The following is a 51,509-nucleotide window of genomic DNA, read 5'->3' on the forward strand; positions in this document are numbered from 1 at the left end:
GCACGCACGGCAACAACGCGGCGAGAGATCGTAGCCGCCTTCAATCCCTTTTCTTTCAACCGGTGCATATACGAAGCCAGGTGCTGACGCTGCACCGATTCCCAGGCGCCAATGCCATTTTCCTCGCAGTAAAGATAACAAGAATGGAGATCCCGTTCGTAAGAGGCTACGGAGTTCTTGGACAATCCGCGTTCATCCTGCAAATAACGTATGTAATGTTCCAATTGAGCTTTCAAGTCGTGACTTCCTTTCGCGCTTACAGCTTCGTGCTGGCAACATTATGCTGCTATGACCTTCATGACATTCCACATCCGTCCTGCTTTTTCCTTCTTTTCGCTTCTTATTCGCCATACCAGTAGAACCAGCGAAGACGGTTGGCGGAATTGCCGTGCTCCGGCGAAGAGGGAACCTGCTGCAGCACCTTAAGGGCGTCACCTCTGGGTTTTTGGTAAGGATGCAAGGGCGAGACGACATCCAGCAGCCAGCGGTATCCGCCAGAAACGATCACAAGCAGCACTGCGAACAGGACGACAAAGAGCATCCGGCTAAACCAGCTTTTAAACGAAATTACCACAGGATCGACCTCCTTCGTACGAACGCCCCCATACGCGCAGTTCCGGCGTCAGCCTGGCTCTATTTTTGCAGGGGCTGTTCGTACCACCTTATGAGGAGGCTTATCCGATTATGCCGATCTCTTAAAGTGCGAGTTCAAAAAGTTCGGTTTTCAGCACCGAGAAGATGGAATGCAAGTAGAAACTGAGGAGCGGAGCGTAGTGGTAGCTACGTGAGCACCGGAAGGTTCGCTTGCGTTTCATATTCGATGTCGAGTACGCTTCTTGGCATACTTCGTGATGGGAAGCGGACTTTTTGAACAACCTCTTAAGGATCGAGCCGGTCGTATGATATGCTGTCCAGCCACTTGTCGATCTCAGTATAAGGAATGCCCGTGGCGCTCGCTACGGCTTCATTTAGCAGCTTCCCGGCATGGGTATTAACGCCTTTCTGCAGCGGCGCGCTTCGTCTGATGGCTTCCCAGCCGCTGTTCGCAAGCTCCAGAGCATATGGCATCGTCACGTTCGTAAGGGCGAATGTAGAGGTTCTGGGAACCGCTCCGGGGATATTGGCAACGGCATAATGAATAACGCCGTGCTTAACGTAAACAGGGTCGCTATGCGTGGTTGGACGGTCGACGGTAGCGATCGAGCCTCCCTGGTCTACGGCGACATCAACGATGACGGAACCTTTTTTCATGCGTTGAACCATCTCCTCCGTCACCAGATGCGGCGCTTTGGCGCCTGGGATCAGCACGGCGCCGATGACGAGATCCGCATGACTGACAGCATCCGCAATATGGAGCGGACTCGACATAAGCGTGCGGATTCGGCTTTCAAACACTTCATCCAGGTAGCGCATCCGTTCCGCGCTTCGTTCGATAATGATGACATTAGCTCCCAAACCCAGCGCCATCCGGGCCGCATTTGTGCCAACAATTCCACCGCCTATGACTACAACCTCCGCTGGCGGAACACCCGGCACGCCGCCGAGCAGCACCCCACGGCCTCCATAGAAGGATTCCAGGAATTGCGCGCCGACTTGCACCGCCATGCGCCCCGCTACTTCGCTCATCGGCACAAGCAGCGGCAGACTGCCGTTCGGCAACTGGATCGTTTCATAAGCGATCGACGTAACTCCGCTATCGACAAGCGCCTTCGTCAGCTCCGGCGCCGCCGCCAGGTGCAGGTAAGTGAACAGCATCAGTCCCTCGCGGAAATACTTGAACTCTTCCTTCAGAGGTTCTTTTACCTTCATGACCATGTCCGCTGCCCAAACTTCTTGAGGCGAATCCATGATTAATGCGCCTTCTCGCACGTAATCCGCGTCCAGAAATCCGCTGCCCTCACCCGCATTTGTCTCGACGACGACTTCATGGCCGGCTGCCTTTAGCATCGTCACTCCTGCAGGGGTCAGCGCTACGCGGCCTTCGCTTTGTTTGATTTCCTTCGGCACACCGATCTTCATCCCACATCGCCTCCTGTACATACTTCCTCAAGCGTACCTTATCCAGCGCGGGCTTAAATTATGTAACTTTGCCAAGAATGACAGGTCAATTATGGAGAAATGGAGAAAACTTAATCTTTCTTACAATTGAAAAAAACCTCTATCTGGGCCATGGCTCATTTCACTTTGCGCGGCCGCGTCTAGAGGTGCACTTGAAAAAAGGCTCCTGCATCCATGGCTGGATGACGAAGCCTCCGTTATTCATTCGGTTGGTCGTTCTTCTCCTGGCAGCGTCTGCAGACACCCTGGAAGTCAAGTCGATGGTCTGCAACGGCGAACCCGTATTCGCGCTCCAGCCGTTCTTCAAGAGGCAACAGCCAATCTTCCTTGATCTCTTCCATGCTTCCGCATTGTACGCAGATCAAATGATGATGGTGATGCTTGCTGTTGTCTGCCCTCAAGTCATATCGGGCTACGCCGTCGCCGAAGTTCAATTTCTCCACGACGTGCATTTCACTCAGCAACTCCAGCGTCCGGTATACGGTAGCCAGACCAATCTCCGGCGCCTTATCCTTTACGAGCATGAAAACATCCTCTGCGCTCAGATGATCTTCTTCGTTCTCCAGCAATACTCTTACTGTCGCTTCGCGCTGCGGGGTTAGCTTGTAGCCCTGCGATTGTAATTGCTGCTTTATAGTCTCGATCCGGGCTTCCATGGTTTCCCCCCTGCCAACATGTCGCATCCAGTTTACGGAAACGTCAACTACAATTATATGGGGAATACCGTCAGAAAGTCAAACGTTTCTCTGTCAAATGATGCCGTTTGGTGGTGGCAGGTAAGCGGAAGCCCAGCCTATGATTACGGGTGACAAATACGCCTCGAACAACGCGGAGCCGGCGAATAAAAATAACATGATCATAACGGTCGATGTAAGCATGCCAAGCTGGGGCAGAAGCTCACCTTTCTGCTGCTGGAGCAGCAGCCTGTGCTTCACGACGTAGACGGCAAAGGTAATCGCCGCCGCACTGGCGATCATCATGGCTGGCACGGCAATGACATTTTGCGGCGCTACGGATAAAACAAAAAATACAATTCCTTTCCAGCCGTATTGCTGTACCAGAACGCCTCCCGTGAAACCAATCAGCGTTCCCTTGAGGAAATTAAGCGCCAAGATGCCCGGAACACCGATAACGACGATGCCCAAAATCCAGATCAGCATGACCCACTTGAAGTGAAACCAGAATCGGTCCCAGAACAGCGTTTCGGCGCTTGCATGCGCCGTTCCGTCCACCGATAGCACATAGCGGTTGATCTCTCCTGCCAGCTCTTGCTGCTGCTCCAGCGTCAAAGCCCCGACAATCAAAGCGCCGAATACGGCGCCGACTACAAATAACACCGCTACGAAAATATATAAGTTCGTCCTGTATTTCAAGGCCGCGCACCCCATTCTCCATAGGAAAGAATAAACCCTTCCGACTTCGAAAGGGTTGTCTCTTTATTCTTATGAAAGCATTGGACAGCTTATGCCGGGCAATAGAACGAACCGTCATCATGCTGACGATGGACATCCTCCATGGAATCTAAATAGTGCCAGTCTGCAAATACAGCTTCCAGGCATAGACAGCAAGAATCGTCTTGGCATCGCTGATGCGTCCTTCCGAGATGTAGCGCTCAGCCTGCTCCAACGTAATCGCCTCGACAAACAAATCTTCATCCTCGTCGGGGTTCTGCTCGCCTCTCTCAAGCTCATCTGCGAAGTATAGATAAAGTTTCTCGTCAGCAAAGCCCGGCGACGTATAAAAGGACGAGATGAGCTTAAGGCCCTTTGGCCGATAGCCCGTCTCTTCTTCCAGTTCTCTTGCGGCCGCCAGTGCGGGATCCTCGTCGCCGTCCAGCTTGCCTGCCGGAATTTCCACTTGAAAGATATCCATCGGCTTGCGATATTGCTCCACGACAAGAAGCTTGCCGTCCAGCAGCGCCATGACAGCCGAAGCTCCGGGATGCCTTACGATTTCCCTCGTTGCAGTACGTCCGCCTGGCAGAGCCACCGTATCCACTTGCAGCGAAATAATACGTCCATCGAATATTTGCTCCGAGCTAACCGTTTCCTCGCGCCAAAGTTCCGGACGCTCCTGCTCTTGCTTCTGCATCTCCTGCTTCTGAGAAAGCTTGTCGCTCATCTGTGCCTCCCCCTTCATAAGGTGATAAATAACCGATGTAATAAGACATAACTTGTCCACTCCCGTCATATCCATCTTCTAGAGGCAGTATAGTGCAATCAACCATGAACGGGAGTGGATTGGGATGAAACAATACGTAAACGTCTATCATCTGCGAGTCATAGGCAAAGGCTGGGAAGTCCGGCGCGAATTGAATCGTTTGGCTGCCTCAGCAGTTGGAGAAGGATTGTTGTCCGATTATACAAGGTCGCTCCCGCCAATCCGCGCAACGCTTGGATCTTCGAATCCGGCCTTATCCGACTCCGACCTTGTTTGGCTTACGATTGGCGAGCCGTGCGAAGGGAAGCCTTCTTGATCAGCTCCACGACAAGCTCCGTCACCTTTAGCAGATCATCCGTTTTGATTTGCTCTTTTGTCGTATGGATATGCTCATAACCAACCGCCAGATTAACGGTCGGGATCCCCATGCCGTTAAAAATATTCGCGTCGCTGCCCCCGCCGGAATAGAATGTACGGGGAACGGCGCCGATTGCTTTTATCGCTTCCTTGGCCAGCTCTACAACATCGTCCCCATCGTCGTACTGGTAGGCGGGATAGATAACGTCGCTTTCGAACTCGCCTCGACCGCCGAACTCCTGAGCAGCCCACAAAACGGCTTCCTTCATCTTCTCCAGCTGAGCGTCCAGCTTGTGCTGCACGATGCTCCGAGCCTCCGCGTAGAGCGTAACGAAATCGCAAACGATGTTCGTTGCCCCGCCGCCTTCGAACTTGCCGATATTCGCCGTCGTCTCCGTGTCAATCCGTCCCAGCGGCATGCGAGAGATAGCTTTGCCGGCGATCTGGATCGCGCTGATGCCATCCTCCGGATTAACGCCCGCATGCGCAGATTTGCCATATAACTTGATCGTCACTTTCGCTTGCGTAGGAGCTGCAACGGCAATGTCGCCGATCGCGCCATTGGAGTCCAGTGCATATCCGAATTCCGCTTCCATCTTGCTGGCATCCAGAGATCTTGCTCCCAGCAATCCCGATTCTTCGCCAACGGTAATGACGAATTGCACTCGGCCGTGAGGGATATTATTTTCTTTGAGCACGCGAATAGCTTCGAACATAGCAGAGATCCCCGCTTTGTCATCCGCGCCCAGAATCGTCGTGCCGTCACTGCGAATATAGCCGTCGGCGTCCAGTTGCGGCTTGATTCCGTTGCCCGGCGTTACCGTATCCATATGACACGTGAAGAACAGGACTGGAGCGCCTTCGCAGCCTTTAGTCGCTTCCAGCATGGCGAAAAGATTTCCCGCGCCATGTCCCGTCTTAGCGGCTGCGTCATCCTCCGACAGCGACAAACCCAAAGCCGTAAATTCCTGCTTCAATACTTTGCTGATCTCGCCTTCATGACCTGTCTCGCTGTCTACCTGGACTAGCTCCATAAACTGGTTAACCAGACGATCCTTTTTTATCATGCTGTTTCCTCCGTCCCGAATTTCGTTTACAATAGTTTTGATAGGTTGGTCCTTGCAGCTCATATAGCGATAAGAAAGGAGCGTCGTTTTCCACATGCAAAGGCAAAAAATGATCCGACTCGTAGCCATCATCGTCGCGGGCACACTGCTCATTACGACCGTACTCGCTGGTGTCGGCTCCTTATTCCTGGGTTAAAGCGCCATTGTCCGTCCGTTCGTATCGGAATTGCTTCAAGAAGTAAGGAAGCAGCTCCTCCGCGGCTTCCTCTACGGACAAGCTCCGGCCCGTCAAATCATTAAATGAAGTGACGCCGAATTGCTGGATGCCGCAGGGCACGATGCCGCCGAAACCTTCGCTCGCGATGCCGGACTTGATGTTAAGCGCGAAGCCGTGGCTTGTAATAAAGCCCCTGCGGTGACGCGCTTTATTGAACTTGATGCCGATTGCGGCAATCTTTTCGTCCCCGACCCATACACCCGTATATTCCGGCTTTCGCCCCGCTTCTATACCATGCCCGCCTAGCCAATCGATGATTACTTGTTCCAGAGACCTCAGATACGCATGAAGATCCAGTCCGACCGCATCCAGATACAGCAGCGGGTACCCTACAAGCTGTCCGGGGCCATGGTAGGTAATATCGCCGCCTCGATCGATCTCGAACACGGATATGTTACGTGCCGCCAACTCCTCCTGATCCAGCAGCAAGTGCTCCGGATGCCGATCGGAGCCAAGCGTATATGTCGGCGGATGCTGAAGAAGGAGCAGCGTCTCGGCGCGCTCCCCCCCATCGATTTGTTTCACGTACGCCTTCTGCATATCCCATGCTTCGCCGTACGGAACTTGTCCGATATATCGGGCATCCAGCATTCCGGAGGCATAATGGTTTTCTCTCTCCGTCATCGCTATCCCCTCTTTAGTACAGTGTGCTTTCCATGTTGAAGCTTTCCAGATTGTCCTTTACTCGCTGCAGGAACCTGCCGCAGATGACGCCGTCCAGAATTCGATGGTCGAGCGACAGGCAAAGATTTGCCATGGAGCGTACCGCGATCATGTCGTTGATGACGACTGGACGTTTTACGATCGACTCGAACGTAAGAATGGCCGCCTGCGGGTAGTTAATGATGGGATAGGACAAGATGGATCCGAACGACCCCGTATTGTTGACGGTAAACGTTCCGCCCTGCATATCCGATAAGTTCAGCTTGCCTTCCCGCGTTTTCCGCGCCAGCTCGTCGATTTCTTTGGCAAGCCCGGCGACGTTCTTGTGATCGGCATTCTTGATAACCGGCGTCAGTACGGAATCCTCCGTTCCCACCGCAAGCGAAATATTGATATCGCGTTTTACGATAATTTTGTCCACGGCCCAAGTCGAGTTCATGATGGGATAATCCTTGATGGCATTTACGACAGCCTTGAGCAGAAATGCCAGATAGGTCAGGTTAATGCCTTCGCGCTTCATGAATTCGTTCTTAAGCTTGTTGCGCAGCATCACGAGATTGGTCACATCCACCTCGATCATCGTCCAGGCATGCGGAATTTCGCTTACGCTCTGGCGCATGTTGCGCGCGATTGTATTGCGTATCGGCGTTACGTCGATAAAGGTCTCGCCCCGCCCGGGTAACGTCGTCCCCTCCACCTCGATCTTAGGGATACGAGGCGTCTCCGACAAGTGAATCCCCGAGGAACGGACCTGCGCCTTTGGATCAACGCCAGACGCCGAAGCAGCTGCAGCAGATGCGCCGGGTTTGCCGGACGCGACATAAGAGAGCACATCCTTGCGGGTTACGCGTCCGCCAAGACCGGTGCCCGTCAGATCAGAGAGACGTACGCCATGTTCGCTTGCAAGCTGCTGGACGGCAGGCGAGTAGCGGTTGCGCATTGGCGCCGAATCGTCATCATCGGCCCTTTGACCAGCTGTTTCCACGGCAACGCTTGGGGAAGAATGCAATTCTTGCGTATTTGCAGCCGATTCTTCAGTTTCAATGATGCACACCGGCGTCCCGACGGGCACGTTCTCCCCGTTGCCCACCAATATTTTCACCAGAGTACCTGCCACCGTGGACGGCAGCTCGGCATTTACTTTGTCCGTCAACAGCTCGCAGATAGGCTCGTACATATCGATTCTGTCGCCAGGCTGCTTCAGCCAACGGTCGATCGTCGCGGAGACGAGCGACTCCGCGAGCTGCGGCATGACGATTTCCGTCATTGTTTTCATCTCATTCCACTCCTTACGGTCCTAATACATAGCCAGCTTCTTCATGGCATCCTTCACTTTGTCCTTATTCAGCAGGAAAAACTTCTCGGCTGGCGGGTTGATCGGCATCGCCGGGACATCGGGACCGCAAAGCCGCATAATGGGTGCATCCAGTTCGTACAGCAGCTCCTCCACGATAATCGCCGCCACCTCCGCGCCAACTCCGCCTGTCTTATTGTCCTCGTGAACAATCATCACTTTGCCTGTCTTGCGGACAGATTCCAATATGGCTTCCTTATCGAGCGGCTGAATCGTGCGCAGATCGAGAATATGAGTGCTGATCCCTTCCTGGGCAAGCTCTTCTGCGGCTTGCTCTACAAATCGAAGCGGCATGCTGTAGCCGATGACCGTAATGTCGTCGCCTTCGCGAAGCACATTCGCTTTGCCGATCGGCACAATATAATCATCCTCCGGCACTTCGCCCGACAACAGCTTATACCCCTTCTTGTTCTCGAAAAAGAGAACGGGATCCGCATCGCGCACCGCAGCCTTTAGAAGCCCCTTGGCATCGTATGGACGGTAAGGAGCCACAATCTTAAGACCAGGCGTGCCGAAGAATACGGATTCCGGACATTGGGAGTGGTAAAGCCCTCCGAAGATGCCTCCGCCAATCGGAGCTCGAATGACGATAGGACAGCTCCAGTCATTGTTGGAACGATACCGGATCTTGGCCGCTTCGCTGATGATCTGGTTTGTTGCCGGGAACATAAAGTCCGAATATTGCATCTCGGCGATCGGTTTCATGCCGACCATTGCGGCACCAATGGCAACGCCGGCAATTGCAGATTCGGCGAGCGGCGTATCCATCGCGCGAAGCTCTCCGAACTGCTCATGCAGCCCTTTTGTCGTCGTGAAGACGCCGCCCTTTACGCCGACATCCTCGCCTAACACGAATACATCCTCGTCGCGCTCCATCTCTTCTTTCATCGCAAGCCTTATTGCGTCGATATAATCCATAACCGGCATTAGTTCATCCCCCCCTGCCTGTCATCGCCTTCATAGACATGATGCAACGTAGATTCAGGCGTCGGAAAAGGCGCCTTATCGCCGTATTCTGTTGCCTCATCAAGCTGCTTCCTGAGCTCGGCAGCATATGCCGTTTCCTGTTCCTCGCTCCACAAGCCGCAGTCGAACAAATATTGTTTGAACTTCGGAATGCCGTCCTTCATCCGATTTTCGTCTACTTCTTCCTTCGTCCGATAGGCAAGATCGTTATCGGAGGTGGAGTGAGGAGACAGACGATACATCATCGCCTCGATCAATGTCGGACCTTCGCCCGCTACGGCGCGCTGTCGCGCTTCCTTGACAACACGATACACTTCTAGCGCGTCGTTGCCATCTACCTGAATGCCGGGGAACCCATAACCAAGAGCTCGATCCGCAACCTTGCCCGCAAGCTGCTTGTGGATCGGCACGGAAATCGCATATTGATTATTTTCGCACATCAGAATGACCGGCAGCTTATGTACGCCGGCAAAGTTGCATCCTTCATGAAAGTCTCCCTGATTGCTGGACCCTTCTCCGAACGTAACAAAGCTGACCAAAGGGTTCTTCTTCATCTTGGCCGCCAACGCGATGCCTACCGCATGCGGCACCTGAGTCGTAACCGGGCTCGAGCCCGTAACGATTCGCAGTTTCTTGGATCCAAAGTGGCCCGGCATCTGCCGTCCGCCGCTGTTAGGATCTTCTGCCTTGGCAAACACGGACAACATCAGATCTCTTAATGTCATCCCTACAGACAACACGAAACCATAATCACGGTAATACGGCAAATAGTAATCCTGCTCTCGATCCAGTGCGAAAGCGGCGGCTACTTGGGCGACCTCTTGTCCGATACCTGATACGTGGAAATTAATTTTGCCCGCGCGCTGCAGCAGCAGAACGCGTTCATCGAATTTTCTTGCCATGACCATCATTTTGTACATATCTACGGCTTGCTCGGAAGTAAGCCCAAGCTCCAGATGACGAAATTGCTGACCAGCGGAAGACAATTGGGTCATAACGACAGCCTCCTTATTTACCAACTCTTAAAACCTGGTACTAAGACCTCACTATAACCATTATAACTGCTTTTGCGGCAAAAAGAAATCCACCCTTGCGACGTAAGTCCTCGGTCCAATTGACAGCATTATTTAATACACGATTGCCTTCCCGTCAACAGCGAGCATTGCTTCGCCCAACGCTTCCGATAAAGTCGGATGAGGATGAATCATCGCGCCGACCTCCCATGGCGTCGCGTTTAACCAGCCTGCTAACGCCGCCTCGGAGATGAGATCCGTCGCATGGGGACCGATCAAATGTACGCCGAGAATATCGCCGCTCTTCCGATCTGCGATGACTTTGGCGAAACCTTCCTGTTCGCCTAACACAATCGCTTTGCCGATCGCTTGGAACGGAATTTTGCCAACCTTAATATCGTAACCCCTCGTTCTTGCCGCGTCCTCTGTATATCCATAGGAAGCAACCTCCGGGCTGGAATAGATGCATTTCGGGATGAGGTGATGATCGACAGCCGCCGGCTTGGCACCCATAATATGGTCAACGGCAACAAGGCCTTCATGAGCGGCGGCATGAGCTAGCTGAATGCCTCCGACAACGTCTCCGATCGCATAGATATGCGGCTCGGTCGTTTGACCGAATTCATTTGTTACGATGAACCCATTATTTGTGCGAACATCGGTATTTTCTAGCCCGATGCCGTCGGCATTGCCTTCGCGTCCGACGCAAACAAGCATTTTTTCAGCGACAAGCGTAACGTCGCCGTCCGGCGTTACCCCTTTAACGGATACGCCGCCGCTCTCCTGAATTTCGCATGTTTGGCTTTGAAGCTCGACGCTGGTCAAAACTCGCACGCCTCTTCGGCCCAGGCTGCGTGCCAAAGCGGCTGACACTTCGGCATCTTCGCCAGGAATGAGTCTGGAGCCTGCTTCGATTAAGGTAACGTCTACACCGAAGTCTTGCATAAGCGATGCCCACTCTACACCAATAACTCCTCCGCCGACGATTAGAATTGATGCTGGCAGCTTATCCAATTCCAACGCATCGTCGCTGGTTAATATATGTATGCCATCACGTTTGAGCCCAGGAAGCAAACGCGGTCTGGAACCTGTCGCGATAATAAGATTCGTGGATACGACCGACTCCATCTCGCCATCTGCGAGCTCAACTGCTAAAGACCCGCTTCTGGGCGAGAAAATGGAAGGTCCGATTACGCGTCCTTTGCCTTGAATGACGGTAATGCCATGTTTTTTCATCAAGCTTTGCAGTCCACGGTAAAGCTGGTCCACCGTTTCCCGTTTACGTTCTTGTACTCTGTCGAAGTCAAGCGACACTTCATCGGAATTTACGTTTATCCCGTACTGTGCGCTTGTCAAAATCGTTCTATATACTTCCGCGCTTCTAAGCAGCGATTTGCTAGGTATGCAGCCTTGATGCAGGCAGGTTCCGCCGAGCTTGTCCCGTTCGATAAGTGCTACCTTTTTTCCTGCTTGTGCTGCCCGAATAGCGGCCGTATAACCGCCAGGTCCGCCTCCAAGCACGGCTATGTCTACTTGTATTGCCATAATGGATGTCGCCTCCTTCTTAAATCGCAATAATTGCTATTCTATTGTACCTTTTTTTACGCATCATTTCACTGTTGTTAGCTTGAACAAATGGACACGGTTACAGGAACCAGTTATGATATTAGAAATGAGTATTCACGATCAGAATTACAAATAAGGAGCTTTCACCGTTATGAAACTTGTAGTCGCCCGAATTATAGCCATTTTGTTTCTCGTCGTACCCGGCATTGTTGCGTGTTTTGGATTCCTCCATATGAAGGACGCAACGTTCGATTATTTTTCGCAGTACGGTAACGATCAAGTAACGCCTGATTTTGCATGGCTAAAATTTTTGCTTGGTTTCGTTATGTTTTTCCTCGGAGCCGGTTTTATCGGCGGATGGATTTTTTTCCGGGACCGCAAGCGCAACTATGTAGCCCCCCGCTTCAAAAAGAAACGCCCACGTCCGCCAAGACCGCAATCCGGTGCACCGGGAGGACAGTAGCGTCTCATTAGACAAAGGCCAATCAGAAAAAAAACCACTTCCTTATCGGACAAGCTATTCCCGATAAATAAGTGGTTTTTTGCGCAAATTTTAAACACGCACTTAAAGAAAATTTTGCGAGTATCAAGAAACCTTATGTTCAATCCGCAGCTTGTCAGCCACCATCGCGATGAACTCGGAATTCGTCGGCTTCGACTTGCTGATGTTGATCGTATAGCCGAACAAATGCGAGATGCTGTCAATGTTGCCGCGGGTCCAAGCGACTTCGATCGCATGGCGAATGGCTCGTTCGACGCGGGATGGCGTCGTTTTGAACTTTTCGGCGATAGCCGGGTACAAGGTCTTCGTAATAGCGCCAAGAATTTCGATGTTGTTGTAGACCATCGTAATCGCTTCGCGCAAATATTGATACCCTTTAATATGTGCAGGAACGCCAATCTCATGGATAATGCTCGTAATGTTGGCATCCAGATTTTTGCCTTTGGAAAGCGGAACTACATTCGACTTCAACGTCGTCGAGCTGAAGCTAGAGGATGCCGAATAAGACGTCGAGGATGTTCCAACCAGTTGGCGAATCCGGTTTGCCAGAATATCCATATCGAATGGTTTCAATATGTAATAAGATGCGCCAAGCTGTACCGCTTTTTGCGTAATGTTTTCTTGGCCGAATGCCGTCAACATGATGATCTTGGGCATTGGGGACAAATTCATTTCCTTCAGTCGCTCTAACACGCCCAGTCCATCCAGATGCGGCATAATAATATCCAATATAAGCACGTCAGGGACGTTGCGGGCTTGCTCAAGATGACGGATTACTTCTTCTCCGTTGTAAGCCACGCCACTTACATGCATATCACTTTGTTCGGATATGTATTCCGATAACAGGTTAGTAAATTCTCGGTTGTCATCTGCCAGCAAAACTTCGATCTTGTGCAAGGTAAGTATCCTCCCTTAAATGTTAATTTGCTGCATCGCTCAGTTGTAACGATCATCGGTTGTCTAACATAGGTTTTCGACATGACGATTGGAATTCCTTCTGTCGAAAATCTTTTTTCTTTATTTTTTTTCAACTATTCGATATAATTAATAATTTACTTCAAAAATCACTGTATTTCGTCTACTTTCGACAAAACTCACATAAACAAACGCCTCGAGCGACAGCACTTCAGCTGCTCGAGACGTTCTCATTATGCTGCATCATCCGCATTCGTCTGTGATTCTTGATCCAGTACACCAGCATCCTGCAGCATCCATTCGATAAAACATCCGTATCCAGACGTAGGGTCATTGACGAATACATGAGTGACGGCGCCAACCATCTTGCCGTCCTGAATAATGGGACTGCCAGACATGCCTTGAACGATACCGCCTGTTTTGTTTATAAGCCGCTTGTCGGTAATTTTGATGACCATCCCTTTGGTGGCAGGACCGGATTGTTTGGACACATGGACAATCTGAATGTCATACCGTTCTACCTTCTGGCCATTAACAACGGTCAAGATTTGTGCAGGCCCTTCCTTTACATCCTCTGAGAACGCGACGGGCAATGCCTTGCCGCTAAAGCTATGTCCCGGCTGTTCAGTCATTTTGCCAAAAATACCGAATTGCGTGTTTCGTTCGATATTGCCCAAAATTTTGCCTTCCTTCACGAACTGAGCTCTCTTTTCTCCGGGTTCGCCCGTATGGCTCTTATTGATTGACATCACGCTGGACTCCAAAATTTGGCCTTCGCCAACTTCGATTGGCGTCTGTGTGTCCATATCCGAGATGACATGTCCCAATGCGCCGTACACGCCATGATCCGGGGCATAGAAGGTAAGCGTGCCTACGCCTGCTGCGGAATCGCGAATGTATAGTCCCAGTCTCCAAGCTCGATCCTCTGCATCGAATATGGGATCCAAAACCGTGCTGTTCAATTGGCCGCCACGCTTGTAAGTAATTTGAAGAGGGCGCTTGGTGTTGCCATATTCTTCGCATATTTTACCGATCCGATTCACTTCTTTAACAGGCTTGCCATTAATCTGTACGATAAGATCGCCTAATTTCAGTCCCGCATCCTCGCCTGGCGAATGTTTGGTTCCGTCGCCGTCTACAACTGCATGATGACCGACGACCAGAACGCCTGCCGATTTCACTTTAACGCCAATCGTTTGTCCTCCTGGAATAACTCTAATGTCCGGGACAACTTTTACTTTAACTGTCTTGAACGGAATTTTACCAAATAATTTCACTTGCATGTTCGTCTGGCCGCTATGGCTAGGCTTCAATGACATCGGCTTGCTCAAATTAACGGACAGGGAATGCTCGTTGGAACCATTTACATTCAGCATCTGTGGATCTACGGTAACTTCCGCTTGTACAGGAACCCCGTATTGCAGACGTTTCAGTTGGCCGGAGAACAAACGAAGTTCATTCGGGAATGCGGCGAATTGTTGAAACGGAGTGGAGAACCCGATCATGCAAACGAAGAAAACGAGAACCAGGCCAATCATACGTTTCCGCCTGTTGGAGTTCAATGTTTTACACGCTCCTGTCATTCCTTCACATGACGAAAAAGGATTTATCGCCAATGGCGTACCTTTAAGTTACCCCGCCTCCAATGTTTTATGTCCGCAAAAACATTCCCTGAATGCCTTCCATTACGCTCCCTTCAACCCATGGGCCAAATCAAGCATTTCTTGTGCGTGATGCCTTGTTTTATCAGTTACTTCGACGCCTCCCAGCATGCGGGCAAGTTCATTAATACGTGTTTCGTTCGCAAGCTTCGTAACAGAAGTCGCGGTTCTGCCTTCGTTTACGGACTTCATAATTTCGAAGTGATGGTCCGCCATGCAAGCGACTTGAGGCAGATGAGTGATGGAGAATATTTGGCATCTGGCCGACAGCGCCGACATCTTTTCGGCGATGGCTTGAGCGGCTCTGCCGCTGACGCCTGTGTCTACCTCATCGAAAATAAGTACGGGTATTTGATCGATCTCGGCGAAAATGCTCTTCATGGCAAGCATGATCCGTGACATCTCCCCGCCGGAAGCGATCTTATTGAGAGGTTTAAGCGGCTCCCCGGGGTTGGATGACAATAGAAATAGGGCATCATCAATACCACCGGCATGCAGCTTGACAGGCTTCTCACCTCTCCCTCCTTCTGCACCGCCATCCAGCGATACGCGGAAACGTGCTGCGGGCATCAACAGTTCTGCAAGCTGGCTCTCAATGGCGCTGGACAACGTAACGGATGCATGACGGCGCAGACTGGACAACTCCTCTGCAAGGCTATAGGCGTGGCGATAGGCTTCATCCTCCTGCACACGGAACCTGGCGACGAGCTCGTCTCGATTTTCGATCTTGTCACGTTCTGCGGTTATCTTTTTTAAATATTGCAATATATCAGGTATGCTTTCCCCATATTTGCGTTTCAATCCATGAATCAGATCTAATCTTTCTTCGACTGCAGCCAGGCTTTCCGGATCGGAGTCGATATTTTCGCGATAATCGCGCAATTGGAAAGCTACATCCTCCGCTTGATAAAATGCCGATTGAAGCTGTTCCATAAGTGGATCCAATACGGACTTGTCATAGCTCTGGATATCGGCCAGCTTGGAGATGGACTTGCTGATTGCGTCAAGTCCCTTCCCGCCATAGAGGAGCGTATACGCTTCGGTTACGGCGTCCATCCGCTTCTCGGCATACAAAAGTGTTTTACGCTGCTCCGAAAGAAGCTCGTCCTCTCCAGGTTTCAGCGCTGCTGATGTAATCTCGTCGATCTGGAAGCGATACAAGTCCAGCATCTGTACATTATGCCGAGTCGTATCCTCCATTTCCTTTAGCGCTCCCCTTACTTCAAGAAGCGTAGCATAAGCCCTTTTGTATTGGGTCTTGCGCTCAATCAGCAGATCGCCGCCAAATAGATCCAGCCACTCCAGATGCTGCTCCGAACGAAGAAGGGATTGATGCTCATGTTGTCCATGAATATTAACCAGCGCCTCGCCGATCTCTCTCAGCATCGTCATCGTGACGAGTTGACCGTTGACACGGCTGATGCTCTTGCCTTGCGCCGACAGCTCCCTGCGAATGACCAGCATCTCCTCCGGGGAGCATTGTACGCCGAGTCTGTTCAGGATGGTCCACACCGGATGTTGGACGGGCATATCGAACAATGCCTCCATCTCCGCCTTATCGCATCCGTAACGAATCATATCTGCGGAGCCCCGACCGCCGACCAGCAGGCTGAGCGCATCGATCAGAATCGACTTGCCCGCTCCCGTCTCTCCCGTCAGTACATGGAATCCCTGATGAAATGAAATATGAACTTCTTCAATAACAGCTAAATTCCGAATCGACAGCTCTCGCAGCATATTCGTTATCCTCCCTATATCTTTATTAATTAAGCATCTCCAGCAAACGTTCGGTTACGGTTGCGCTGTGCGGCTTCGTACGGCAAATAATAAGAATCGTGTCATCGCCGCAAATGGTGCCCATCACTTCGCTCCACTCCATGTTGTCGATCAGGCCGCCAATCGTGTTCGCCGTACCCGGCATGCACTTTAACACGATAAGGTTGTCTGTATAGTCGATTCCTGTAAAGTGGTCGACGATGGCACGTTTTAGCTTATGGATGGGATTCTGGCGCCCGACGTCGGTAGGCAGCGAATATTTGTAACGGCCTTCCTCGATAGGCACCTTGATGAGCATAAGCTCCTTGATGTCCCGCGAGATCGTCGCTTGCGTCACCTGCATGCCCGACTCCCTAAGAGCCTCAACAAGCTCCTCCTGCGTCTCGATAATGCCGTTCGTAATTATTTCTCTAATCCTGAATTGTCTGATTCCCTTCATACGTGACCTCCGTGATTGCTTATGTTGTTAGTCGGACAAATGAAATGCGATTTTACGGATCGTCCCGCTCTTCGCGTCGATGTATAGAATACCCGAGCAATCCTGAAGCAGCAAGGCATAGACAAGCAGTTGATCCCTGACGCCGCTGGCCGTCCAGTCCATCGGCTTTCGCTCTCTGGCCGTCTTTACGATATAGGTAAGATCATCCTTGGTTGCCATATAATCGATATATATGCGTGCTCCCGTGCCAAGCGGCGCGTCGTCCAGCTCTACCGGTATTGGCACGACATGCTTGGCCGACAATACCTTATAACCGTTGCGATTTAGCAGTTGGACGTTCTCGTCGCCGTCCGATACCGCCGCGCCCTTGCCTAACGTGATGCGGTTCATGTTGACCGGAGCATGCAGCCAGCGATAGAAGGAACGATACAGCCACGCCAGCAAAAGCGTGCCCGCTAGCGCCATTATAAACCAATCGCCATACTTCTCCATAGCGTATCACCTCATCAAGACCAATCAGATCACGGAAGCGAACGTTTGTTTGGTCTTAGTTTATCAAACCAAGGGACAATCTGTAAAGAAAAAAGATGCCAAATCAGTAAAACCGATCGGCATCCCTCTACGATGAGCATATGACTTTTATGTTTCAAACCGTTATACCTTAACCTTGAACGTCCGATTCGCTTCCTCGACCAACGCCAGAATACGAGCTTCCTTGTCATCGGATTTTTCGTTGACAGCGGCATTTTCTGAAGCCCCGGTCAACCAATAAGCGAGAAATTCGATATTGCCTTCTCCCCCGGTAATCGGGGAAAACGTCAACTCCTGAAGGACGTACCCCGTCTCCGAAGCGTAACCCAATACTTGCCGAAGAACATCCGCATGAACGGAAGGCTCCCTGACGACGCCGGATTTGCCGACCTTCTCTCTGCCCGCTTCGAATTGCGGCTTGATTAGCGCCACAACTCCCGAACTAGGAGGAAGCAGCGTCGCAAGAGTAGGCAGAATGTGTTTGAGCGATATAAAGGATACATCAATGCTAGCGAAGCTCGGCGGCGGGCCAGTCAGATGTTCCGGCAGCATGTATCTAAAATTGGTCCGTTCCATCACGCCGACTTGAGGATGCTGCCTTAGCGACCAATCCAACTGATTATAGCCGACATCGATCGCATAGACGTAGCTTGCCCCGTTCTGCAATGCGCAATCGGTAAACCCGCCCGTGGATGCGCCGATATCCAGCATAACCTTGTCAGTTAAATCGATGCCGAACAGCTTAATCGCCTTCTCAAGCTTAAGACCGCCGCGGCTGACATAGGGATGAAGCACGCCTTTGACCTTAATGTCGGCGGATCTCGGCACCTTCATCCCGCTTTTGTCCACGGGTTCGTCATCCACTAGCACGAGACCGGCCATTAACGCTTTTTTGGCTTTCTCCCGGCTGTCGAAGTATCCCCGTTCAACTAATAAAACATCAATCCGTTCTTTGGGTGTCGTGGTCATAACTCTCCTTGCCCTTATGCCTGCCCTGTAACGCGTTTCATGCGTCTCGGATTCATGGCGCGGAGCTCAGCGGCGACGTGTTCGGCCGTCAAGCCGACTTCCTCGCGCTGCTGCTCGATGGAGCCGTGCTCCACATATAGATCCGGCACGCCAATGATGCGAACAGGTACTTCGTAAAGTCCCTTCCGGGAATAAAATTCGAGTACAGAACTGCCGAAACCGCCCAGCTCTGCTCCTTCTTCCAGCACAATGATTCGATTGCCTTGCTCGGCAATAGCAAGCAACATCTCTTCATCCAGCGGCTTGATGAATCTGGCATTTACGATACCGACCAAGGCGCCTTCGCGCTTCATCAGATCGGCCGCTTCCTCCGCCACTCCGATCATTGGACCGATAGCAAGAATAACATTGCCTTCTCCTTCGCGCAGCCATTCCCATTTGCCGATCGGCAGAGGTTCAGGATGAGCGTCAAGCTCCACGCCAACTCCGTTTATTCGCGGATAACGGACAGCGATCGGACCGTCGTTATAATCAATCGCCGTCTTCATCATGCGGCGAAGCTCATTTTCGTCTTTGGGCATCATAATAACAAGATTCGGCACATGCCGCAGGAACGAAATATCGTATACGCCCTGATGCGTCTCACCGTCAGGCCCTACGAACCCGGCCCGGTCGATTGCGAAAACGACATTCAGGTTCTGGCGGCAAATATCATGAACGACTTGATCATAGGCCCTCTGCAGGAAGGTCGAATATACGGCGAAAACCGGCTTAAGTCCTTCCAGAGCAAGCGCGGCGGACAATGTTGCCGCATGCTGCTCGGCAATACCGACGTCTATCATGCGATTCGGGAATTTCTCCGCGAAATCAAGCAGGCCGGAGCCGCCAGGCATTGCCGGCGTTACAGCAACAACGCGCTCATCCTGCTCCGCAAGCTGAATAAGCATGTCGCCGAATACCTTCGTATACATTGGTGGTCCGACGGCTTTGACCATCTGCCCGGATTCGATCTTGTACGGAGAAGCTCCATGCCACTTGTGCGAATCCGCTTCGGCGGGCGAATAACCTTTGCCCTTTACCGTGATAACATGCACAAGTACAGGCCCCGGCATGGAATCCGCTTGCTTTAGAATGTCCAGCAAACCATCGATGTCATGTCCGTCGACGGGTCCCAGGTAGGTCAGGCCGAATTGCTCGAACAAAATGCCGCTTACAAGCAAATACTTCAGGCTGTCTTTGAAACGCTCCGCAGTTTTGGCCAATTTCCCGCCGATTGCCGGAATTTTGTTAAGCAGATGCTGAAGCTCGTCCTTGGCCTTCTGGTAATGGCGATCCGTCCGGATTTTCCCCAAATAATGGTGCAACGCGCCTACATTCGGAGCGATGGACATTTCGTTGTCATTAAGAATAACAATCATATTCCGTTTCTCGTGGCCGATATGGTTAAGCGCTTCTAGCGCCATGCCGCCAGTAAGCGCTCCGTCGCCGATTACGGCAACAACGCGGTTGTCATCGCCTTTAAGGTCGCGGGCGAGCGCCATGCCCATTGCGGCTGACAGGGATGTACTGCTATGTCCCGCCTCCCAGACGTCATGCTCGCTTTCGGAGCGTTTCACGAAGCCGCACAGTCCTTTGTATTTGCGCAAAGTATCGAATTGTTCCATGCGGCCGGTCAATATTTTATGAACATAGGATTGATGTCCAACGTCGAAGATAAATTTATCGTCAGGGCTGTGGAATAAAAAATGCATGGCCAGCGTCAATTCGACGACACCGAGATTCGGAGCCAAATGCCCGCCCGTAACGGACAGCTTCTGGATGAGAAACTGGCGGATTTCGCCAGCCAGCTCTTCCAGCTGCGCCACGTTCAATTCCTTTAAGTCCTTTGGTCCGCTAATTTGATCAAGCAGCACATGATTTCCTCGCTTTCGAGGACAGCACGATCGCCGTCCAATGAACGTCTACATTTTACCTATTATAACATAGTTGTCGAATGTGCCAAAACAGACCTCTAGCAGAGGTTGTTCAAAAGTCCGCTTCCGAACTTTTTGAACTCGCACGTACGGAGCTCCATTAATGGTCGCGATGCACTAAATAATCGGCAATCTGCAGTAATCTGGAAGGATCAGCGAGCTCGGCCTCGATGATGGCGGTTTTCGCCTGTTCGGTGAGACTTGCGACGAGCGCTTTGCTTTCCTCCATTCCGATCAGGAACGGATAAGTCACTTTTCTCTGCTCAACGTCGCTGTTCGTCGGTTTGCCCAGCTTCACGGCGTCGCCAACGAGATCCAAAATATCGTCCTGAATCTGGAAGGCCAGCCCGATATTGCGGCCGTATATCTCCAGAAGCTCCAGTTGGCGGGCATTTGCCCCGCCGATCCTCGCTCCGGACTTTACGGCGAATATGATCAGATCGCTGGTCTTGTGGAGATGAATAAATTCCAGCTCGCGTATCGCTGTAATGCCTTGCTCGCCTAACATATCTGCGACTTGACCGCCAACCATGCCAGATGCGCCTGCCAGGACTGCAAGCTCGCCGGATATAGCCAGTGCCGTCTCTGCCGATACGCCTCTTGCGGCCGCATCTGCCACCAGCTTGAACGCGTGGGTCAACAATGCGTCCCCGGCCAGGATGGCCATGGCTTCGCCGAACACCTTATGGTTCGTCGGCTTGCCCCGGCGGAAATCATCGTTGTCCATAGCTGGCAAATCGTCATGGATCAGGGAATAAGTATGTATGTATTCTACCGCGCAGGCAACGGTCAAAGCCGCTTCCCTGTCGGAAGCGAATCCGCGAACGGCTTCGGCTGCTGTCAGAACCAACGCCGGACGAATCCGCTTGCCGCCGGCATCCAGAGAATAAAGCATAGCTTCCCTCAGCCTGCCCGGAACATCCCAGCCGGCAGGAAGCGATCCGGCAAGCGCTGCTTGCGTCTCGCTGGCGCTATGCTGCAAATAATCGCGAATTGTAGCTGTTGCATCCCTTGCTTCCAAACGTTATTCTCCTTTATCCTCGCTTGCGGAAGCAAACGTTTTTTTCTGAAAGCCTTGCTCCGACTCAAGCAACAACTCGATTCGTTGCTCGACATGCTCCAGCTTCCCGCCGCAAAGCTGCGATAACCGCATTCCTTCCTGGAATAATTCAATCGCCGTCTCGAGCGGCACATCTCCATTTTCCAAGCGGGCTACAATGGATTCCAGACGATCCATTGCGCCTTCAAAGCTTAGTTCTTCCTCTTTCACTGCTGCCACGTGCCTCACTCCCCTTTCACCGATAATACGCGGCATTCCAGACTGCCATCCGACAGCTTGACGGTCACTTCATCGCCTTCTTGCGTGCCTTGAACAGTCTTAAGCAGCGTCTTGCCTTCGTTGTCATAGACAAGACCATAGCCGCGGGCCATGACCTTTAGCGGACTAAGCGCGTCCAGCTGCCGGACTCCTGCGCCGAGCCGCTGCTTCTTCTCTTTTATTAAACCGGAAGCTGACAATTCCAAACGGTGAGCCGCCGTCGCCAATCGCTTGGCCGAGAATGCGATGCGTTCGCCGGGGTGTCTGGCGACCAATCCCTTGCCAAGCTTGTCGAGTCTGGCCCTCTCGCGGACGACCAACCGCTCCGTCCGCGAGCGCAACTGCTCCTGCAGCCTGTCGAGACGCTGAGCCTGTTCCAGCAAATATTTGCGCGGATATCGGAAGAACGGCGATCTTCTTGCCCGTTCCAGCCTCTCGGCATCTTTGCGAAGCCGGAGACGCATCGCCCCGTCCAGCCTCTGCTTCAACCGCTCCAGACCTTGTCCGAGCTCCGCCACATGCGGAACCGCCAGCTCCGCTGCAGCCGTTGGCGTGGCCGCTCGCAAATCGGAGACAAAGTCGGATATCGTATAATCCGTCTCATGGCCGACAGCGCTGATAACAGGAATAGCGCTGTCGGCAATCGCCCGCGCGACGGCTTCTTCGTTAAACGCCCACAGCTCCTCCAGCGATCCTCCGCCGCGACCAACAATTAATACGTCGCATTCGCCGAATCGATTCATCGCTTGTATGGCATTGACGATAGCAGGGGCCGCTCCCGCTCCTTGCACGAGCACGGGATAGACATAGACCGGGATGATCGGGTATCTTCGTTTAAGAGTCGTCGTAATATCTCTGACCGCTGCGCCAGTAGGCGATGTAATGACTCCGATCGCTTTGGGAAAAGCAGGGAGAGAGCGCTTGCGGGAAGCTGCAAATAGACCTTCCTGATCCAGCTTCTCCTTCAACTGCTCAAAAGCCAGATACAAGCTGCCAATCCCGTCCGGCTGCATCGCCATGCAATAAAATTGGTAGTTGCCATCCCGTTCGAAGACGGAAATATTGCCTCTAGCCAGCACCTTGGCACCTTCTCTTGGGATGAAAGGAAGCCTCGCGTTATGCGAGGCGAACATGACGCATTTCAACCGGCTGCCTTCATCTTTGAGGGTGAAATACATATGACCGCTGGAATGATGGGTGAAATTGGAAATTTCGCCGCGCAGCCAGACGTCGCCCAGCACAATATCGCTTTCCAGCTTCATGCGAATGTATTTATTGAGTTCCTTGACGGAGTAAACGCGTGGTTGTGCCGTCATGCGGACTACACCCCGATTCCGTTCGCCCTCTTAGCCGCCTTGATCGTATTGCCCATCAAAAGCGTGATGGTCATGGGGCCAACGCCGCCAGGTACAGGCGTAATGTAGCCCGCCGTCTCCAGACAGTCCTCGTAGTCAACGTCGCCAGCCAGCTTGCCGTCAGGCAGTCTGTTAATGCCGACATCAATTACGACTGCGCCCGGCTTTACATATCGACTGTCAATCGCTTTGGCCTTGCCGATCGCGACAACGAGAATATCGGCTTGTTTCGCGATGCCCTCCATGTCCGCCGTACGGGAGTGGCATACCGTAACGGTCGCATTCTCGCGAAGAAGCAGCATGGCAACCGGCTTGCCGACGATATTGCTGCGTCCGATGACGACAGCGTGTTTGCCTGCGATATCAACGCCGCTGCGTTTGATCAGCTCGATCACGCCTGCGGGCGTACATGGCAACAGGCTGTCATCCCCTATCGTCAAGTTGCCGACGCTCTCCGGATGGAAGCCGTCTACGTCTTTTGCTACGCTGATCGCGTCAATGACGGATTTCTCGTTAATATGCTTCGGCAGAGGCAACTGAACGAGAATGCCGTTAATCGAATCCTGATTGTTAAGCTTACCGATCAGAGCGAGCAGAGCCTCCTCTGTCGTATCGCCCGGCAGACGGTGAACTTCGGAATAGATGCCTAACTGAATGCAAGCCTTTTCCTTGGAACCGACATACACCTTGGATGCGGGATCATCGCCAACCAATACGACCGCAAGTCCGGGAACGATGCCTTTCTCCTTTAGTTCGGCGATTTGCTCCAGCCATTCTCCGCGAATTTGCTCCGAAATCTTTTTGCCATCAATGATATGCGCTCCCATGTCCGTCTCGTCTCCTTTTTCGTTAACCGCCTTAAGCGGACTTTATATCGTCTGCCGATTACAATCGCCATCAAGCCTTCAATTCGTCGATTCCGAGCAGAAGCTTGCCCAACACGCCGTTGACGAATTTCCCGGATTCCTCCGTGCCGAAATGTTTGGCGAGTTCGATCGCCTCGTTAATCGCCGCCTTGGGCGGCACATCATCCCTGAACACCATCTCGTAACAGGCCAGACGCAGCACCTGACGGTCTACGCGCGAGAGCCTGTCCACTTGCCAGCCTGTCAGGAACTGCTGAAGCATCCCGTCGATCTCCGACTTGCGGGCGATGACCCCGTTCACGATTTCCCTTGCGAAGTCATCCGTCGAGCCGATCTCCTTGGGATCCGCGCCGAGCTCGTTATCCTGGCGCAGCTCCTCCATGATCATGTCGACGGCCTCCGCAGCCGTTACCTCATTCATTTCCATCTGGTATAGGCTGGATACCGCGATTTCCCTAGCCAATCTCCGTTTCATGCCAATCCTCCGCATCTTTTCTTCCTTAATTATTTGCTCCATGAAAACGATGATCTCCTCCCTTAACGGAAGGATTCGGATACCCGACTTCCGATGAACGGAGGAGACCACTCAATTATCGAAAGGGACGGAACCTGTCCATGATTGTCTCCCATATACGTTGCCATGGAATAACCGGGCCGTTGCTCGATTCCTTCTGTTTGCCGAACCAATAACCCGCAAAAACGAGCAACGCTACGAACAGCATGTCCCAGAACCCGAATGCCAAATACACAATACTGCAGAAAAGCCCCGCTGCCGCGCCTAGGATTCGTTTCCAATAGACGCTCCAGATCTCCCTCCACATCGGCCGTCCACCTCTATTCTACGCGACTCTTGAACGTGTTTGCCTGTACCACGTTGGCGATAAATACGGCCACGTTGGATACCGGAATGCCGGTAATGTCTTCGACATGCTCCTTTACCGCCCGCTGAATGTCCTCCGTCAGAGCCGGAATGGAGCTTTCGCCGTCGATAACGGCGCGAAGCACGATCTCGAGACCCGAATCGGACGCTCTCACGCGCGAGCGCAATTCCTTTACGCCGCGCTGCTTGGACGCCGTCTTTAGCGCCAGGTTCTCGATCGTCTCGATCGAGATTCGAATATCGCCGAACTCCGTGCGCTGATCGATGGATTGCGCCGACATGGAGCCGCGATGCAGCGACAGAATGAAGAACCGGAAGCTCAGGAGCAGAATGACGATGCCGGCGATTCCGGTGCCGATCTGTATACCGTTGGACCGATAGAACTCCGTTAACAGATCGCTCAGCATCCTGCTTGTCAGCCACCCGAAGCCGAGACTCATAAAGAATATGGATATAACGCCGACGATCAGACTGTAAAGAAACAACAATAGCTTGTCCACAACTTTGATCAATGCAGCCAATCCTCCCGTCAGAGCGAATGAAAACCCCCTGGCCGATCGGCATGCCCAATCACAAGGGGGTTGTACAAATGCATGTATGCTTTTTTATTTGACCCGATTTTGGGTATCCTCATCATCCGGTCTCTCTGCCGACTTGAAATGTACGTCATGAATATGTACGTTCACTTCTACAACGTTAAGGCCCGTCATCATCTCGATAGAACGCTTGACGTTGTTCTGGATGCCGGACGCGATCTCGGGAATCTTATGACCGTATTCCACGATGATGGACACGTCCACGGCCGCTTCGCGCTGACCAACCTCCACCTTGACGCCCTTGGACAGATTTTTGCGACCGAGAAGCTCCGCAATTCCTCCAGCGAAACCTCCGCTCATGCCGGCTACGCCTTTTACTTCGATGGCGGCAAGCCCTGCAATCACTTCAATGACTTCGGGGGCAATCTGAATCGTACCGATTTCTGTTTTCTCATAATCCGCGGCGATCGTACTCATGTTCGTTGTACACCTCCCTAAAGTTGCGCGCGGCCCGGCGAAAGCCAAGCCTTATGTCGCATCTTATTTCTATACTATAACATTAGGCAGTAATTATGACAAACGTTACCTGCTTGTATAATTATTCGCCGATCGCCGCTCCCGAACCGTTGATATCATGCTCCTCGAGAAACTTGATATCGAAATCGCCCTGGATGAATTTGGGATGGCTTAACAGCTTCATGTGGAAAGGAATCGTCGTCCGTATGCCTTCGATGGCGAATTCGGACAGCGCCCGCTTCATGCGCGCGATCGCTTCTTCCCGAGTCGCGCCCCATACGATCAGCTTGGCAATCATGGAATCGTAATGCGGCGAAATGGTGTAGCCCGGATATACCGCGCTGTCCACGCGCACGCCCGCACCGCCTGGAGGCAGATAGAACGGGATATGGCCGGCGGAAGGCATGAAGTTGCGTTCGGAATCCTCCGCGTTGATCCGGCACTCTATCGACCAGCCATTAATCTTAAGATCCTCTTGTCGGAACGATAGCGGATTGCCTTCGGCAACATTGATCATTTCCTTAATGATATCTACGTTCGTGATCATCTCCGTAACGGGATGCTCCACTTGAATGCGCGTATTCATCTCCATGAAGTAGAACTGGCCATCCTGACCAAGGAGAAACTCCAGGGTGCCGGCGCCGGAGTACTCAACGGCCAGTGCCGCGCGAACCGCGGCGGCTCCCATACGCTCGCGCAGCTCAGGAGATAAAACCGGGCAAGGCGCTTCTTCGACGAGCTTTTGGCGTCTGCGCTGCACGGAGCAGTCACGCTCGAACAAATGAACCGCGTTGCCGTGTTTGTCCGCCATGATCTGAATCTCGACGTGCTTCATGCCCGTCAAATATTTCTCCAGGTAAACGCCGGCGTTGCCGAATGCCTTCTGCGCTTCTTGCTGAGCCGTCGTAATCTGGCTGATAAGCGATTCCTCGTTCTCCGCGATGCGAATCCCTTTGCCGCCGCCGCCCGCAGTGGCTTTAATAATGACGGGATAACCGATCGCTCTCGCTATCTCTACAGCTTCGTCGAGGTTGTCGATAAGACCGTCGGAGCCCGGTATAACGGGTACGTCGGCGGATTTCATCGTCAGCTTCGCGACGGCTTTGTCCCCCATCTTGCTGATGGCATCCGCGGAAGGTCCGATAAACGTAATATTGCACGATTCGCAAATCTCCGCGAAGTCGGCATTCTCGGCAAGGAAGCCGTATCCGGGATGAATGGCGTCGCATTCGGTTATCGTCGCTACGCTCATAATGCTCGTGAAATTTAAGTAGCTGTCCTTGGATAACGTCGGCCCAATGCAATAAGCTTCATCGGCAAGCTTGACATGGAGAGAGTCTCTGTCCGCTTCGGAGAACACGGCCACGGTAGAGATGCCGAGCTCGCGGCAGGCACGAATAATTCGAACCGCGATTTCTCCGCGGTTCGCGATCAATATTTTGTGGAATTTCACGTGGGAACCCCTTTCGAACGAGAAGTGTTAGTCCGCTTTCACAAGGAATAGCGGTTGGCCGTATTCGACGAGTTGTCCATTGGCGACGAGCACTTCGACGATCTCGCCCTTCACTTCCGCCTCCAGCTCGTTCATCAGCTTCATCGCTTCCAAAATGCAGACGACGGACTTCTCGGTCACGCGGTCGCCGGCTTTCACGAAGGCAGCAGCTTCGGGAGAAGGCGCGCTGTAGAACGTGCCGACCATAGGCGATACGATCTGGTGCAGATCCGGAGCCGGGGCTTTGGGAGCTGCTGACTCAGCGGCAGCTGGCTGTGCTTCGGACTGTCCGGCCGCTGTATACGGCTGAGTGGCGGCAGGCGCGGCGGAGTATGTATGCGTAATTGGAGCCGCTTGCACATTCACCACTTCGGTTTTTCCCGGCTTGCGGATATGCAGACGCGCTCCTTCGTTTTCAATTTCCAGCTCTTGAACGGAAGTTTGGTCAATAAGTTTAACCAATTCTTTAATTTCGCTCAACTTGAACATGAACGTAATCACTCCTCTTCTTCACATAACGTTTTGTATTATAGCATAAATTGCCGCCAACACGAATTTTTTTTTGTCGGAATACGCTTTTCTACATGCAATGCTTAGAATTATTCTCCGTTTGCGGACAATTACCTTCTATATAGGACCCTTTATTTTTGCTTTGCAATGAAATACCGAGTACAATGCGACGTTGGCGGGGGTATGAGGGCAATGGGTATGAAAAACCAAGTACAATGCAACGTTGGCGGGGGGACGAGGGCAAATGTGTATGAAAAACCGAGTACAATGCGACGTTGGCGGGGGCACGAGGGCAAATGTGTATGAAATACCGAGTACAATGCGACGTTGGCGGGGGGACGAGGGCAAATGTGTATGAAAAACCGAGTACAATGCGACGTTGGCGGGGGCACGAGGGCAAATGTGTATGAAAAACCGAGTACAATGCGACGTTGGCGGGGGGACGAGGGCAAATGTGTATGAAAAACCGAGTACAATGCGACGTTGGCGGGGGGACGAGGGCAAATGTGTATGAAAAACCGAGTATAAGAATTTCACTTCTCCGACAAGATCGAAAACTTTTAAGTTCCAATATGGCAAGGCGAAACGGCTGTCGCCGTCCTTCGCGACGAGGCGCGTTTCGTTCCGAGAAATATAGAGAAAGTACGGCGAAATCATATACTTTCCTGTATTTCAAAAAATCCGCGCATCAGCGGACTGGTGCCGATGATGCGCGGATTGCGATTGGCAAACCGTGAAATTACGGCGCCGGTACGTATTGCACGGTGACTTGCTCCGGCTTGACTTCAAGCGTCTTCATGACTTGCTCGATAATGCCGGCCGCTTCCTTCTTCTCCAGCTTGTCGCTTGTTACCACGACTTTATAACGATCGTTCTCCGGCGAAATAAGCGCCATCTCGTATTTGTCCTGGAGCGCGATTTCCAGATTGGTAATTCGCGAATTTTTGTCTTCCAGCAATTCCATCTCCTTCGTTGCCGCCGCGAATTCCTCATCCGAGGATTCGACGTTCGCGATGACGGCATAGATGCGCGCTTCTTCTTCCGCGTATTGTCCCTCGCGCTTCGACATCAGATCTGCGAACAAACCGCTCGAAGCCATGCCGTTACGCTCCATCTCGGCCAATACCTCTTTGTCCTTCTCGCTCATCTCGCCATTTCCTTGATCGACTTGATCAACTACGATGCCGCTTCCGCCGTTAACCTCGGAGACATTTTCCGTCTCCGCTCCGCTGCCCGACAGCTTGTCGGCATCGTTAAGATCCTGCGTGAACAGGTAATAGGCGGACAGGATGACCATCAGACTTAACATGGATACTAACCAAATCGTTTGTCTTTTTGTGTTCATGGAAACAGCCTCCCAAATATTATTTTTGTTCATATAGGTACTGCATTGTTATTGCTTGCGTGGCACGACTTCAATCCTGTTAACCGCGACGCTGACGCCTTTCTCTACCGCGCTCGTTATGAGCCTCCTGACCGTCGTATTCTCTGCGCCTTGAGCAACGATGAGAACGCCCCGTATCTTGGGATTGATTGTTTTGGTGACGATCGGCTTCTGATCGCCGGACACCTCGTATAACACGACCTGTCCATCCCGGCTGATAGATGTAATTTGGCGAGTTCCCCCGTTTTTGTCATTCTCGTCCGTGTTTGATTGCGTCTCCTGACTGTGCCTGCCCAAGACGATTTCCTCGGTCGAATCGACCGTTACCATAACGTCCACCGAGCCGACACCGACAATTTTGCCCAATATTTCCTCCAGCCTTGTCTCCAGTGCATGCTCGATCTGCTGGAAGGGTGAATTTGAAACCTGGCTTTGATTCCAGGCCTCCTCGGCAGCCGGGGGCGGATTAGGATCCTGCGCCGACGATTCCACGTCCTTATATGGCAGGAACGAATTGATAAGCATCAGCGCGGCGCCGATCCCGCCAACAATAAGCAGGATGCGAAGAGTTCGGACACGCTTCGGGCCGCTGGGACCGCCGCCGACCGCCGCCTCCAAATTTTCCAGCCATTTTGCCACGTTTACCCAACCTCCCAAGGGGAATGCCTGCATGTATAGCGAGCTGTGCCTGAACTGTATTCTGTCGTCAAGCGCGCTGCCTGATCAGAATGAGGTCTCTATGCACCCCCCAGCCTTGATAAATGACATCCCTAATCTCCGTTGCCGCGCGACCTTTCACTTCGGCGTATTCATCCCGGGTGCCTGGATAACCAGTGCCCGATTGCTCCTTTTGTTCGGGCGATGCTTCTACGGACACCTGCACCGACACCTGCTGCACTTCCTCCACTTCTTCCGCAACCGGCACTTCCTCTTCCTTCTCCGAACTCTGCATGGCTCTGAGCGTAATCGTAATCCCGCCGATGTCCGGAACGTCGTTCTCTCCACGCTTCTCTCCCCAAACTAATGCCACATCCACAGACTCTACGGCGCTACCGGCATTCTTCCGCAGCTCGGCCAGCATCCCGCTCTCCAGCGTGCGTTCCACAAGCTTCGCGGTCTCCCGACCGCGCTGTTCCGAAAGCTCGGCCGCTTTGCGCTCAATTTCCGAAAGCGTTGGCATTTTCACGTTTCTCTCCATCGTGCGCTCATCCCAAATTTGGATGCTTGCGTCCAGCTTAGAACCGATATCCTCTTGGAAAAGCCGCAGCAAGGGAGACAGAATGGTCAGGAGGATGAACAGACCGACAACGAGTCTGGCATAACGCTGCATCGCCTTGTTTGGCAGCAGCAGCTCGACCAGCACAGCCAGCAGAATGACGGCAATAATGTCCCGCAGCCAGTCGCTGAGCCAAGTCATCACATTCTGCTCACCTCCTTTAATAAATCCGTCTTTATCTGGTCATTAACGCCGCATTGCCCGCCGTCAAAATGATCGTTACGGCAAGAAAGAACATCAGGCTTACGGCGGCAAGCGCGGCGAAAACGTAGATCATCGTTTTCCCGATTGTCTGAAGCGTATCCGCGATCGGCGAATCGCCGAGCGGCTGCATGACGGCAGCTGCCACATTGTAGATGAGCGCAAGCGTCATTATTTTCAGTGCAGGGAATGCGCTCAGGAACAGCAGGACGATGACGCCCGCGATGCCGATTGCGTTCTTTGCCAGCATGGAAGCGGAGATAACGGTATCCGCCGCATCCGAGAACATTCGGCCGACGACGGGAACGAAGTTGCCCGTGACAAATTTCGCAGTCCGCAGCGTCACCCCGTCCGTAACGGCGCCTGTCGCGCCTTGCACCGAGATGACGCCGAGGAAGATCGTCAACATGATGCCGAGAGCCCCGACAGCGACGTTTCGGAGCAGATTCGCCAGCTGAGTCACCTTGAACTTTTCGGACAACGCGCTTGTGATATGCAGCACGGCCGAGAAAAACAGAAGCGGGAAAACAAACGTGTAAATGACGGTTCCTACGGCATGGATCATAAAAATAATAAGCGGATGCAGCACCGACACCGTCACGAGACTGCCCATCGATGCCAGGAGCGTCAAGAGCAGAGGCACCATGGCCAGCATAAATGTAATCATGCTTTCGATCGCATCTCTGGCATAACCGATGGCGACATGAAAGCTGTTCACCGCGATGATGACGAGAACCATAAACGTGATGGCGTAAGCGACCTTGCTGATCGCGCTTTTTTCGAATGCCGACTGCATCGTCTCCAACACCATGCTGAATACGGTCAGCAGGACGATTGTAACAAGCAGCTTGCCATTGTAGAGCACTTCATGCCACAGATAACGAACCAGGCCTTGCAGCACGTCCGTCAGTTTAAAGCCGCCTCCTGGAAGCAGCATCTCGCGGAATGTCGGCATCTTTCCTTCGGGGAAGAATCCCCCGTATTCGCTGCTCAGCTTGCTCCAGTACGCCTCAACACCCTCCGTGTCGACTCCGGCAAGCTGATCCTTCGTCATCGCATCCGTTGCGGCAGCTGTCCCATCTTGTCTCCTGCCTTCTTTGCCTTCTTCGGTCAACGACACCGCGGCAGCGTCTGCCTGAAGGACGGCCGGCACCAGCTGGAAGGCCAGCGCAATCAGGAAAATCATAAGCAGCAGCTTGGCCCTTGCACGGGGTCCTGATCCTGTCATCTCCTCATTCAGCTCCCCGCCGGCAATAGTCCGATGACCGTCTCGACGATAACGTTAATGATGGGAACCGCCATTACGAGAATAAATATTTTGCCGGCAAATTCGATTTTTGAAGCGATGCTCTCCAGACCCGCGTCCCTTACGATCTGCGCTCCGAATTCCGCGATATACGCGATTCCGATAATTTTGAGCACCGTCTTCAGATAAATGGATGGGATGCCCGACTTGCTGGCCAAATCTTCAAGCACCGTGATGACCGCTTCGATCTTGCCGATGACGTACAGGAAGATGAACAATCCCGTGAACGCCGCCAGTAAGAAGGCGAACATGGGCTTCTGTTCCCGGATGACGAGAATCAGCACCGTTGCGATTAAGCCGAGACCGATGATTTGAATCATTTCCAACGCGTTCACCTACTGGAACAGAAAGATCGTCTTTATTTCTTGGAAAAGTTCGTTTAATAGGCGGACCACCATGAACAACACAACAACAAATCCGATAACCGTTACCCAATGCGCCATATCTTCCTTCCCCATCTGCTTCAGCACGGAGTGGATCATGGCGATAATAATGCCGATCCCCGCAATCTGGAATATGGCGCTCACATCGATATTCATAAGCAGCGCACCTCTTACACCATCAAAATGACGATCAGTACAGCCAGCAATACGCCAAGGCTCTTCCACATCTTCTCGTAACGGGCTTGATCGTCTCGGGCGGAATCTTCTTCTGCTTTCAGCTGGGACAGGGCGAGCCGAAGATGCTTCATCTGATCCTCCTTGTCGCTAATGCCAAGCGTCGTTCCCAGTCGGATCAGAACTCCCATCTCTGCGGTCTTCATGGCCGTGTCCCTCCAATGCAGCTTAACCGCGGCGCTCCAGCTCTCCTGAAACGTCGGCCCTTCCGCCCTCCATACCCCTTCGGCCGCGCTTCGCAAAATGGGGGAGATCGGCGGCGGAGTCGCCGATGCCGTTCTCTCCAGCGCCTCCGGCAAAGGCGTATGCCCGTAACCGATCTCGGTCTCAAGCCGCTGCAGGGCATGGGAGAGCTGTCTAAGCTGCTTCGGCCGCTCCGCGAATCGCGCTGCTTGCTGGAAGCCGATCAACGTGCCCGCCACGATAATCAAAATGGCGCCTAGCACCCCGATCATGGCTCATCCCGCTGGCGGGAAACGAAGCTAAGCATGCTTTGCTCTCCCGTCTCCGAACCGACAGACGGCGTATTAGGCGAGTTGCCAAGTCTAACGACTCTGTGCATGACTCCTTCCTTCGTACGCTTAAGCTCGACGATCTGGGCGAATGTGCCGTCTTGAATCAGCTTGTTCAACTCCGGCCTGCCCTTCGCATCCTGCAGGTCATAAGCATGGGCGGTTGCAATAATCGCCACCCCGGCATGGCTTGCTTCGCGTATGGCGTCTGCGTCCTCCGGCCGGCCAACCTCATCGACAACGAGCACCTCCGGCGACATCGACCGCAACAGCATCATAATCCCCTCAGCTTTGGGACAAGCGTCCATGACATCCGTTCGAGGGCCAATGTCGAAGGTAGGAATTCCTCGGACGCAGGCTGCAATCTCCGATCTTTCGTCTACGATGCCTACCTTCCTTCCTCGCCACTTCATCCCTGTCATGCCTGTCCAGGCGCCATAACTGATTGCACGTGCCAGATCACGTATCAATGTCGTCTTCCCTTGCTGCGGCGGCGCCAGAATGAGCGTCGACCCGATCGACTGCCGCGTACGATCCAGCAGCTTGGGAAGCAGGTGGACGGAAGCGCCAATGACTTCCCTGGCAATCCGGATGTTGAAGCCGCCGATGTCTCGAATGCCCCGAACAATGCCTCCGTCCAGTATGGTTCTCCCAGCTAGTCCGATCCGATGACCGCCCGATACGGTTATGTAGCCTCTGCGAAGCTCTTCTTCCATGGCGTACAACGAATAATTCGTTATTCTTTCCAGCAGCTTTCTGCATTGCTCGGCCGTTGGCTTCACCGCGCCTTCTGCATCTTGCAATATGCCCGAATCCGCGGTGATGAACCGACTGTTACCTCCATAGGCGATCTCAAGCGGACGATTCTCGCGAATGCGAATTTCCTCGAGCTGCCCCTTAATATCCGCGGGCAATCCCTCGAGCAGACGCTTCAGCTCCAGCGGCAGCAGATGCGACACCTGTGCAAGCATTCTTCTCACTCCCGGATGTTTGTCCTTGATCGTTACATATGTATGCTTGTCTCTGGGACAATATGCAAAAGCTTCTCTCTTATTGCTAGAGTTCGACTCTACTATTTCTTTAAAATTCCGATCATCAGACAACAGACGCCGACCGCCACCCAAATAAATTTGGAGGGAGACAGCTTATCCGACAATCCGACCAAGCCGATCGTCGTCGTTGCGATCAGGACGAGCGGACCTACAAGGGCAAGCGACGAATTGACGACAAGCGCCTTGTCGATTTGATTGAGACGCAGCATCAGCAGCGCCGCGCATATTTCAATGGTGCCCGACATCAAGCGCAAAGACGCCATTGTCATCACGATTTTGTTTATCACAGCATGATTCCTCCTCAAAAGGTCTTGGACTTCTTGTCCCATTATATGCGCGCTTCTCTTCTTTTCATGCCGGACACCAGCCCAAGACCACCCGCATATAGTGAATCAATGTTGTACCGGAAATTCATCCTGCGAGAAGCACCGAAGGAGACGAACATGATGAGAACTGCTGTATCAGACAACTGGCATCAGCTATTAAAGGACCCTAGCGGCATTAGAGGAAGAGACCGCAGACTGCAGCTTGGCAAGACCATGGTGATTGACAAAGGACTTGGACTCCATAGCCTCACTGATTTTCTCCAAGTGTCAAGCTCTTACGTCGATATGCTCAAGCTTGCATTCGGAACTTCGGTTCTTTATGATTCCGAGCTGCTCAGGCAAAAGCTGCGAATGGCTAGCGAGCATGGCATCGTAACGTTGCCCGGAGGAACGTTGCTGGAAGCCGCCATCAAGCAGAACGTTACCCGCGAATTTCTGGATACCGTGCAGCATTTCGGCTTTACCGGGATCGAAATATCAGACGGTACAATCGATCTGAATCGAATTCGTCGCACCTCGCTAATAAAGGAATGCGTTCGCAGAGGTTTTATCGTTACAACTGAATACGGCAAGAAGGCCGAGGGATCCGTCATTGATCCGGAAGAGCTGGCCTTCACGGCGCATTGCGACTGGGAAGCAGGTGCGGAGCTCGTGACCGTTGAAGCACGGGAATCCGGCCTTAATGTCGGCCTATTCGACGAGAAGGGGCAATGCAAGGAGGCTGTGCTGGAGAGCGTTCTTAAGAGAGTGGAGCATGCCGGCAAGCTGATGTGGGAAGCTCCGCTCAAAAGCCAGCAGGTCGAATTGCTGCGGCAATTCGGGCCAACGGTCCATCTGGGCAACATTGCGCCCGGAGATGCGCTTGCGCTTGAAGCGATGAGACGGGGACTTCGCTCCGACACTTTCCATCTGGGACGCCATGTCTATGAAATCGATTATATGATCTAGGTCGTGTCTGAAAATCTGCTCCCCTCGGAGTATTCAGATACGCCCTAAGAAAGAAGGACATCCGTCATGATGGTTCAAGTCATATCCAGTGTTAACGAAGCTTGCGCCGCGAAGTTCCATCACAAGACCGCTATCGTCATCGACGTGCTTAGAGCGACCAGCACCATTGTTGCCGCGCTGTCTGCCGGAGCGGCGAGCGTCTTGCCCGCGGAGACCGTCATGGACGCAAAGTCGTTGCACCGCCCCGGAGATCTGCTTGGCGGAGAGCGCTTTTGCCGCCGGATCGCCGGGTTCGACTTAGGCAATTCTCCATCCGAGTACAACTCTGATACCGTAAAAGGACGAAAAGTCATCCTGACGACGACAAATGGGACCAGAGCCATTCATAAATCTACGAGAGCCGATCACGTCATTGCCGCCTCGCTCTTGAACGCCGAAGCGTGTGCGGAATTCGCTCTGGAGCTTAAGCGCGACATCATCATCATGTGCGCGGGAAGCCATGACGAATTCGCGATCGAGGATGGATTATGCGCAGGCTTGCTTCTGCATCATCTGCGCAAGCCGGGTGACGTCTTCTTAGAGACGGACGACTTTGGTACCGCAATGGAATCTTTGTATGCCGATAATCGCGATCGCATGGAGACGATCTTAATGAACAGCGCCTCCGGGAAACGTCTGTTAAAGTTAGGACAGAAGAGCGATATAGCCTGTTGCGCGAGAGTAAATACGTTACAGGAGGTTCCGTATCTCGTCGGCGATGTGCTTGTTCCTCGGCGATAGAATCGCTGTGCAGTTCCAATAGGATTGACATATTGATCTCAGCCCGTCCATATAATGATTGTAGGCGCTTATAGAGGTTGTTCAAAACCGAACTTTTGAACTTATAGTTGTAGGGGCCGTTCAATCCGCTTGGGAATGGGAGCATATCAAGATGACAGGTCAAATCATATTGGTAGCTTTAATCATTGTAGGTGTCGTCGGCCGCTCGTCCATCATCGCGACAGCGGCCTGCATATTGCTGGCGATCAAGCTTGTTCATCTGGAGAGGTTCCTCCCCGGCATCGAACGCCGCGGCTTGGAGCTCGGCCTTCTTTTCCTGACGCTCAGCGTGCTTGTGCCGTTCGCGGCGGGGAAAATCGGATGGAAGGACTTCAGCAGCGTGCTCACTTCGTGGCAAGGCATTCTCGCCCTGATCGGCGGAGCTGCAGCGACCTATATTAATAGCAAGGGTCTTGATCTGCTTCGTATCGATCCTCAAATCATCGTAGGACTAGTGCTTGGTTCCATCGTCGGCATCGTCGTACTGCGAGGCATACCGGTGGGGCCGTTAATGGCGGCCGGCATTACCGCCATCTTGTATAAGCTGTTTCAAATGCTAAGCGGAGAATCCTGACCCTACATATACCGAATAAAACAACAAGGACGCCACCCAAGCTGATAACAGCCTGGATGGCGCCCTCTTTTTGCAGCTATTGCTTATCTGCGTTCCGATGGACCGCCGACGAAAACTTGTTCAGTCGTGTCGAGGCCATATGCCGTGTGAAGCGCACGAACGACATCGGCAAGCGGCTCTGAGTTGATGACGCAGGATACTTTAATCTCCGATGTGCTGACCATCTTGATGCTGACGCCGATCGAGGAGATAGCCTTGAACATCGTAGCGGCAACTCCAGGGTTGCTGACCATACCTGCTCCAACGATGGATACCTTGACCAATCCGCTCTCCGAATTCGTTTCGCGGAACGGCACCTCGGCACGATTGTTTTCGATAACGGCGATAGCTCTCTCTCGATCATCGCCGGAGACGGTGAACGAGAAGTCGGCCTTGCCGTCCGCCACGCCGCTTTGCACGATAATATCAACATCGATGCTTTCGGCTGCAAGCGCGCCGAATACGTTAGCGAGCACGCCTGGAACGTCCTCAACGCCTAGAATGCTGATTCTTGCTACGTTTTTATCAAATGCGATGCCCCGCACGACCACGCCTTGCTCCATAACTGCTTCCTCCTTCACACTTGTCCCTTCGTTATAGGTAAAGCTGGAACGAACGACCAACCGCACGTTGTTATGTTTCGCATATTCCACCGCGCGCGGATGCAGAACCGCCGCGCCAAGATGAGCAAGCTCCAGCATTTCGTCGTACGAAATTTCTTCCAGCTTGCGCGCGTTCTTAACGACACGCGGATCCGTCGAGTAGACGCCGTCTACGTCGGTATAAATTTCGCATACATCGGCTTTAAGCGCGGCAGCCAGCGCCACGGCCGTCGTATCGGAGCCGCCTCTGCCAAGCGTCGTAATATCGCCTTCTTCGCTTGTGCCCTGGAATCCTGCGACGATGGCGACATTGCCTTCCTTGAGCGCCTTGAACACGCGACTTCCATCTATATCGATAATTTTGGCTTTGCCATGAACCGCATCCGTCCGCATGCCGGCTTGCCAGCCTGTAAACGATACGGCCTTGCCGCCCAAACCATGAACAGTCATAGACAATAAAGCGATCGAAATCTGCTCGCCGACCGTCATCAGCATATCCATCTCGCGAGCAGGAGGATTCGGGTTCAAAGTCTTCGATTGATCAATCAGGTCGTCCGTCGTATCGCCCATGGCGGACACAACCACGACGACGGCGTTGCCTTCTTGCTGCTTCTCGATAATACGCTTCGCTACACGTTGCATTCTCTCTGGCGTCCCTACGGAACTGCCTCCAAACTTCATCACGACCAAAGACAAAGCTGATTCACTCCCCAACCTTGACATATACATACAAGATCATATTATAACACAGCCTGCTTGCCTATGAACATACTTTCCCGCATCAATTTTCGACAAACAAAAACCGCCCGACAAAGCCGGACGGTTCGCAAGCGTTGACTGCCATTTTATGCGCGGGAAATGTATTTGCCTTCGCGCGTATCGATAAGCAGAACGTCGCCTTCATTAATAAAGAGCGGCACTTGAACGTTAAGGCCAGTCTCCACCTTCGCGGTTTTCGTTGCGCCTTGCGCCGTGTTGCCTTTTACGCCAGGCTCTGTTTCTGTAACGGCCAGCTCTACGCTGTTCGGCATTTGGATCCCAAGGATTTCGCCTTGGTAGCTGGAGATGTTAACGTTCATGTTTTCCTTCAGGAAGTTAAGCTCCCATTCCAACTGATCTTTCTCCAGATTGAACTGGTCGAATGTCTCGTTGTCCATGAACGTGTACTCGGAACCGGAGTTGTAGAGGTATTGCACGGCTCTGTTTTCGATTTGAGCGCGGCCGATCGTTTCGCCTGCGCGAAATGTCTTTTCAACGACGTTGCCATTGCGGAGGTTCTTCAGCTTGGAGCGTACGAAGGCTGCGCCTTTGCCAGGTTTCACGTGTTGGAAGTCAAGCACTGTGAAGATGTCGTTGTCCACTTGAACCGTAAGGCCTGTCTTAAAATCGTTTACTGAAATCATTGCTGATTCCCTCCTGAATGAAAATTCCTATCCCAGGCAGATAAGCTCTTTCGGGGATGAGGTTAATATTTTAATGCCGGAATCCGTTATAACGATGTCGTCCTCGATCCTTACTCCGCCGAAGCCGGGCAAGTAGATGCCGGGTTCCACCGTTACAGTCATACCGGGGGTTAAAATCGTGTCGCTAAGCCTCGACAACCGCGGAGATTCGTGAATCTCCATGCCAAGACCGTGGCCGGTGCCATGACCGAACATGTCTCCATAGCCGTATTTCGTAATGATATTGCGCGCAAGCGCGTCGGCTTCCAATCCCGTCATGCCGGGACGAATGTTCGCGAGCGCATGAAGCTGAGCTTCCAGTACGATGTTGTAAATTTCGCGGTGCTTGTCTGTCGGCTGCCCGATAACGACCGTACGCGTCAAATCGGAGCAATAACCCTTGTAATAGGCGCCGAAGTCCAGCTTGATAAATTCGTTCGTACCGATCACACGCTCGCTTGCCACGCCGTGCGGCAGTGCGGAGCGTTCTCCCGATGCAACGATCGTATCGAAGGAAGAGCTGGTCGCGCCATTGCTGCGCATGTACACTTCCATCTCCAGCGCTACGTCGGTCTCGCGCATGCCGCTGCGAATGAGCCCTGTAATATAGGCGAAGGTACGATCCGCCAGGTCGGCTGCTTCTTGCATAATCGCAAGCTCCGATTCGTCCTTTATCATCCGCAGCTTCTCGATTAAACCTTCGGCAGGTACGAGCGTGATGTCCTTAAGCAACGTGCTCCAGCGGACATGCTCAGCGAACGTAACATGCTCCTGTTCGAAGGCAAGCTTGCCTATGCCCCATCCTTTTAGAAGCTCTCTGACTTCGTCCAGCGGACTGGTGCCATGCTCGATGATGTCGAGCCCTTTGGCTTGCTCCGCCGCTTGAACACGATAACGGAAATCTGTCAGCAGAACAGCCTTGTCGCTGGTCACAAGCACATACCCCGAGCTTCCGGTAAATCCGCTTATGTATCTCCGGTTATGCGAGCTTGCGATTAACAAAGCTTCAAGCCGGCTTTCTTCCATAAGCTTCCGAAGACGGTTCAATCTCTCCATACTCATTTGTTGTCACTCCCTTTACGCTTATGCGCCTTCGCGGTTCAGCTCATGCACAAGCGCTTCCAGCGCCAACGTATAACCGATGGCTCCGAAGCCCGCAATTTGGCCAAACGCGATCGGCGCCACTACCGACACATGCCGGAACGGCTCTCTCTTATGAATGTTGGACAGATGAACCTCGACGATCGGCAACGATACCGCGCTTAACGCGTCTCGCAGGGCATAGCTGTAATGCGTCCAGGCTCCGGGATTAATAATAATTCCGTCCATCTTCCCATAGGTCGCATGGATTCGATCGATCATTTCCCCTTCGTGATTGGTCTGGAAGCAAGTTACCTCCACGCCGAGCTCCTTCGCCTTGTCCGCAATCATTTCTTCGATAGCAGACAAGGAATTGTTGCCGTAAACGCCCGGCTCTCGAATGCCGAGCATATTCAAATTCGGACCGTTGAACACTGCGATATTGCGCATTGCGGTTCCTCCCATGCGGCTAGCTCACCTCTAGCGCCTGAATCATTAGACATTTTACCACAAATGCCCGCCGCTTGAGAAGCGCCATGTCCATTACTTCGCCGATGCCGGCTCTCGGGACGATTCGTCCGTGAATTCGAAAGCAATCGAGTACCCGATGAACACGCCCCAGAGCGTAAAAATGCACAGCTCGGATAAAACCGTGTTCCAGCCTGCCGCATTCACTCTACTCGTCATGCCAATCAGAGGACCTGCCGCTAAAAACATAAGCGCCCACCAGCCCAAGCCATAAAAGATGCCCGGCCATGGTCCTCTAAAACGACCGAGTAATGCTGTATATAACAACGCTGCAGCAATAGAGAATACGGTAAAACCGGCAATGCCAATTACAATGCCCCAATAGCTGATTAGAAAATGATGCCGGAAAAACGGCTCCATCAGAAACCCCGGCAGCTCCGTAGTGAATTTCATACTATAGAACATCCACCTTATGCAGCCCCAGATCAAGCCGGCGAACAACCCAATATGAACCGCGTATAGCCAACGATTCGTATGATGGTCGCTATAGGTATCCTTATCTGATTGCCTGTTCTTCAAATGGATCGCGCTCCTCTTCATTAAGCGGTGCCACCCGCTTTTTTTGACTTGCTGTCCATATAGTATGGATATTTCAGGCGTTCCATAATCAGAGAAAGTCGCGAAAGGCCGCATACGGCAACCTTCGCGCACTCGCAATCCTTGGTTAGATCAAGTACAATAGAAAGAAGTTCAGTTAGTTATTATTCAAGGATGGTGACCAACCTTTGCCTCAGGAACCTAGAAACATTTACGGCGGACAAGCCGTCATCGAAGGCGTCATGTTCGCCGGCAAACACGTCAACGTGACGGCAGTCAGGCGCAAGAACGATGAGATTGAATTTTATGAGGTGCCTAGAAGCTCCAAGCGCTGGGTAACCGGGCTCAAAAAAATCCCTTTAGTGCGCGGAGTCGTCGGCATTGTCGAATCCAGCGCAAAGGGCTCGCAGCATCTCAATTTCTCGATGGAAGCCTACGCGGAAGACGAGACGGCCGAGGAAGGCAAGGCTGACGAACCCAAAAAAGCCGAGCCCGAGAAAAAAGGTTTTAGTCTCGGCATGATTGTGAGCGTAGCGGTTGCCGGCGTGTTGTCTTTTATCTTCGGCAAGCTGATCTTTACCGCCGTACCCGCCGCGATCGAAGATCTTCTGTTCGCCAAGGCATTCAGCAGTCAAGTCGGTCATAACCTCTTGGAGGGACTTATTAAAATCATCTTGCTGCTGGTCTATCTCTACTTCATCTCCTTGACGCCGATTATTAAACGGCTGTTCCAATATCATGGCGCCGAACATAAGGTAATCAGCGCCTATGAAGCCGGCGAAAAGTTGACCGTCGAGAACGTGCAGAAGTACAGCCGGCTCCATTATCGCTGCGGCTCCAGTTTTATCGTCTTCACGGTTATTGTCGGGGTTGTCGTATATTCCATGCCGATCTTTGAATGGGAGACCATCTGGGAGCGCATCTACCTCCGCATCCTGCTTCTCCCCGCGGTTCTGGGTTTATCTTACGAGGTGCTCAGACTGACTAACTCAGTACGCGAGGTTCCTGTTCTGCGTTTCCTCGGATATCCGGGTTTGTGGCTGCAGTTGCTCACGACAAAGGAACCGAACGACGAGCAAGTGAAGGTATCCATCGCTTCCTTTAAGCGCATGCTGGAGCTCGACCGACAGGCAGCTGCCGGAGTAAACCTTTCGGCGAACGAGCCGAAAGCTATTTAATCCCTCTTTACGGAAAGGCGTGATAGGATGCGAAGCAGATCGAAAGGCTGGATGATCGCGGGAATCGTCGTAGCCCTGCTCATCGTTATCGGGTTCGTCGAAGGAATTAGCAGCAGCAACCCGATTCAGTTTCTACTTCCAATCATCATTATTGGCGGCATCTTCCTCCTCTACAAATACCCGCCTTCCTTCTTGAGAGGCAACAATCAGGGAGGTTATGGACAGCGCGGCCGCAACGCTTACGCACCGCGCAAGACGACAACGCAGTCCAAGTCGAAGAAGGACAGAACAAAATCCCGCACCATACCGTTCAGAGTCATTGAGGGCGGCAAGGATGACGAGGACACGCCTAAATATCATTAACCGGACACAATAATAAGGCCGTTGAGACGATGCAGGTATCGTTCCAACGGCCTTATTATTGTCTGACCAATCATTCGTATGTAAGTCTAATCGTTATCCAGTTCGCTTCGCAGCGACCGAAGCTCGTCCAATCGGCCGGGATCTCTACGGAAATATTCCACCAGTGTCTCGATACAAGTAATGGAGTCCCAGCTGAGATGATGCTCAATGCCTTCGACATCCTTGTATATGTTCTCTTCTTGTACGCCTATCGTCGTCAAGAAGGACTCCAGCAGATCATGGCGCTCCATCAAACGTTTGCCCATTTTTTTGCCTTTGTTCGTCAGGACTAGACCTCTATATTTCTCATAGATCAGATAGCTGTCCTTATCCAGCTTCTGAATCATCTTCGTAACGGAAGACGGGTGAACCTCGAGACCCTCCGCAATGTCAGAGACCCGCGCATACCCTTTTTCCTCGATGAGTTTATAAATTCGCTCCAAATAATCTTCCATGCTCGGAGTCGGCACTCGCGTTAGCCTCCTTACCTCGCGCATCCAGCCGGAGCGCGTTTTTCACTCATTGTATCATACACTGTGGTGCAGCTTGCTGCAACCTAGCCGCCCCTCTCCGCTTGCTTGGGCGGGTTCCTCCCATAATCTGATCGCGCATGCTTGACTACCGCTTCCTCAATTCTGAAACACTAACCCATAAGACGTAACAAGCTGCGTTTTGACGGTGCGGCTTTATTCCAAGAAGAGGAGAATGACAAATGTCGGTACAGACGATCGAGCAAAGCCGTAAAAAGACGTCAGACCTGTCCTTTGTGCCGGAGCTCGTCTATTTTGAACCGGCGGCACTGGATTATCCCAAGGGACAACGGATTTTCGAATGGGCCAAGGAAACCGGCATACCCTATCGGATGACAACATCGCATAACCGCATAACGAACCTTCCAGGGGATACCGAGCTGGAGCAATACCGCATCGCCAAGCGAACGCTTGTCGTAGGTATACGCAAGACGCTTAAATTCGACACGTCCAAGCCTTCCGCGGAGTACGCTATTCCGATCGCGACGGGATGCATGGCGCATTGCCATTATTGTTATTTGCAGACCACGCTTGGAGCAAAGCCTTATATTCGCGTGTACGTCAATACAGATGAAATCATGGACGCAGCGCTAGGCTATATTCAGGAACGATTGCCGGAAACAACCCGTTTCGAAGCCGCCTGCACTTCCGATCCCGTAGGCCTGGAGCCTATAACTGGTAGTCTCAGAGAACTGATCGACTTTATGGGGCAGCAGCCTAATGGAAGGCTGCGCTTCGTGACGAAATTCCATCATGTCGATTCCCTGTTGGATGCCAACCATAACGGCAACACGCGCATCCGCTTCAGCGTAAACAGCAAGTACGTCATCAAACATTTCGAACCCGCGACGTCCAGATTCGAGCAGCGGATCGAAGCCGCAGCGAAATGCGCGAGAGCCGGATACCCCATCGGTTTCATCATTGCCCCGATCATCTGGTTCGACGGATGGCAGGACGGGTACGGGGAACTTATCGACTCGCTCGACGAAGCGCTGCCGCCTGATGTGCGAACCGATCTAACCTTCGAGCTTATTCAACATCGCTTCACCAAGACAGCCAAGTCGGTCATAGAGAAACGATATCCCAAGACGAAGCTGGAGATGGACATAGAGAAGCGGAAGTACAAGTGGGGCCGCTGGGGCCAAGGCAAATACGTATACCCCGATGAACAAGCGGAAGCGCTCCGGCTGTTCATCTCGGAGCGCATCTTCGAGCGATTCCCTGAAGCAAGAATCGAATACTTCACTTAAAAAGGTTGTTCAATCAGAATTTGAGCCATTCGGGCGTGATCATATTAAGCCAGATTGTAATTTGGGTCATCTGATCCGTAAAGAGCAGGATGCCCATCAGGATCATGACGCCGCCACCGATCTTCATGACTTTGGCCGAATACTTTAGAATCCAGCGCGCCGTACCCAGGAAAAATGCCAAGACGAAAAATGGAATGGCGAAGCCAAGCGAGTATGCCGTCGTAAGACCGAACCAGGTGCCGGGCTCGGAAGCCGCCAATCCTAAAATGGCGGTTAATACAGGCCCTGTGCAGGGCGTCCATCCGGCAGAAAAGCCAATGCCGAACACAAACGAACTGAGGTAGCCCGCACGCTTAGGCACCAGATTCATTCGACGCTCCTTCATCAGCAGCCCCGGCTTGAAGATGCCCATCAGGAACAATCCCATCAAAATAATAAGTATGGCGGACAATTGCCGAATCAAGGCATTGTATTCGCTGAAAAATTCGCTGAATACGTTGGTGCCATACCCGAGCGTATAGTAAACCGTGCTGAAGCCAAGAACGAAAAACAAAGTGTGCGACATCATCAGCAATCGCTTGCCTTTTGTTTTGTCGGCGTCCTTTAGCTCCGACACGGAAATGCCTGTTATGTAGGATAAATACGAAGGATAGAGCGGCAGACAGCACGGCGAGATAAAGGATGCGAAACCCGCGCCTAACGCTATCCATAAATTCATGTCAGACAACTATTGTCAACCACCTTTCACATTTGCCCCGGAACAGGTCTCTCCAACCGTTAGTTAAAGAGACGCAAACCTCGGCGCGATGCCAGCAAAAGCAGCAGAATGAAGATCAAAAGAAGCACGATTGTTCCGCCCGGCGCCAGGTTCCAAACGCCTGCGATGATAAGGCCGAACAACAGCGCGAACTCGCCGATCACAACGACCGCGATAACGCTTTGTTTGAAGCTGCGCGCGATGATGAGACTGCAAGCGGCTGGAATCGTTAATAATGCCGAGACGAGCAATGCTCCTACTATTTTGATGGAAACGCTAATAATAAGGGCCGTAAGTACGCTAATCATAACATTGTAGAATCGGACAGGCAAGCCGCTGACGGCGGCCGCTTCCTCGTCAAACGTAAGCAGGAAGAGCTCCTTTACCTGGGTGCCGATGACGATTAATACAGCTCCCGTAACGCCGCCGATAATCCATAGATCCGCACTGTTTAACGTATAGATGCTGCCGAACAGATAGCTGTTGACGTTCATCGAGTAGCTCTTACCAAGTGTGAACAAGATCGAAGCAAGCGCAATCCCGCCGGACATGATGATCGCAAGCGACAGCTCTGCGTATGTTTTGTAGGCTTTGCGTAGCTTTTCGATAGCGAAGGAAGCTGCGATAGAAAATACGATGCCAGCCACTAATGGATATACGCCGGTCAGGAACCCCAGCGCAACGCCTGCGATAGCGACATGCGACAGCGTATCCCCAATCATCGACAGTCGCCTCAGCACAAGGAACAGACCGACAAGCGGAGCCGTAATGCCGATGAACAACCCGCCTAGCAGCGCCTTCTGGAAGAATTCGCTAGTTAGAATTTCCAATTGCGATAACCTCTCTTCCGCCTTCCATCCGCTCCCGGAGCCCCTTGAGACTATGAGCCAGATTGCTTTCGACGCAATCCTGGGTTTCATGCGAATGCTTGATGTAAAAGTGCAATTTGCCAGCGCTGGAAGCAGGCTCTTCCCCAAGATAGCCTCGAATCATCTCCATATCATGCGATACCATCAGGAACGTCATGTTATGATGCTGATGCATGTGCTTGATCATATGAAAGAAGCTCTCCTGCGTCTCCGCATCGATACCAACGGTCGGCTCATCGAGGATAAGCAGCGACGGACTGTTAATAAGCGCTCTGGCAAGAAACACGCGTTGCTGCTGTCCGCCGGACAGCTGCCCGATCCGCTTTTCGCCGAGATCGGTTATGCCCATCGCATCCATGGCATCCGAAGCTTTTGTATGATCGCCGCGGTTAAGTCTCTTGAACAGTTTCTTGCGGCCGTAGAGGCCGGACAAGACAACTTCATGTACAGTTGCGGGGAATTGCGGATTAAAGGCGTTGCGCTGAGGCACATAGCCGATCCGCTCCCATTCCTTAAACTTGCCCACCGGCTCGCCAAATAGCCGAATTTGGCCGGAGCTGGGCTTATGAAGACCGACGATCATTCGCAGAAGCGTTGTTTTGCCTGCGCCGTTCGTCCCGATAAGACCGATAAAGTCGCGCTCCTTGACGCTGAAGCTGACGTTTTCCATGACTTGTTTGTGCTGATAGGCAAAAGAGACATGTTCGACCGTAATCACATCATTATGGTTACGACAGCCGTCGTCCGTTGCGGCCGCGGAAGTAATTGTAGACATTGCATTCTCTCCTCGAAGCTATGGGGTAAAAGGAAAAATCGGAGCCGTGGGAGCTCCGAGAAATTCAATCAGATCTATTCTATTGTAATGCCTGCACTAAATTTTGCAAGTTCGATTGCATCAGGTTCAAGTAGGTAATGCCAGCCTTCTCTTGCTCCTTCGTCAATCCTTCCAGCGGGTTAAGCACCATTGTCTCTACCTTTGCTTCGTTCGCAAGCATAACGGCGAGCTGATCCGATACAAGCTCCTCGAAGAAGATATACTTCACGTCATTTTCCTTGACGAATTTCGCAATCTTAAGAATATCCTGCGCTCTTGGTTCGGCGTCGGGATTAAGCCCCATAATGGATACTTGATTCAATCCGTAATCTCTGGCCAAGTAACCGAAGGCTTCGTGGGATACGACGATATTTTTTTGTTTCACGGCGCCAAGCTTCTCCGCGTAGTCCTTATCCAGCGTCGTCAACTTGCCATGGAGCGCCGTATAATTTTGTTCATAGACTGCAGCGTTATCGGCGTCCGCGGCAATCAGACTGTTCTTTACATTCTGCGCCAAGACAAGCACGGACTTCGGACTTACCCAGGTATGCGGATCAATAGCGTGGTGATGCTCATCCTCATGGGAGTGGTCGTGAGAATCCTCGTCCTCATCCTCTTCGCCTTTGATCAGATCGATTCCCTCGCTCATAGCTTTGACCATGACGGCGCTGTCTCCGGAGAGGCCCTTCGTGAAATCTTCGACCCAAGTCTCAAGCCCGGCTCCATGGTACAGAAACAGCTCCGCTTTCGACGCCTTGTTCAGGTCTTGGCTCTTGGGCGTCCAGTCATGCGGCTCTACGCCGGACGAGATCAGGTTCGTCACCTCGACATGCTCTCCCCCGATCTCCGAGGTCAAATAATAAAGCGGATAGAAGCTTGTCACTACGGACAGCTTTTGAACCTCAGGCGCTGCGGAAGCCGGCTGATTGCCTGCTGTGTTATTGGCTGCCGCATTGCCATTATTATTGCCTGCACAGCCCGCGATAACCAGCATTGCGGATAACATGGCAGCAGCTATTGGACGGAAGGGACGTTGCGAATGGGATAGTTTCATATTATTGTTTCTCCAATCCTCTTAATAGTAATCGTTATGATTACTTTTAGAATTATAAGTCCGTAAGATCGAAGTTGTCAATATCATTTCCCATGATTACAAAAAAAAGCCGTTCCTACCTATCGCGTAAGATAGAGGAGCGGCTTTCGTTACTACTTTACAATGGCGCCATTAGGCATACTGTCAGGCACCGTCGCAAGCGTTAATTGCTCGCCTTCCGATGCAGCCAAAATCATCCCTTGAGACATCTCGCCTCTCAGCTTTACCGGTTTTAGATTCGTTACGCAGATGACTTTGCGGCCGACCAGCTCCTCAGGCTTGTAATAGCGGGCAATGCCGGATACAACCTGACGCGTCTCGTACCCGAGATCAAGCTGCAGCTTCAGGAGTTTATCCGCCTTCGGCACAGGCTCGGCAGCCAGCACTTGAGCGACGCGCAGCTCCACCTTCGCGAACTCGTCGATGCCGATCTCCGGCTTTTCGTCCGGTCGATTCGCCGCTGCAGCGTCGACAGCTCCTGAAGCTCGGTTCTCCGCCGCTGGCGCTTCAGGCGCCTTAACGCCCCCGCTCATGGATGCTGCGATAAACGCTGCTTCTACTTCCGTCTCCAGTCTAGGGAAAAGCGGATCGCCCTTCGCGACGCGGGTGCCGCCTGGCGTCAAGCCGAATTTTTTCATGCCTTCCCAGTCCGTCAACTCGCCCGGCGAAAGACCTAGCTGCTTCCACATCTCGACCGGGGCATGCGTCAGGAATGGCTGCAGCATAATCGAGACCAGACGGAGCGACTCCGCCAGATGATACATCGCGGATGCCAGTTCGCCTCGCTTGCTTTCATCCTTGGCAAGCGTCCAAGGCTGCGTTTCGTCGATGTATTTGTTCGTCCGGCTCACGAATTGCCACAGGGAAGTCAATGCAACGGAGAACTCCATTCTCTCCATCGCTTCTTCCACCTGACTGATCGTATTGGCAGCGAACTGCTGCAGCGTCTCGTCGAACGGCGTAACAATGCCAGCGAAATTCGGTACGGAGCCGTCGAAATATTTGTCGATCATCGCGATCGTCCGGTTTAACAAATTGCCCAGATCGTTCGCGAGATCGAAGTTGATCCGTTCGACGAAATTTTCGGGCGTGAACGCGCCGTCCGCGCCGAATGGCACCTCCCGCAGCAAATAGTAGCGAAGAGCATCGAGTCCGTAACGGTCAATCAGAACGACGGGATCCACGACGGTCCCCTTCGACTTCGACATCTTGCCTTCCTTCGTCAACAGCCAGCCATGCGCGAATACTTGCTTCGGCAGCGGCAGGTCGAGCGCCATCAGCATAATCGGCCAGTAGATCGTATGGAACCGAACGATCTCCTTGCCTACGAGATGAACATCCGCCGGCCAGAAACGCTCGAACGAGTCGCTATTCTCTTCGCCGTAGCCGAGCGCCGTAATATAGTTGGACAAAGCGTCGATCCAGACGTAGATAACATGTTTGGGATCGCCAGGCACTTTGATGCCCCAATCGAACGTCGTCCGAGAGACCGCGAGATCCTCCAGCCCCGGTTTAATAAAATTGTTAATCATCTCATTCTTCCGGGATTCCGGTTGAATAAAGGAAGGATTCTCTTCATAATGCCGCAGCAGACGGTCCGCATATTTGCTCATTCTGAAGAAGTAGCTTTCCTCCTTGACTAATTCGACGGGACGCCCGCAGTCCGGACAATTGCCGCCCTCGAGCTGGCGCTCCAGAAAAAACGATTCGCAAGGCGTACAATACCAGCCTTCATAGGTTCCTTTGTAAATATCGTCCTGCTCCAGCAACTGACGGAAGATTCGTTCGACGACCGTTTTGTGGCGATCCTCCGTTGTACGTATGAAGTCATCATTAGAAATTTCGAGCTTGCTCCACAATTCCTTAATGCCGACGACGATGTTGTCCACGAATTGCTGAGGGGTCTGACCCTTCTCCTTCGCCTTGCGTTCGATCTTCTGGCCATGTTCGTCCGTACCCGTCAAGTACCATACATCGTAGCCGCGCAGACGCTTATACCGCGCCATTGCGTCCCCTGCCACGGTCGTATAGGCATGGCCGATATGAAGCTTGTCACTCGGATAATAGATCGGCGTCGTCAAATAAAACGTTTTGTTGCGATTAGCCATCGAAATTCCTCCTTAGGATTGTGCTTAAAGTGAGAGTTCAAAAAGTTCGATTTTCAGCACATGAGCGTATGCTTCCGATGCTGCGTTTTTTTCAAAAACGCTGTAGAAGATTGGATGAAGGTAGAAACTGAGGAGCGGAGCGTAGTGGAAGCTACGTGAGCACCTGCAATGTTTCCGGAGGAAACATACTTCGAAAGCATACGCTTAGTTTCGCCTGAATTCAATATTCGATGTTGAGTAGGCTTCTTGGCATACTTCGTGATCAAAAGCGGACTTTTGAACATCCTTTTAAACGCAAAAAAGCCTCGTCCAATATGGGACGAGAGCTGATCTCACGTGGTACCACCCAAATTCCAGCCGATGCTGCAGCGGGTGCGACCGATATTCCATCGAGCCTCTCCGCCTACCTGCCATCAACTGCTTCATTAGCCGTCACTGAGGGACGACTGGCGCCGTTAACGCTTGCGCATGCGTCACTCCCTTACCTGGTCCATGCCCAAGCTCGAAAGCGATGCCTCCCGGACCATCTTCCAGCGTCTCCCCTTGCCGGCTCGCACCATTTATGCCCGGCTCTCTTGGAAGGCTCCCCGCTGTACTTATCCATTCGCTGGCAATGCTGATATGATGCTACTATACTCAAATTCGCCATGCTCTGTCAAGAACGCACTCGCCCAATCGTTTCAGGCCTTCGCTAAAGGCATGAAGCTACTGCGCGCCCTTGCCATGATGTCGTACCGCCGGCTCCGGGACCGGATCGAAACCGCCGGGATGGAACGGATGACATTTCGCGATTCGTTTTGCAGCCAGCCAGCTCCCTCGCGCAGCGCCATGGCGCTCAATCGCTTCCAGCGCGTAAGCCGAGCAAGTCGGATAGAACCGGCAAGTCGGCGGCTTGAGCGGCGAGATCACCTTTCGGTAGAACACGACAGGCGCCTTGACGACGGCCTGCGACCAACGCCTGTTCTTCTTTGCTGCAGTCTCGTCGTTGACGCTGGCGGAATTCATGGGCAAGTCCTCCTTAACCCTGTGCGGCGGCATCTTCCTGCACGCATGTCTTGCAATAACCGAACACTTCGAACTTATGCTTAACGACGCGGAATTCGTCCGGAATAACCGTCTGCTCCATTGGGCAGTACGTGATGGGATAAGTCAGCCCGCACTGCAAACAAATGAGATGGTGATGATGCTCATGCTCGCGGCAATGCAACTTGAACTTGACGCCTTCCTCAAAGACGACCTGCTCCAGCACACCCAATTCTTCCATTACCCTCAGATTCCGATAGACCGTATCGAAGCTAAGTCCGGAATACTTTTTGCACATGTATTCATAGACATCCTTAGGAGATAGATATCCCGGCGAATCTGCGAACAGCTTTGCCAGCGTCTTTCTTTGATCCGTTACCCGCAGCCCTTGACTGGACATGCGTCCTACAATTTCCTCTACTGTATGCATAGTTGACCCTCCGACTCATAGAGTGCATGTTCAAAAAGTTCGGTTCTCAGTACCGAGAAGATTGGATGAAGCTAGAACCTGAGGAGCGGAGC

Annotated in this window: 58 protein-coding genes (1 of these 58 running past the window's edge); 7 read left to right on the plus strand and 51 right to left on the minus strand. The window is 52.4% G+C overall.

Annotation, left to right across the window (positions count from 1 at the left end; all coding sequences use genetic code 11):
* From xerD to lpdA, 12 genes are all read right to left on the minus strand, one after another.
* Positions 1–236, minus strand: the start of a protein-coding gene (gene xerD, locus PAT3040_RS34620; RefSeq protein WP_087567060.1) for a site-specific tyrosine recombinase XerD. It extends 658 nt beyond the left edge of the window; 236 of the gene's 894 nt are visible here — the first part of the coding sequence; the start codon lies at positions 234–236; its stop codon lies beyond the left edge, outside the window.
* 104 nt (positions 237–340) lie between these two features.
* A complete protein-coding gene (locus PAT3040_RS34625) occupies positions 341–574 on the minus strand; it encodes a DUF4227 family protein (RefSeq protein ID WP_108996208.1) in 234 nt (77 codons plus the stop codon).
* Positions 575–879: 305 nt separating this feature from the next.
* Positions 880–2,019, minus strand: coding sequence for an alanine dehydrogenase (gene ald / locus PAT3040_RS34630; protein ID WP_108996209.1), 1,140 nt, complete (start codon positions 2,017–2,019; stop codon positions 880–882).
* A 236-nt stretch (positions 2,020–2,255) separates the two neighbouring features.
* A complete protein-coding gene (fur, locus tag PAT3040_RS34635) occupies positions 2,256–2,714 on the minus strand; it encodes a ferric iron uptake transcriptional regulator (RefSeq protein ID WP_108996210.1) in 459 nt (152 codons plus the stop codon).
* A 93-nt stretch (positions 2,715–2,807) separates the two neighbouring features.
* Positions 2,808–3,431, minus strand: coding sequence for a stage II sporulation protein M (spoIIM, locus tag PAT3040_RS34640; protein WP_258235302.1), 624 nt, complete (start codon positions 3,429–3,431; stop codon positions 2,808–2,810).
* A gap of 148 nt (positions 3,432–3,579) precedes the next feature.
* Positions 3,580–4,179: an NUDIX domain-containing protein gene (locus PAT3040_RS34645; RefSeq protein ID WP_108996212.1), complete on the minus strand. Its 600-nt coding sequence runs from the start codon at positions 4,177–4,179 to the stop codon at positions 3,580–3,582.
* Positions 4,180–4,496: 317 nt separating this feature from the next.
* On the minus strand, positions 4,497–5,642 hold the full coding sequence (locus PAT3040_RS34655; RefSeq protein ID WP_108996415.1) for a M20/M25/M40 family metallo-hydrolase: 1,146 nt from the start codon (positions 5,640–5,642) through the stop codon (positions 4,497–4,499).
* 181 nt (positions 5,643–5,823) lie between these two features.
* Positions 5,824–6,543 carry a lipoyl(octanoyl) transferase LipB gene (gene lipB / locus PAT3040_RS34660; RefSeq protein WP_108996214.1) on the minus strand — a complete coding sequence of 240 codons (720 nt, stop codon included), beginning with the start codon at positions 6,541–6,543 and terminating at the stop codon, positions 5,824–5,826.
* 13 nt (positions 6,544–6,556) lie between these two features.
* Positions 6,557–7,858, minus strand: coding sequence for a dihydrolipoamide acetyltransferase family protein (locus PAT3040_RS34665; protein ID WP_108996215.1), 1,302 nt, complete (start codon positions 7,856–7,858; stop codon positions 6,557–6,559).
* A 21-nt stretch (positions 7,859–7,879) separates the two neighbouring features.
* Positions 7,880–8,863, minus strand: a complete 984-nt coding sequence (locus PAT3040_RS34670) for an alpha-ketoacid dehydrogenase subunit beta (RefSeq protein WP_087567069.1) — start codon at positions 8,861–8,863, stop codon at positions 7,880–7,882.
* Positions 8,863–9,897, minus strand: a complete 1,035-nt coding sequence (locus PAT3040_RS34675) for a thiamine pyrophosphate-dependent dehydrogenase E1 component subunit alpha (RefSeq protein WP_108996216.1) — start codon at positions 9,895–9,897, stop codon at positions 8,863–8,865. The genes PAT3040_RS34670 and PAT3040_RS34675 overlap by 1 nt, the downstream gene beginning before the upstream one ends.
* 132 nt (positions 9,898–10,029) lie before the next feature.
* Positions 10,030–11,460 (minus strand): dihydrolipoyl dehydrogenase, encoded by a 1,431-nt coding sequence (lpdA, locus tag PAT3040_RS34680; protein ID WP_108996217.1) that lies wholly within the window; start codon positions 11,458–11,460, stop codon positions 10,030–10,032.
* 172 nt (positions 11,461–11,632) lie between these two features.
* Here lpdA and PAT3040_RS34685 point away from each other — a divergent pair, with 172 nt between their 5' ends.
* Entirely contained in the window at positions 11,633–11,944 is a 312-nt protein-coding gene (locus PAT3040_RS34685) for a DUF2627 domain-containing protein (RefSeq protein ID WP_087567072.1), read from the plus strand.
* 123 nt (positions 11,945–12,067) lie between these two features.
* Here the strand turns inward: PAT3040_RS34685 and spo0A are convergent, their stop codons facing one another.
* From spo0A to PAT3040_RS34815, 26 genes are all read right to left on the minus strand, one after another.
* Positions 12,068–12,880, minus strand: coding sequence for a sporulation transcription factor Spo0A (gene spo0A / locus PAT3040_RS34690; protein ID WP_087567073.1), 813 nt, complete (start codon positions 12,878–12,880; stop codon positions 12,068–12,070).
* A 251-nt stretch (positions 12,881–13,131) separates the two neighbouring features.
* On the minus strand, positions 13,132–14,460 hold the full coding sequence (gene spoIVB, locus PAT3040_RS34695; protein WP_108996218.1) for a SpoIVB peptidase: 1,329 nt from the start codon (positions 14,458–14,460) through the stop codon (positions 13,132–13,134).
* Between the two features lie 123 nt (positions 14,461–14,583).
* Positions 14,584–16,296, minus strand: a complete 1,713-nt coding sequence (gene recN, locus PAT3040_RS34700) for a DNA repair protein RecN (protein WP_108996219.1) — start codon at positions 16,294–16,296, stop codon at positions 14,584–14,586.
* Positions 16,297–16,321: 25 nt separating this feature from the next.
* Positions 16,322–16,774, minus strand: coding sequence for a transcriptional regulator AhrC/ArgR (ahrC, locus tag PAT3040_RS34705; protein ID WP_087567076.1), 453 nt, complete (start codon positions 16,772–16,774; stop codon positions 16,322–16,324).
* A 27-nt stretch (positions 16,775–16,801) separates the two neighbouring features.
* Entirely contained in the window at positions 16,802–17,266 is a 465-nt protein-coding gene (locus PAT3040_RS34710; protein WP_087567077.1) for a hypothetical protein, read from the minus strand.
* A gap of 162 nt (positions 17,267–17,428) precedes the next feature.
* A complete protein-coding gene (locus PAT3040_RS34715; RefSeq protein WP_108996220.1) occupies positions 17,429–18,274 on the minus strand; it encodes a TlyA family RNA methyltransferase in 846 nt (281 codons plus the stop codon).
* A gap of 14 nt (positions 18,275–18,288) precedes the next feature.
* A complete protein-coding gene (dxs, locus tag PAT3040_RS34720) occupies positions 18,289–20,187 on the minus strand; it encodes a 1-deoxy-D-xylulose-5-phosphate synthase (protein ID WP_108996221.1) in 1,899 nt (632 codons plus the stop codon).
* Positions 20,188–20,347: 160 nt separating this feature from the next.
* Positions 20,348–21,268, minus strand: a complete 921-nt coding sequence (locus tag PAT3040_RS34725; protein WP_373864000.1) for a polyprenyl synthetase family protein — start codon at positions 21,266–21,268, stop codon at positions 20,348–20,350.
* A gap of 3 nt (positions 21,269–21,271) precedes the next feature.
* Positions 21,272–21,526 carry an exodeoxyribonuclease VII small subunit gene (gene xseB, locus PAT3040_RS34730; RefSeq protein WP_373271260.1) on the minus strand — a complete coding sequence of 85 codons (255 nt, stop codon included), beginning with the start codon at positions 21,524–21,526 and terminating at the stop codon, positions 21,272–21,274.
* Positions 21,527–21,531: 5 nt separating this feature from the next.
* Positions 21,532–22,881: an exodeoxyribonuclease VII large subunit gene (gene xseA, locus PAT3040_RS34735; protein ID WP_108996222.1), complete on the minus strand. Its 1,350-nt coding sequence runs from the start codon at positions 22,879–22,881 to the stop codon at positions 21,532–21,534.
* 5 nt (positions 22,882–22,886) lie between these two features.
* Entirely contained in the window at positions 22,887–23,747 is an 861-nt protein-coding gene (gene folD, locus PAT3040_RS34740; protein ID WP_087567082.1) for a bifunctional methylenetetrahydrofolate dehydrogenase/methenyltetrahydrofolate cyclohydrolase FolD, read from the minus strand.
* A 70-nt stretch (positions 23,748–23,817) separates the two neighbouring features.
* A complete protein-coding gene (gene nusB, locus PAT3040_RS34745) occupies positions 23,818–24,261 on the minus strand; it encodes a transcription antitermination factor NusB (protein ID WP_087567300.1) in 444 nt (147 codons plus the stop codon).
* 115 nt (positions 24,262–24,376) lie between these two features.
* A complete protein-coding gene (locus PAT3040_RS34750; protein WP_087567083.1) occupies positions 24,377–24,607 on the minus strand; it encodes a DUF2273 domain-containing protein in 231 nt (76 codons plus the stop codon).
* A 13-nt stretch (positions 24,608–24,620) separates the two neighbouring features.
* Positions 24,621–25,178, minus strand: a complete 558-nt coding sequence (amaP, locus tag PAT3040_RS34755) for an alkaline shock response membrane anchor protein AmaP (protein WP_087567084.1) — start codon at positions 25,176–25,178, stop codon at positions 24,621–24,623.
* A 93-nt stretch (positions 25,179–25,271) separates the two neighbouring features.
* Positions 25,272–25,679, minus strand: coding sequence for an Asp23/Gls24 family envelope stress response protein (locus PAT3040_RS34760; protein ID WP_108996223.1), 408 nt, complete (start codon positions 25,677–25,679; stop codon positions 25,272–25,274).
* Between the two features lie 121 nt (positions 25,680–25,800).
* The gene (gene accC, locus PAT3040_RS34765; RefSeq protein ID WP_108996224.1) at positions 25,801–27,171 is read right to left on the minus strand and encodes an acetyl-CoA carboxylase biotin carboxylase subunit; all 1,371 of its coding nucleotides are present in this window, start codon (positions 27,169–27,171) and stop codon (positions 25,801–25,803) included.
* A 27-nt stretch (positions 27,172–27,198) separates the two neighbouring features.
* Entirely contained in the window at positions 27,199–27,699 is a 501-nt protein-coding gene (gene accB, locus PAT3040_RS34770) for an acetyl-CoA carboxylase biotin carboxyl carrier protein (protein WP_087567087.1), read from the minus strand.
* A 760-nt stretch (positions 27,700–28,459) separates the two neighbouring features.
* Positions 28,460–29,065, minus strand: a complete 606-nt coding sequence (locus PAT3040_RS34775) for a SpoIIIAH-like family protein (protein ID WP_181377016.1) — start codon at positions 29,063–29,065, stop codon at positions 28,460–28,462.
* Positions 29,066–29,113: 48 nt separating this feature from the next.
* Positions 29,114–29,743: a stage III sporulation protein AG gene (gene spoIIIAG / locus PAT3040_RS34780; protein WP_087567089.1), complete on the minus strand. Its 630-nt coding sequence runs from the start codon at positions 29,741–29,743 to the stop codon at positions 29,114–29,116.
* A gap of 67 nt (positions 29,744–29,810) precedes the next feature.
* On the minus strand, positions 29,811–30,521 hold the full coding sequence (spoIIIAF, locus tag PAT3040_RS34785) for a stage III sporulation protein AF (protein WP_108996226.1): 711 nt from the start codon (positions 30,519–30,521) through the stop codon (positions 29,811–29,813).
* Positions 30,522–30,555: 34 nt separating this feature from the next.
* Positions 30,556–31,809, minus strand: a complete 1,254-nt coding sequence (gene spoIIIAE, locus PAT3040_RS34790) for a stage III sporulation protein AE (protein ID WP_258235303.1) — start codon at positions 31,807–31,809, stop codon at positions 30,556–30,558.
* Between the two features lie 8 nt (positions 31,810–31,817).
* A complete protein-coding gene (gene spoIIIAD / locus PAT3040_RS34795) occupies positions 31,818–32,213 on the minus strand; it encodes a stage III sporulation protein AD (RefSeq protein WP_087567091.1) in 396 nt (131 codons plus the stop codon).
* Between the two features lie 9 nt (positions 32,214–32,222).
* On the minus strand, positions 32,223–32,426 hold the full coding sequence (gene spoIIIAC / locus PAT3040_RS34800) for a stage III sporulation protein AC (RefSeq protein WP_068686620.1): 204 nt from the start codon (positions 32,424–32,426) through the stop codon (positions 32,223–32,225).
* A gap of 14 nt (positions 32,427–32,440) precedes the next feature.
* Positions 32,441–32,959 carry a stage III sporulation protein SpoIIIAB gene (gene spoIIIAB, locus PAT3040_RS34805; RefSeq protein WP_108996227.1) on the minus strand — a complete coding sequence of 173 codons (519 nt, stop codon included), beginning with the start codon at positions 32,957–32,959 and terminating at the stop codon, positions 32,441–32,443.
* Entirely contained in the window at positions 32,956–33,987 is a 1,032-nt protein-coding gene (gene spoIIIAA, locus PAT3040_RS34810; protein WP_087567093.1) for a stage III sporulation protein AA, read from the minus strand. The genes spoIIIAB and spoIIIAA overlap by 4 nt, the downstream gene beginning before the upstream one ends.
* Positions 33,988–34,088: 101 nt before the next feature.
* Positions 34,089–34,355, minus strand: a complete 267-nt coding sequence (locus PAT3040_RS34815; RefSeq protein ID WP_179215434.1) for a YqhV family protein — start codon at positions 34,353–34,355, stop codon at positions 34,089–34,091.
* Positions 34,356–34,514: 159 nt separating this feature from the next.
* Between PAT3040_RS34815 and comA the strand changes: the two genes are divergently transcribed.
* The 3 genes from comA to PAT3040_RS34830 all read left to right on the plus strand — a co-directional run bounded on the left by comA (position 34,515) and on the right by PAT3040_RS34830 (position 36,735).
* The gene (comA, locus tag PAT3040_RS34820) at positions 34,515–35,342 is read left to right on the plus strand and encodes a phosphosulfolactate synthase (RefSeq protein WP_507763387.1); all 828 of its coding nucleotides are present in this window, start codon (positions 34,515–34,517) and stop codon (positions 35,340–35,342) included.
* 66 nt (positions 35,343–35,408) lie between these two features.
* The gene (locus PAT3040_RS34825) at positions 35,409–36,122 is read left to right on the plus strand and encodes a 2-phosphosulfolactate phosphatase (protein ID WP_108996230.1); all 714 of its coding nucleotides are present in this window, start codon (positions 35,409–35,411) and stop codon (positions 36,120–36,122) included.
* A gap of 151 nt (positions 36,123–36,273) precedes the next feature.
* Entirely contained in the window at positions 36,274–36,735 is a 462-nt protein-coding gene (locus tag PAT3040_RS34830; RefSeq protein WP_087567302.1) for a DUF441 domain-containing protein, read from the plus strand.
* An 83-nt stretch (positions 36,736–36,818) separates the two neighbouring features.
* Here the strand turns inward: PAT3040_RS34830 and PAT3040_RS34835 are convergent, their stop codons facing one another.
* From PAT3040_RS34835 to PAT3040_RS34855, 5 genes are all read right to left on the minus strand, one after another.
* Positions 36,819–38,072 (minus strand): aspartate kinase, encoded by a 1,254-nt coding sequence (locus tag PAT3040_RS34835; RefSeq protein ID WP_108996231.1) that lies wholly within the window; start codon positions 38,070–38,072, stop codon positions 36,819–36,821.
* Positions 38,073–38,221: 149 nt separating this feature from the next.
* On the minus strand, positions 38,222–38,779 hold the full coding sequence (gene efp, locus PAT3040_RS34840; protein ID WP_108996232.1) for an elongation factor P: 558 nt from the start codon (positions 38,777–38,779) through the stop codon (positions 38,222–38,224).
* A gap of 27 nt (positions 38,780–38,806) precedes the next feature.
* The gene (locus tag PAT3040_RS34845; protein ID WP_108996233.1) at positions 38,807–39,880 is read right to left on the minus strand and encodes a M24 family metallopeptidase; all 1,074 of its coding nucleotides are present in this window, start codon (positions 39,878–39,880) and stop codon (positions 38,807–38,809) included.
* A gap of 21 nt (positions 39,881–39,901) precedes the next feature.
* Positions 39,902–40,348 (minus strand): type II 3-dehydroquinate dehydratase, encoded by a 447-nt coding sequence (aroQ, locus tag PAT3040_RS34850; protein WP_087567100.1) that lies wholly within the window; start codon positions 40,346–40,348, stop codon positions 39,902–39,904.
* A gap of 93 nt (positions 40,349–40,441) precedes the next feature.
* The gene (locus tag PAT3040_RS34855) at positions 40,442–40,945 is read right to left on the minus strand and encodes a YqhR family membrane protein (protein ID WP_246608698.1); all 504 of its coding nucleotides are present in this window, start codon (positions 40,943–40,945) and stop codon (positions 40,442–40,444) included.
* A 206-nt stretch (positions 40,946–41,151) separates the two neighbouring features.
* Between PAT3040_RS34855 and PAT3040_RS34860 the strand changes: the two genes are divergently transcribed.
* Together PAT3040_RS34860 and PAT3040_RS34865 are read left to right on the plus strand one after the other, a co-directional pair.
* Positions 41,152–42,141, plus strand: coding sequence for a DUF1385 domain-containing protein (locus PAT3040_RS34860; protein ID WP_087567102.1), 990 nt, complete (start codon positions 41,152–41,154; stop codon positions 42,139–42,141).
* A 27-nt stretch (positions 42,142–42,168) separates the two neighbouring features.
* Entirely contained in the window at positions 42,169–42,504 is a 336-nt protein-coding gene (locus PAT3040_RS34865; protein WP_108996234.1) for a hypothetical protein, read from the plus strand.
* Positions 42,505–42,590: 86 nt separating this feature from the next.
* Here PAT3040_RS34865 and mntR read toward each other — a convergent pair whose 3' ends face one another.
* Positions 42,591–43,013 (minus strand): transcriptional regulator MntR, encoded by a 423-nt coding sequence (gene mntR, locus PAT3040_RS34870; protein WP_108996235.1) that lies wholly within the window; start codon positions 43,011–43,013, stop codon positions 42,591–42,593.
* Positions 43,014–43,255: 242 nt separating this feature from the next.
* On the opposite strand from mntR, the gene splB reads away from it, so the two are divergent.
* Entirely contained in the window at positions 43,256–44,323 is a 1,068-nt protein-coding gene (splB, locus tag PAT3040_RS34875; protein WP_108996236.1) for a spore photoproduct lyase, read from the plus strand.
* Positions 44,324–44,336: 13 nt separating this feature from the next.
* Here the strand turns inward: splB and PAT3040_RS34880 are convergent, their stop codons facing one another.
* From PAT3040_RS34880 to PAT3040_RS34910, 7 genes are all read right to left on the minus strand, one after another.
* The gene (locus PAT3040_RS34880) at positions 44,337–45,050 is read right to left on the minus strand and encodes a cytochrome c biogenesis CcdA family protein (protein ID WP_087567106.1); all 714 of its coding nucleotides are present in this window, start codon (positions 45,048–45,050) and stop codon (positions 44,337–44,339) included.
* A gap of 50 nt (positions 45,051–45,100) precedes the next feature.
* On the minus strand, positions 45,101–45,910 hold the full coding sequence (locus tag PAT3040_RS34885; RefSeq protein WP_108996237.1) for a metal ABC transporter permease: 810 nt from the start codon (positions 45,908–45,910) through the stop codon (positions 45,101–45,103).
* Complete coding sequence (locus tag PAT3040_RS34890; RefSeq protein ID WP_108996238.1) at positions 45,894–46,724, minus strand: metal ABC transporter ATP-binding protein; 831 nt, start codon at positions 46,722–46,724, stop codon at positions 45,894–45,896. Before PAT3040_RS34890 ends, PAT3040_RS34885 begins: the two co-directional genes overlap by 17 nt.
* Positions 46,725–46,803: 79 nt before the next feature.
* Positions 46,804–47,817, minus strand: a complete 1,014-nt coding sequence (locus tag PAT3040_RS34895; protein ID WP_219930351.1) for a metal ABC transporter solute-binding protein, Zn/Mn family — start codon at positions 47,815–47,817, stop codon at positions 46,804–46,806.
* Between the two features lie 152 nt (positions 47,818–47,969).
* Positions 47,970–49,964 (minus strand): methionine--tRNA ligase, encoded by a 1,995-nt coding sequence (gene metG / locus PAT3040_RS34900; RefSeq protein ID WP_108996239.1) that lies wholly within the window; start codon positions 49,962–49,964, stop codon positions 47,970–47,972.
* Between the two features lie 705 nt (positions 49,965–50,669).
* Complete coding sequence (yidD, locus tag PAT3040_RS34905; RefSeq protein ID WP_108996240.1) at positions 50,670–50,969, minus strand: membrane protein insertion efficiency factor YidD; 300 nt, start codon at positions 50,967–50,969, stop codon at positions 50,670–50,672.
* Between the two features lie 13 nt (positions 50,970–50,982).
* The gene (locus tag PAT3040_RS34910) at positions 50,983–51,417 is read right to left on the minus strand and encodes a Fur family transcriptional regulator (RefSeq protein ID WP_108996241.1); all 435 of its coding nucleotides are present in this window, start codon (positions 51,415–51,417) and stop codon (positions 50,983–50,985) included.
* Positions 51,418–51,509: the final 92 nt, after the last annotated feature.

It is taken from the genome of Paenibacillus agaridevorans, assembly GCF_003112455.1.
GTDB lineage: Bacteria > Bacillota > Bacilli > Paenibacillales > Paenibacillaceae > Pristimantibacillus > Pristimantibacillus agaridevorans.

Coding starts and splice junctions, on each gene's coding strand:
- ahrC (WP_087567076.1), bottom strand. CDS start 16,774: ATGAAGGGAATCAGACAATTCAGGATTAGAGAAATAATTACGAACGGC.
- spoIIIAA (WP_087567093.1), bottom strand. CDS start 33,987: ATGCTTGCACAGGTGTCGCATCTGCTGCCGCTGGAGCTGAAGCGTCTG.
- PAT3040_RS34710 (WP_087567077.1), bottom strand. CDS start 17,266: ATGGAGAAGTATGGCGATTGGTTTATAATGGCGCTAGCGGGCACGCTT.
- spoIIIAF (WP_108996226.1), bottom strand. CDS start 30,521: ATGACTTGGCTCAGCGACTGGCTGCGGGACATTATTGCCGTCATTCTG.
- PAT3040_RS34665 (WP_108996215.1), bottom strand. CDS start 7,858: ATGAAAACAATGACGGAAATCGTCATGCCGCAGCTCGCGGAGTCGCTC.
- PAT3040_RS34845 (WP_108996233.1), bottom strand. CDS start 39,880: ATGAGTATGGAGAGATTGAACCGTCTTCGGAAGCTTATGGAAGAAAGC.
- PAT3040_RS34655 (WP_108996415.1), bottom strand. CDS start 5,642: ATGATAAAAAAGGATCGTCTGGTTAACCAGTTTATGGAGCTAGTCCAG.
- PAT3040_RS34825 (WP_108996230.1), top strand. CDS start 35,409: ATGATGGTTCAAGTCATATCCAGTGTTAACGAAGCTTGCGCCGCGAAG.
- spoIIIAE (WP_258235303.1), bottom strand. CDS start 31,809: ATGACAGGATCAGGACCCCGTGCAAGGGCCAAGCTGCTGCTTATGATT.
- splB (WP_108996236.1), top strand. CDS start 43,256: ATGTCGGTACAGACGATCGAGCAAAGCCGTAAAAAGACGTCAGACCTG.
- spoIIIAB (WP_108996227.1), bottom strand. CDS start 32,959: ATGATCGGGGTGCTAGGCGCCATTTTGATTATCGTGGCGGGCACGTTG.
- efp (WP_108996232.1), bottom strand. CDS start 38,779: ATGATTTCAGTAAACGATTTTAAGACAGGCCTTACGGTTCAAGTGGAC.
- accB (WP_087567087.1), bottom strand. CDS start 27,699: ATGTTCAAGTTGAGCGAAATTAAAGAATTGGTTAAACTTATTGACCAA.
- PAT3040_RS34775 (WP_181377016.1), bottom strand. CDS start 29,065: ATGAACACAAAAAGACAAACGATTTGGTTAGTATCCATGTTAAGTCTG.
- lipB (WP_108996214.1), bottom strand. CDS start 6,543: ATGACGGAGAGAGAAAACCATTATGCCTCCGGAATGCTGGATGCCCGA.
- PAT3040_RS34865 (WP_108996234.1), top strand. CDS start 42,169: ATGCGAAGCAGATCGAAAGGCTGGATGATCGCGGGAATCGTCGTAGCC.
- spoIIIAC (WP_068686620.1), bottom strand. CDS start 32,426: ATGAATATCGATGTGAGCGCCATATTCCAGATTGCGGGGATCGGCATT.
- PAT3040_RS34670 (WP_087567069.1), bottom strand. CDS start 8,863: ATGCCGGTTATGGATTATATCGACGCAATAAGGCTTGCGATGAAAGAA.
- nusB (WP_087567300.1), bottom strand. CDS start 24,261: ATGAAACGGAGATTGGCTAGGGAAATCGCGGTATCCAGCCTATACCAG.
- PAT3040_RS34750 (WP_087567083.1), bottom strand. CDS start 24,607: ATGTGGAGGGAGATCTGGAGCGTCTATTGGAAACGAATCCTAGGCGCG.
- recN (WP_108996219.1), bottom strand. CDS start 16,296: ATGCTGCGAGAGCTGTCGATTCGGAATTTAGCTGTTATTGAAGAAGTT.
- PAT3040_RS34830 (WP_087567302.1), top strand. CDS start 36,274: ATGACAGGTCAAATCATATTGGTAGCTTTAATCATTGTAGGTGTCGTC.
- aroQ (WP_087567100.1), bottom strand. CDS start 40,348: ATGCGCAATATCGCAGTGTTCAACGGTCCGAATTTGAATATGCTCGGC.
- fur (WP_108996210.1), bottom strand. CDS start 2,714: ATGGAAGCCCGGATCGAGACTATAAAGCAGCAATTACAATCGCAGGGC.
- PAT3040_RS34645 (WP_108996212.1), bottom strand. CDS start 4,179: ATGAGCGACAAGCTTTCTCAGAAGCAGGAGATGCAGAAGCAAGAGCAG.
- folD (WP_087567082.1), bottom strand. CDS start 23,747: ATGGGAGCGCATATCATTGATGGCAAAAAGATTTCGGAGCAAATTCGC.
- PAT3040_RS34715 (WP_108996220.1), bottom strand. CDS start 18,274: ATGACCACGACACCCAAAGAACGGATTGATGTTTTATTAGTTGAACGG.
- PAT3040_RS34760 (WP_108996223.1), bottom strand. CDS start 25,679: ATGAGTACGATCGCCGCGGATTATGAGAAAACAGAAATCGGTACGATT.
- comA (WP_507763387.1), top strand. CDS start 34,515: ATGAGAACTGCTGTATCAGACAACTGGCATCAGCTATTAAAGGACCCT.
- PAT3040_RS34890 (WP_108996238.1), bottom strand. CDS start 46,724: ATGTCTACAATTACTTCCGCGGCCGCAACGGACGACGGCTGTCGTAAC.
- yidD (WP_108996240.1), bottom strand. CDS start 50,969: ATGAATTCCGCCAGCGTCAACGACGAGACTGCAGCAAAGAAGAACAGG.
- PAT3040_RS34675 (WP_108996216.1), bottom strand. CDS start 9,897: ATGACCCAATTGTCTTCCGCTGGTCAGCAATTTCGTCATCTGGAGCTT.
- xseA (WP_108996222.1), bottom strand. CDS start 22,881: ATGACGGCACAACCACGCGTTTACTCCGTCAAGGAACTCAATAAATAC.
- lpdA (WP_108996217.1), bottom strand. CDS start 11,460: ATGGCAATACAAGTAGACATAGCCGTGCTTGGAGGCGGACCTGGCGGT.
- PAT3040_RS34685 (WP_087567072.1), top strand. CDS start 11,633: ATGAAACTTGTAGTCGCCCGAATTATAGCCATTTTGTTTCTCGTCGTA.
- ald (WP_108996209.1), bottom strand. CDS start 2,019: ATGAAGATCGGTGTGCCGAAGGAAATCAAACAAAGCGAAGGCCGCGTA.
- PAT3040_RS34910 (WP_108996241.1), bottom strand. CDS start 51,417: ATGCATACAGTAGAGGAAATTGTAGGACGCATGTCCAGTCAAGGGCTG.
- metG (WP_108996239.1), bottom strand. CDS start 49,964: ATGGCTAATCGCAACAAAACGTTTTATTTGACGACGCCGATCTATTAT.
- PAT3040_RS34895 (WP_219930351.1), bottom strand. CDS start 47,817: ATGAAACTATCCCATTCGCAACGTCCCTTCCGTCCAATAGCTGCTGCC.